Consider the following 56,483-nt stretch of genomic DNA (forward strand, 5'->3'; position numbering starts at 1 on the left):
AGCATGTTCTCCAGTTTTTGAATACGGCGCGTCACCGCCGATTGAGCGACGCCAAGTAAAACTGCGGCCTTTCGGAAACTGCCAGCCTCAGCAACCGAGAGAAACACTTCGAAATCATATAGCTCGACGCGCCGGAAATGTCTGAGAGCCCGAGTCATACCGCTACAATCGAGCAGGACTCCCAGGGAGTACCTCACCTGCTTCGACGCTCATCAGACCCGTGAGGTGGGAGTTTCGCGCCTTCAGGAAAGTCCAGAGGCGCGCATCATAGTCATCGGGCACTGCCGACCGGATCGACGGTCTCTCTGCAAGAAATGCACGCCAAGCAGCCAGTTTGGGTTTGCCCGCCAGCACGCCGAAATCGCCGATCCTGTCGAAAGTGTCGAAGTAGCGAAAGACCGGCCCGAACACGGCATCGACGAGGCTAAAGGACTTGCCGCCGAACCATGATTGGCCGGCGAGGCGGTCTTCCAGACGGGCGAACTTCGCCGCCATTGCTTCCGTTTTCGCAACAAAGGACCGCTCGTCCTTGGCGTTGTAGAAGCCGGCGATGTCACCCAGGACAGCCGAGCCGAATTCGATCCAGGAGCGGTGCTCGGCCCTGGCGAGCGGGTCGCGCGGGTGCAGCGCCTTGCGCTGTGTCTCCTCAAGATACTCTAGGATGACGGCGGATTCGAAGACCGCCGTCTCGCCGACTTTGAGCACGGGCGTCTTGCCGAGCGGCGACAGGGCGACGAACCAGCCAGGCTTGTTGGAGAGATCGACATAAACGCGTTCGTGCTTCACCTTCTTTTCGGTCAGGGCAATGACCGCACGCTGAACATACGGGCAGAGGTGGTGGCTGATCAGGGTAAGCTTCGCCGTCATGTCCGCTCTCTCGAAGCAAGTGCCGGAATGACTGCGCCGATGGGACGCGAGGGAACGAGCGCGTAGCGTCCGTCGCCGAGCATGAATTGGCAGACGGCCAGCAGCGTCAGGTAAAGCGGATATTCCCAGCCGCCATTCTCGTACCCGAACATCCAGCCGTTGCCCCAATGCGCCCAGGTCGCGCCGGCGAGGATCGGTGCAAGGCCGAGGGCGACCCAGCGCGTCTGTATACCGAGCACCAGAAGTATCCCTCCGACCGCCTCGGCGGCGAAAACGACATAGGCGAACCACCCCGGCAAACCGATCGATGTGAAGAACTGGGCCGTGCCCGGCAGCGTGAAGACGAACAGCTTCAGTAACAGGCTGTGCGCGATGAACATGACGCCCAGCGCCACGCGCAGCAGCGTGACGGCGAAGGGCGCAATCTTGGGGTCGAGTAGCATGCGGATCTCCTTGATGCAGATGAATCGACATATACATGCACATGCATGCACCGTCAATCTTGATGCAACTGCATCTTGTTGGTATGAAGGCTCATGCCAAACGAAAAGCGCGATCTCTCTGATGAAACCGTGACAGCCTGGGCGCGGCTGGTCCGTATCTCGCAGGCCGTGCTCTCGAAGGTTGAAGCTGATCTGAAGGCAGCGGACCTGCCGCCGCTCTCTTGGTACGACGCACTTCTGGAGTTGGAGCGTGCGCGGCCCGATGGGCTGCGTCCCTATCAGCTTCAGGAACGTATGCTGTTGGCTCAGTACAACATGTCGAGACTTACCGACCGGCTGGCAAAAGCGGGCTATATCGAGCGCGAGGATTGTTCCGATGACGGACGCGGACAGATTCTCAAGATCGACTCTGCGGGGCGCGGCTTGCTACAGCGAATGTGGCCAGTCTACCGGAAAGCCATCGCGGCGCATTTCGCGGAAAAGCTCGACACCGGCGAGACCGCGGCGCTGTCGCGGATGCTCATCAAGCTCCGCTGACAGCTCTCATCTAAAAGCAATCTCCCTCGGCTATTCTAACGGTCGCGTATACGCACCACGCTCTCGCCGCCGGGAAAGATCGCCGAGTCATCGTCGGCGATCACAGTATTGTTTCCGCCGTCGAAAATACCCGCCTCGTCCCCGTCCTTCTAGTTTGGACCGATCAGCACGCGAAGGGCGGTGGCCCCATCCGACAGGCGTAGACCGTAGAACCAGATCCGGCGGTCGGGTTCGCTTCCCGACCCGTAAACGAGCCTTGGGGTTCACTGATCGTCGTTACTCCGCTGATCTGGAGATCCTCACGCGCCCAGGCGAGCTTGGAATTCCCGGCAGTCTCATCCTATTGCATAATCGCGATACCGGTGGCGCGGTCGGACTCGCCGTCTTCCGGTCCATCCGGCGTATATCCGGAATAGTTGCGACGACGATCTGGTCGTCGAGCGCGGCCGGCGAATTCTCGATTGTGTCGATTAAATCTGGCAGATCGGATATCAGCGGCGCGGGGGGGACCAACCGGAAGCGGCAACGCGACCAGCCGTGAAGCCGAACGGTCCTGACGATCACAGCGGATCGCGCCCGTCCAGACATCTTCCACGGCGCAGCGCGCGCCCACGGCCACGACGAGGCGGCGCCCGCCCGCCTCGACAATTGTGGGCGTTGTTCCAGTGCGGCCGCGAGAGGCGATCGGCGTCGATCCCAGAAGCGAAATCCGGTTTTCAGCCGGATCGTAGCGGACCGCCACCATCTGGTCGTCGAACGGAATATATTGAGTGTTCGAATCGTTCGGACCGCGCTCCATCGGGCTCTGATTGCTGGGGCAGGTGAGATCCGAACCCACAGGCACGTCGGAACCGAACGGGTCGATGCACTTTTCAGCGCGCCCGAGTGAGCCGCTTGCTTCCGCAAAATGGCCACGTAAGCACCGCGTAAGCACTATTTCCCGATTCATGGAAATTTTTAATATGCTGATTTTATGGAGAAAAGTGGCGCACCCGAGAGGATTCGAACCTCTGGCCTCCGCCTTCGGAGGGCGGCGCTCTATCCAGCTGAGCTACGGGTGCATACCGTTCGCGAGATGCTTACGCCATGCTTACGCGAGATTTTCGTCGACATGAAGAGCGAACCCGATATCCGCTCAAGCCGTTGTTTAGTCACTTCTTTCTTCGACCGCCACGAGCCATTGCCAGACTTGACATCCGCCTTCGGAGGGCAGCGCTCTATCCAGCTGAGCTATGGGTGCGCGAGACGGGGAGGCTTAGCCGATACGCGGGGCAAGTGCAATTGGCTTGCTCCGGCCGTCGGCAGGCTGATGTCAGTGCTGCAGCGGTCAGAACCAGACACGCAGTCCGGCGACCAGGGCGGTGTTGTCGGTGCGCCCGCCGGCGGCTCTGGCAAAATCGCCCGTGTCTCCCAGCTGCCGGCTCCATTCGACACCGGCATAGGGCGCAAACTGCCGCCGGATCTCATAACGCAGGCGCAGACCGGTCTCGATCGTGCCGAAGCCGGATCCCACGCCGAGCTCGGGGATCGCCTCGGCCGACCAGGTCAGCTCGGCGCGGGGCTGCAGGATAAGGCGCTGGGTCAGGCGCAGCTCGTATTCGGTTTCGAGGACGCCGGTCAGCTCGCCCTCGTCGGACAGGAAGAGCGCAGCATCGATCTCGAACCAGTAGGGCGCCTCGCCCTGCAGGCCGAGCACGGCATGGGTGCGGCCTGTCTCGGGCTCGAAGTCGTGGCGGATACCGGTCTGCAGGTTGAAGAAGGGCGAGACAGCGCGGCTGTACAGGACCTGGACGTCCAGCTCCTCGAATTCGTCGTGATCGAAGGAATACTCGGCCTCGCTCTTCAGCCAGACGCGATTGATGGCGCCGCCATACCAGGCGTCGATATCCCACAGGAGCGCCTCTTCATCGTCACGCTGCTGGCGGATCTCGAACCGGTCGGTGCGGAAGAAGAGGTGCCGTGCGCCGCCTGTTGCGTGATGAAGCGCGGCGCGTGCCGCGGCCATCTCCTCGGGCGGATAATAGGCGTCGGCCTGGGTCTGGGCGAGTGCGGTGCCGGAGAAGGCGGCAAGTGCCGCCGCGGCGATTGTCGGCAAAAGGATGCGCATCAGTGGTGATCCCCATGACCAGAGTGGTGCGACATGGGCTCCGGCGCCGGGCTTGGTGCCATGTGGTGGCCGGCATGCGGGTCGGGCCGTGCCGCCGGCGCGGTGTCGGGCAGAACCGAGACGACCTGCATCATGCCCGCATGCATGTGGTAGAGCAGGTGGCAGTGGAAGGCCCAGTCGCCCACCGCGTCGGCGGTGATGTCCAGCGACAGCTTTTCACCCGGCTTGACGGTGATCGTGTGTTTGCGCGGCTTGTGCGGATCGTCGTCCGCGCCGGTCACCACATCGAAGAACATGCCGTGCAGGTGGATGGGGTGGGGCATCATCGTGTCGTTGACGAGCGTCATCCGCAGGCGCTCGCCTTCGTGGAACACGATAGGATCGACGACTTCGGAAAAACGGACCCCGTCGAAGGACCACATATAGCGTTCCATGTTCGAGGTGAGGTGAACCTCGATCTCGCGGCCGGGACGGCGCATGTCGGGATTGGGCGTCAGACTTTTAAGGTCAGTATAGACCAGCACCTTGTGGCCGGCATTCTCCAGCCCGGCGCCGGGTTCGTGCAGGCGGCTGACCGGAGCTTCGGCGAGGCCGACGACACCCGGGCCTGCCGGGTGGTCGTGCCGCTGGGGGGCGGTGGCCTCCGGGGCTGGAGCGCCATGCGTCATTGAGCCGTGACCCATCGCACCGTGATCCATTGCGCCATGATCCATTGCGCTCTGTGCGGCCGTCCCGTGCCCCATGGCGGCATGATCCATGCTGGCATGTCCGCCAGCATCATGGTTCGTCCCGCCATGTCCCATTGCACCGTGATCCATCGCCATGTCGCGCATGGTGAGGGTCGGCCGCGGGCGCAGCGGCGGGACGGGCGCAGTCATTCCCGGACGCGGCGCCAGCGTGGCGCGGGCAAAGCCGGAGCGGTCGATGCTCTCGCACATCAGGGTGAAGGCCCGGTCCCCGTGCGGTTCGACGATCACGTCATAGGTCTCGGCCGGGCCGAACTGGAATTCGCCCACCTCGACCGGCTGCACATCCAGACCGTCAGCCTGGACAACGGTCATCGGCAGGTCCGGGAAGCGGACATTGAAGATCGTCATGGCCGACGCATTGATGAAGCGCAGCCGGATGCGTTCACCGGGATTGAACAGGCCGGTCCAGTTGTCCTGCGGCCCGTGCCCGTTCACCAGATAGTCGAGCGTCGCGGCCGTCACGTCCGAGATATCGGTGGGGTTCATCCGCATGCGGCCCCAGGCCATCCGGTCGCGCAATGCGCTGCCCAGGCCCTGTTCGCGCGCATCGCCGAAGAAATCGCCCAAAGTGCGCTGCTGGAAATTATAGGTGTCGGAGGACTTCATCAGCCGGTCGAAAACCCGGTGCGGGCCCTCGAACGTGTAGTCGGACAGGACGATTACGTACTCCCGGTCGAAGGCGACGGGGTCGGTACCGGCCGGTTCGATGACGATCGGGCCGTAATGGCCCAGCTGTTCCTGCAGGCCGGAATGGGAGTGATACCAGTAGGTGCCGGCCTGGCGCACCGGGAAGCGGTATTCGAAGGTTTCGCCCGGACGGATGCCCGGGAAGGTAACGCCGGGCACGCCATCCATTTCGAAGGGCAGAAGCAGGCCATGCCAATGGATCGAGGTGTCTTCGTCCAGCGTGTTGTGGACCCGCAGAATGACCTCGTCGCCTTCACGCCAGCGCAGCAGCGGCGCGGGGAGTTGGCCGTTCACCGTCACGGCAGGTCCGCTGCGTCCGTCGACGAGAACCTGCGCTCGGCCGACCGTCAGGTCGAAGGCCTGGCCGGCCAGCGGGCGCAGGCCGCCGAGATTGGCGGCGCCGTTCGACTGCGCCCAGGCGGGCAGCAGATTGGTGGCCGCCACGCCGCCGAATGCGGCGGCCGTTCCCATGAACAGGCGTCGTGAGATCACGCGCTTCACTCCCTTGACGATGCAGGCGGCCGAGTTTCCACTCTCCCCCTGCTGGAAGGTCAAGGCTGGTTGCGGCCGCTTGTGCAGTGGTGGCCGGGCTGGCCCCGTGAGTTGTTGCAGCATACTTTTTGCTCAAAAAGCTTGTTGGGTACGCGCTTCAATGCGTGTGCTGGCGTGACGATATGCGTGGTGCCTCCGGACCGATAATTCGGAAATCGCGAGCTGCGCTTGTCACCACACGGTACGGTGCCGCATAGTCCTGCGACAAAATGGAGAGAGCGACATGCCGCAGATCGATACCAATGGCCTGAAGCTGGAATATGACGAACGCGGGCCGCGGGACGGCAGACCGGTTCTTCTGATCATGGGGCTCGGGTCGCAGATGACCCGCTGGCCTGACCCCTTTCTCGACAAGCTCGCCGGGGATGGATGCCGGGTCATCCGTTTCGACAATCGCGATATTGGTCTGTCGAGCTGGTTCGACGAGGCCGGAATCCCCGATTTCGGTGCGATTGCAGGCGCCGTGGCGGCCGGCAAATCCCCGGCTCTCGCCTATTCGCTGGAGGATATGGCCGCCGACGCAGTGGGTGTGCTCGACGCGCTCGGTATCGAGCAGGCGCACATCGTCGGCGTATCGATGGGCGGCATGATCGCCCAGCTCGTCACCATTCACTATCCGGACCGTGTCCTGTCGCTCACCTCGATCATGTCCAGCTCGGGCAACCGGGCTCTTCCACGCGCCACGAAGGAGGCGCAAGCCATGCTGACGACGCCGGCGCCGAATCCGGAAACGGATCGCGACGCCTTTCTGGATCGGGCCGTGGCGTCGAGCCGGATCATCGGTTCGCCGGCCTATCCCCTGGACGAGGCCGTTGTGCGCGAGCGGGCCGCAGCCGATCTGGACCGTGCCTATCATCCTGCGGGCTTTGCACGGCAATACGCCGCGATCATCGCCGCACCGGACCGCCGAGCCCGGCTTGCGCAGATCAAGGTTCCCACCGTGGTGCTGCACGGGGCTGACGATCCGCTGGTACCCGTGGAGGCCGGTCGCGATACCGCGGCGAATATCCCCGGTGCTGAACTGGAAGTCGTGGAGGGCATGGGACACGACATCCCGCCTGCCCTGTACGGCCGGATCATCGCGGCCATTCACCGTGCAGCCGGGCGGGCGAGCGCAGAGGCCGCTGCGCAATAGCGGGGTGCTGGCGCGGCTGCGCGGCGCCGTTTCTGCGTCTGGCCACCGTCCTATGGTAGGGGTAACATCGCGAACCGAGCCCCAGCCCGACAGGACAATTCATGTCTATCACGACCGACGCCCTTGCCGACCTCGCTTCTGTCATTCCGGTTCTCACTGTCAGCGATGTTGCCGATGCGGCGCCCCTAGCTCGCGCCCTGGAGGCCGGGGGGCTCAAGGTGATCGAGATGACCTGGCGCACCGCAGCAGCGCTGGATGTCTTGCGGGCCATGAAAGCCGCGGCGCCGGGTCTGGCCGTGGGGATGGGCACCATCCGTACACCGGAGCAAGCGGCGCAGAGCGTGTCAGCCGGGGCGGACTTCCTGGTCTCGCCGGGGCTGACACCGAAGCTGGTCCCGGCCCTGCTCGATGCGGGTGTTCCGGTTCTGCCCGGGGTCGCAACCGCAAGCGAGGCCATGGCGGCGGCCGAAGCCGGTTTCGATCTGCTGAAATTCTTCCCGGCCGAGCAGGCGGGCGGGCTGGATTATCTGAAATCCCTGCAGGGGCCCTTGCCGGATATCCGCTTCTGCCCGACCGGTTCGATCACCCGCGAGCAGGCTCCCGACTATCTGGCACTGGGTAACGTCGTCTGCGTCGGCGGGTCCTGGATCGCAAGCAAGACGATGGTCGAACAGGGCGACTGGGCCGGCATTGAGGCCAATGCCCGTGCGGCGGCTGCAATGCGTACCTGACTTTCGTTTTTGACCTTCGCCCGGCTTGAGGGCGATGGTGAAGCTGTCTGAAATTATTGTTCCTGTTTAATTTGACTCCCTGGTCCCGCCATACTCAAACTTTGAAAAAGCGCCACAACCAAAAATGACGCGGCGCGCGAGGTCTGGGAGGACATATTGGACACTGTCGGCAGGACGGGTGACGGGCCCGCGCGCGAAACGGAAGGGCTGCCGCAGGCCGCCCCGGCTCTGAAGCGCTCCACGATCTTCCTGCATGGCTCGCTCGCCCTGCCTCTGGCCATCTATGGCTATCCCCTCGCGATCTGGCTGCCGGCGCACTATGCCGGCCATCTGGGACTGTCCCTGTCGGTGATCGGCCTGATCATCATGGTGGCCCGCTTCACCGACGTGATCACCGATCCGCTCATGGGCGAGATTTCCGATCGCGGCCGCACCCGTTTCGGCCGCCGCAAACCCTATATCGCGCTCGGCGCGCCGCTGCTGATGCTCTCGACCTGGTTCCTCTTCGTGCCGCCGGAGGGCGTGGGCCTGGTCTATTTCCTGATCTGGCTGACGGCCTTTTTCGCCAGTGCCACGATGATCCAGATTCCCTTCCGGGCCTGGGGTGCCGAACTGTCGAGCGATTATCACGCCCGCAGCCAGGTCACGGCGGCGCGCGAATTCTACTATCTGGGCGGACTTCTCTTGGCCGCGGCAGTGCCGATGGTGGTGGAGATCCTCGCCGATGGCGGCGCCGTCGGCCAGATATTCGCCTCGATGTGGCGCGATATCTCGGGTGCGTTCACCGGCGAGATCATGCAGCGCACGCCGATCAGCCGCGCAGCGCTGACCGGACCGGTCATGATGGGGCTTGCCGTCACGATCGTCGCGATTGTGCCCTTGCTCGCCGGCATCGTGATCCTGACGGTCAGCGAGCCGCCGCCCGCCGCGCGCGAGCGTGTGCCGATGATCGAGGGCTTCCGCCATCTCTGGCGCAACGGACCGATGCGCCGGATCCTGATCATCGCCTTCCTGGTCATCGCGGGGGAGAGTTCGCGAAACGCTGTCTCGCTCTTCTTCATCCGCGACATCATCGGCATCCCGACGATCGGTGCGGCCTATTTCCTCTATTTCATCGCCGGCATCGCCGCGATCCCCTTCTGGCTCTGGATGGGGCGCAGGATCGGCAAGCATCGCGCCTTCCTCGTGACGCTGGGCTTTGTCAGCGCGGTCAGCGCGGCAAACCTCCTGCTCGGCCGGGGCGATTATCTGCCCTTCTTCTGCCTGTTCATTCTCAAGGGATTTGCCTTCGGCGGCCTGCAATTCCTGCCTCTGGCCATGCTGGCGGATGTGGTCGATATCGACAGTGCCCGTTCCGGCGGCCGCCGGGCGGGCACCTATTTCGCTGTGCTCGGCCTGTCGGAAAAACTCGCCGTGGCCATCTTCACCGGCGTGTCGCTCAATATTGTCGGCCTTCTGGGCTATCACGCCTCGGCGGGTGTCGAGGGTTCGACCGAGATCGGTGTGTTGTCGCTGCGACTGGTCTATTGCCTCGGGCCGATCGTGCTCTATGGCCTGGCGGCGCCGCTGATCTGGTCCTACCCGTTGACGCCGGAGCGTCATGCCCGCCTCAGCCAGGGCGTTGAGCGCCGTGCACGCCGCATGGCCGCGGCCGCGCGCGACCAGGCGGAATTGCCGTCCCCCTGACGGGGCCCCGCATTCCTGATAATGAATCCCGGACTGGACCGACGGAATTCCTGTCCTACTTCGTTCAACAGGACTATGGGATAGCGGAACGCTATAGCTTCCAATCCGCTGGGAGGCCCGATTGACGGCTGGATTTTCGGTTCGCGGGGCCGTGCTGTGCACGGCGCTCGCTCTTTTGGTATCGGCATGCGGTGGCGAGCCTTCGGCCGGTGGACCGGCTGCTGGTGGCGCGCGCGCTGACGAGGCCATCCGTGTCGTCACCCAGCCCGTCCGCTTCGCACGCGAGCGCACTGATATCGAAGCCGTCGGCACCGCCCGGGCCCGTTCCACGGCAACGATCTATCCCGAGGCCGGCGGCATCGTGACCGGCGTTCCCTTCGTCACCGGCAGTCATGTCGAGGCGGGTGCCGTTCTGCTGCAGCTGGACGATCGCGAGGAACAGCTCGCCGTCAATCTTGCCCGGGTCTCCGTGCAGGAGGCCGAGCAGTTGCTGGCCCGCTATCGCCGCATCGAGGACACCGGCGCCATCTCCGCCAGCCAGATCGACGAGGCCCGCACGACGCTGGACGCTGCGCGTATCGAGTTGCAGCAGGCCGAGATCGCCCTGGACGAACGCACTGTGCGGGCGCCGTTTGCCGGACATGTCGGCCTGACCGACATCGACCCGGGTTCACGCATCACGCCGACGACGGTCATCGCCCAGCTGGACGATCGCAGCGTGCTGTTTGTCGACTTCTCGCCGGCCGAGCAGGTGTTCGGCCGCCTGCGTGAAGGCGATACCGTCACCGCCACGCCCTTTGCCGATCCGGACCTTGCCGTCGAGGCCGAGGTGATTGCCGTCGACAGCCGGATCGATCCGACACGTCGCACCTTCACGGTGCGCGCCAGCATCGACAATGAAGCCGATGTGCTGCGGCCGGGGATGAGCTTCCGCGTCGCCTTCACCATTGAGGGTCAGTCCTATCCGCGCCTGCCCGAGGCGGCGATCATCTGGGGCGGCAGCGGTTCCTATGTCTGGGGTGTCGACGGCGATACGGCGTTCCGCGTGCCGGTCGATATCGTGGCGCGCAATGAAGGCCATGTCCTGGTGCGCGGCGACCTGCAGGCCGGGGCCCGCATTATCACCGAAGGCGTGCAGAAGGTTCGTGAAGGCAGCCGCATTGTCGATGTCGGCGAACGGGAGACCGGGCTCGCGGTCGGTGGCTCGCCCATCGTCTCGGACGAAACCCGATGAGCCTGCAGCGCAACGATCTTCCCGCACTGGCCGTCAAGCGCCCGGTCCTCGTCGCGGTTCTCAACCTGCTGATCATCATCGGCGGCCTGGCCGCGCTGTTCGGCGTTGAAGTCCGCGAACTGCCGGACGTTGACCGGCCGGTCGTGTCGGTTACGGCGAACTTCCCCGGCGCTGCGCCGGAAACCGTCGATGCCGAGGTCACCAGCATTCTCGAGGGCGCCGTTGCGCGCGTCTCCGGCGTGCGGGAAATCGATGCGCAAAGCGAGGAGAACGGCTCGCGCATCCGGGTCGAGTTCAATCCGGGCGTCGATCTTGACTCCGCCGCCGCCGACATCCGCGAAGCCACATCGCGCGTCGCGCGCCAGCTGCCCGATCGCGTCGAGCAGATCCGGGTGGTGAAAGCCGACGACAATGCCGATCCCATCGTCCAGATGGCGGTACTCTCCGACGTGCATGACGAGGAGACGCTGACGGCCATCGTCGAGAACGACATCGTGCCGGAATTCCTCTCCATCGAGGGTGTGGCCAGTGTCGACATGTTCGGCGACCGCCAGCGCCTCCTGCGCGTGGTGATCGACCCGCTGCGCCTCAGCCGTTTCGGCCTCACCGTCGGCGATGTCGCCGATGCGCTCAGCCAGGCGCCCTTCGATGTGCCGGTCGGCAGTTTCCGCTCCGAGGACCAGCAATTGCTGGTACGGGCCGAGGCGACGGCTGCGACGCCGGAACGGGTCAAGGATGTGATCATCGACGGCAATACGCGCGTCGGCGACGTGGCCGAGGCCTTCTTTGCGCCGGCCGATGCGACCAATTTTGTCCGCCTCGACGGCCGGCCGATCATCGGGCTCGGCGTGGTGCGTCAGGCCCAGTCGAATACGATCTCCATCTCCGACGGGGTGCGTGACACGGTTGAGCGCCTGAACGCCCGCTTCGACGATCTGGAAATCCGCATCACCTCCGACGACGCCGTCTTCATCCGCGGTTCCGTGCGCGAGGTCCTGACCAGCCTGGCGATCACGGTGGTGATCGTCATCGCGACCATCTGGCTCTTCTTCGCCCGCTTCCGCGCCTCCCTGATCCCGTCCACCGCAATCCCCGCCGCCCTGGTCGGCGCGCTTGCCGGCATCTGGCTGCTGGGCTTTTCGGTCAATCTCCTGACGCTCCTCGCCCTGGTGCTGGCAACGGGGCTTATCGTCGACGATGCCATCGTCGTGGTGGAGAATATCCAGCGTCTGCAGAAGAAGGGGCTGGGCCGCCGGGCTGCGGCCGTGCTGGGCACGCGCCAGGTCTTCTTTGCCGTCGTTGCGACCACGGCGGTTCTGGTCTCGGTCTTCATCCCGATCTCCTTCCTGCCCTCGACGGCCGGACGCCTGTTCCGCGAATTCGGCTTTGTGCTGGCGCTGGCAGTGGTGATCTCGTCCTTCGTGGCGCTGTCCATCGTGCCGGCGCTTGCAGCGCGCCTCTGGCTGCGCTCGGAAAATCGCACACAGGGGCCGCTGGAGCGCATCGGCAGCCGCATCGCGGACGCCTATGGCAAGCTGTTGCGGCTCGCCCTGAACCGTCCGTGGATCACCGCAGGCATCATGCTGGTCTCCGCGCTGGGGGCGGTGTTCGCCTTCACCTCGCTCGAGCAGGAACTGGTGCCGCAGGAGGATCGCGGACGGATCTACATCTTCGCGACCGGACCGGACGGTGTCGGGCTCGACTTCATGGTGCGCCAGGCCGACCAGGTCGAGGCGATCGTCCAGCCCTATCTGGAGAGCGGCGAGGTGACGTCGGTCTTCTCCATCGTCGGACGCTGGGACCCCAACCGCATCTTCATGACCGCCACCCTGGCGGACTGGGAAGACCGCGATCGCAGCCAGCAGGAGATCATGGCCGAGATGCGCCGTCCGCTGTCGCAGATCCCGGGCTTGCGTGCCTCGGTCTTCGGACGCGGCAGCCTCGACATGCGCGGCTCCAGCCGCGGCGGTATCCAGGTCGCGCTGACCGGCCGCGAATATGCCGAGATCTATGAAGGGGCCCTCGCGCTCGAACGGGCCATCGATACGCAAAGCCGGATCCTGTCCAATCCGGAAATCTCCTACCAGCCGACCCAGCCGCAATTGTCGATCCGCATCGACCGCCGCCGCGCGGCCGATCTCGGCGTGCCGCTCAACGAGCTGTCCGTCACCCTGCGCGCCATGGTGGGCGGTGACGAGCTGGTCGATCTGAATGTCGGCGACCAGGCGATCCCGATCTTCCTGGAGTCCGCCAGTGGCGCCATCGACGACCCGACCGACCTGCAGAACCTCTATGTCCGCTCCAATGCCGGCGAGCTGATCCCGCTGTCCGCCCTGACCACGCTGGTCGAGGAAGGCGTGGCGGCCGAGCTGAACCGGACCGAGCAGCGCCGCTCGATCGATGTCGAGGCGGATGTCGCTGCGGATATCGCCCTGTCCGACGCCGTCGCCGAGATCGAGCGTCTGGCGGAGACAGTCCTGCCGCCCGGGATCGAGATGATCATGATGGGCGAGGCGCGCACGCTGAACGAAACCTCGCGCGACATGGCGATCACCTATCTGTTCGCCTTCGTCATCGTCTTCCTGGTCCTGGCCGCACAGTTCGAGAGCCTGACCAGCCCCGTCGTCGTCATCCTGACAGTGCCCTTCGGTTTGGCCGCCGCGGTCTATGCGCTGGTGCTGACGGGGACGTCCCTCAACATCTTCTCGCAGATCGGCCTGGTGATGCTGATCGGCCTGATGGCGAAGAACGGCATTCTCGTGGTCGAGTTCGCCGACCAGCTGCGCGCCGAGGGCAAGAGCGTCCGTGAGGCGATCGAGGAGGCGGCGACGATCCGTCTGCGTCCGATCGCCATGACGCTGATCTCGACGGTGCTGGGTGCCCTGCCGCTGATCCTGTCGACCGGGGCCGGAGCCGAGGCCCGCACCTCGATCGGCTGGACCGTGTTCGGCGGGCTGGGCCTGTCGGGCCTGTTCACCCTCTTCCTGACCCCGGTAATCTATCTGGGCGTCGCCCGGTTCGGCAAACCGCGCTCGGTCAATCTCGTCGAGCTGGAAGAGGAACTGGCCCGCGTCGAGAACGATCCCGACACCCAACCGGCAGAATGATCATGCGTCATGTTCCGAGTATCGCCCTTGCCGCGCTCGCGGCCTGTCTGACCGGCTGCACGGTCGGGCCCGATTATAGCGCGCCGGTGCCGGGCGTGCCGGACACCTGGTCGGAAGCGATCCCGGGCAGTGAAACCGCTCCGGAGACCGCCTGGTGGCGGGGCTTCGGGGATGAGCAGCTGGACACGCTGATCACCACGGCGCTGGACGAGAATATCGATGTCCGGATCGCGGTTGCGCGGCTGGCCGAGGCCGAGGCCCGGACCACATCCGAGCGCGCTGCCAACTGGCCGTCCGTCGATGCGAGCGCGGATGCGTCGGCGTCTGGCGATATTTCCGGCGATGCATCCTCCTCGACGGGCGCCGGTCTCGGAGCGGCGCTGGCTTTCGTGCCGGACGTGTTCGGCGGGCGCCGCCGCCAGATCGAACAGGTCGAGGCCACAGCCGCCGCCCGGCGTTTCGACATCGAGGACGTCAAACGCGTCACGGCAGCCTCGATCGCCGAACGCTATATCGAGCTGCGCCGCAGCCGGGCCCGGCTCGACCTGCTGACGACCTCGCTGGAGCTGCAGCAGCAGACGCTGGACATCGTGCGCCAGCGTGCCGAAGCGGGCCTGTCGGCCGATCTCGATGTGCAGCGGGCAGCCTCCGATCTTGCCCGCACACGCGCCCAGCGCGGCAGTCTCGATATTGCCGAGGCGCGGTCCCTGCACGATCTGGCGATCCTGACCGGCGCGGTTCCCGGCACGCTCGGTCTGGAGCCGGCCGCAGAAACCACGATCCCGGACTTTGCCGATCCCGTTGCGCCGGGTGTGCCGGCCGATCTCCTGCGCCGCCGGGCCGATCTGCAGGCAGCCGAACGTGACCTGGCCGCGGCCAGCGCCGCCATCGGCGTGGCCACGGCCGAGCTTTATCCCGCCTTCTCCATTCCCGGCAGCATCACTGCCGACCTGGGTTCGGCCGACCGGCTGGTCGGCGACACGGTCGCGCGGATCGGTGCTGCGGTCGACGTGCCGGTGTTCGATGCTGGCCGCCGCCGGGTCGGCGTCGACATCGCCGAAGCCCGGGCCGAACAGGCATTGCTGGCCTACCGGCAGACGCTGCTCGAAGCGGTCGGCGAGGTCGAGGACGCCCTTGTCTCTATCCGTGCCGTCGAGGCACGGACGGCAGAACTCGAGCGGGCCGTCGCCGCGTCGGAGCAGGCCTTCGACCAGCTCGACGCGCTCTACCGGGAAGGCCTGGCCAGCTTTATCGACATTCTCGATGCCCAGCGCACCCTGATCGACAGCCGCGAGTCGCTGCTGGACAGCCAGGCCGATCACGCCCTGGCGGTGATCGCGCTGCACCGGGCGCTGGGCGCGCCGGTCGATCCGGCGCTCAATCCTGGCGGGGTGCCAGACTCGCGCTCTTGATCAGTGCGATAACCGTATCGCCCGGCTTCAGCGAGAGCGCTTCGGCGGCGGCCCGCGTGATCCGGGCGCATAAGCGCTGCGTTGCCACCTCCAGCTCGACATCGCACCACGCCGTGTCCGGCCGGTCGGTGATGGCCGCCACCGTCGCGGGCAGCCTGTTTCGCACCGAGAGCCCGTCGACCGCATCCAGGGCCAGGGTGATGTCGCGGGCGGGCACGTAGAGCCGCGCCTCGCGTCCGACGGAGAGCCCTGTCAGCCCCGGCAGGGCGATCCGGTGCTCGCCGATATGCAGGTCGGTCAGGTGAAGACGCGCATCATGGCCGGTGATCCGGCCGGTCAGCACGGCACCCGGTTCGCCCGTCGTGTCGCCCGCTCCTTCAGAACCGGCGAGCCAGGCATCCCGCGGGCAGAGCGTGCCGACCCGTCCGTTTTCAACGGGCAGGACATGGTCGGCCATGACGGCCAGTTCCCGGGCAGAGTGGCTGACCACAAGTGCCGGCAATTGCCAGTGCGTGAGCCTTTCCCGCAGCACCGGAAGCAGGTTCTGGCGAAAGCCGGCATCAAGGGCCGAGAAGGCTTCATCCAGCAGGAGCAGCCGGGGCCCTGCCGACAGCGCCCGGCCGAGAGCAACGCGCTGGCGCTCCCCGCCCGACAGATCCGCGGTGCGGCGGGCCATCAGGGGCGCCAGCTGCAGCAAGTCGATCAGCTCTGCGCGATCAGGACCGTGACCGCCTGGCGCCGCGCGCCGGCCGGCATAGTCCAGATTGCCGGCGACGGAGAGATGGGTGAACAGCCGTGAATCCTGGAAGACCAGCGGGGCCCGGCGCCGGTGCGCCGGCAGGAATGCGGTATCATACTGCCATGTTTCGCTGTCGAAACGGATCGTATTACCGCGCGTCCGGTCCAGTCCTGCGATCACGCGCAGCAGGCTGGTCTTGCCCGCGCCATTGGGACCCGCAATGCCCGTCACGCCCGAAAGCGGCAAGCTTGCGCGGCCGGTCAGGCTGAACCCGCCGCGGCGGTGGTCGAGGTCGATGTCGAGCGTTCTATCCGGCATGGACGGGATACCGGCGATTGATGAGGAAAACGGCGACCAGCACGCTCAGCGACGCGGCGACAAGACCCAGCGCCAGCGCGTGAGCCGAGGCATAGTCCAGCGTTTCGACATGGTCATAAAGGGCGATCGAGACCACGCGGGTGCGCCCGGGGATATTCCCGCCCACCATCAGCACCACACCGAATTCGCCCACGGTGTGGATGAAGCTGAGCACCCCCGCCGTGATGAAGCCGCGCAGGCTGAGGGGCATGACAACCGAAACGAAAGCATCCAGGGGTGACGCGCCCAGGCTGGCGGCGGCGTCTCGCGGTGCCTGGCCGACCCGTTCGAACGCCGTCTGCAGCGGCTGCACCATGAAGGGCAGGGAGTAGATCACCGAGGCGATGACCAGTCCGGAGAAGGAGAAGGCGAGCGTGTCGCCGGTCAGACGCACCCACAGACCGCCGATTGCCGAACCGGGATTGAACAGGATCAGCAGGTAGAAGCCGATAACCGTCGGCGGCAGGACGAGGGGGAGTGCCGTGACGGCTTCGACTATGGGTTTGAAGCGAGTCCGCGTGTTTGCCAGCCACCAGGCCAGCGGCGTGCCGATCACGAACAGGATCAGCGTCGTGACCAGCGCCAGCTGCACGGTCAGCAGGATAGCAGGCAGGCTCTCGCTCACTCCGGCGCCTCATAGCCATGGGCGGCGATGATGTCGCGGGCTTCCGGCGATGCGAGGAAGTCCAGAAATGCGCGGGCGGCTTCGTTGTCATTACTCTGCTCAAGAAGAACCGCGTCCTGGCGGATCGGATCGTGCCAGCCGGCCGGAATGAGGTCGTAGCGGCCCGCCGGCGCACTGCCGGGGTGCCGGATCTGCGATAGCGCGACGAAACCCAGATCGGCATTTCCTGTGGCGACGAAGGCATAGGTCTGTCCGATATTCTCGCCGAAGACCTGGCGTGAGGCCGAGGCGGTCTGAAGATCCAGATGGGCCAGAACCTGGTGCGCCGCGGCGCCATAGGGCGCGAGGTCGGGACTGGCCAGGGCAAGACGCCGGTAGTCACCGGACTGCAGGCGCTGCAGCGGTGACGGGGTGCCGGCCGTGGCGTCCCCCGGCTCCATCAGGGCGAGCCGGCCGGTCGCATAGGTCTGTGCGCTGCCGGCAACCGCCAGGCCGTCTTCGACGAGGCGGGCCGGGCGCACGGTGTCGGCGGCTAGGAACACGTCGAACGGTGCCCCATTCACGATCTGGGCATAGAGGCGGCCCGTCGAGCCGTTCGAGATGATCAGCGTGTGGCCGGTGCCGGCGGAAAAGGCTTCGGCGAGGGTCTGCATCGGTTCGGCAAAATTCGACGCAACAGCCAGCCGCACGATGTCGGCGCGGGCCTGGCCGCCCAAGGCGGCGGTCAGGGCAGCCAGCAAAGCGACTGCAAGTCGCAGGAGGAGAGTCCGGGCCATGGGCGACAGATTGCTCGCAGCGCCCCGCCCGGTTCAAGCGCAAAGCGCGGTCGTTCACGCGCTCGTCAGCGCCCGTCAGGCGGCGTTGTTCATCCGCTCCGCAAGGGCGCGCGCCGTCATCGGCGCACCGAAATGCCAGCCCTGCAGGTATTCGAAGCCCAGCAGGCGCAGCATGCTGGCCTGGCTTTCGGTCTCCACACCTTCAGCGACCATGTCGAGGTTGAGCGCATCGCCCAGCAGGGCCAGCGCCTGCAGCATCTTGTTGGGGCCTTCGCCCTTGCCGAGGGCGTCGATGAAGCTCTTGTCGACCTTGATCTTGGAGAAGGGCAGCATGTGCAGATAGCCCATTGAGGCAAAGCCGGTACCGAAATCGTCGAGATTGACGCGGAAGCCGGCGGCATTGAATTCGTGCAGACGCTGCTTGGCCTGTTCGAAATCGTCGACCAGCACGGTCTCGGTCAGTTCCAGCTCGATCTTGCTGGAGGTCAGTCCGGCTGCGCCAAGCTTTTCCAGATAGCGTGCGCACAGGTCCGGATCCTTGAGCTGGGTCGGGGACAGGTTGATCGATACGGTGAAGCCGGCGTGCGGCGGGATTTCGCGGCAGACGCTGTCGACCACGAAATCGCCGAGGCGGCGGATCAGGCGGGAGCGCTCCGCCACGCCGATGAAGACGTCCGGCGGAACGGCGCCGCGGGTCGGGTGCTCCCAGCGGAGCAATGCCTCCACCGACACGGTTTTTCCGTCGCGCGCGCGGGCGATGGGCTGGTAGACGACGCGGAATTCATTGCGTTCCAGGCCGGCCTCGATGTCCGCTTCCAGCGAGCAACGGGCATCCTTTTCGAGGCCGAGGCTGGCGTCGAAACACAAGGGTTGTTCCAGCTGGTCTGCCTTGGCTCGGTACATGGCCAGGTCGGCATCATGCACCAGCTGGGCGAAAGTCTTGGGCGCCTCCGGCCGCGACCAGGCGACACCGACGGCCGCGCCGATATCGAAATGGCGGCCGCCGCTCTCGAACGGATCGCGCAGGCTGGCCGACAGGGCGCGGGCAATCGGCAGAGCCTGGCTGGCACAGGCCTGTCCCGTGAGGGCGCAGGCAAACTCGTCGCCGCCCACGCGGGCGATGTGCACGCCGTCCGGCAGGGCCGCGCGGAATTTTTCCGAGACGATCCGGATGACCTCGTCTCCGGCCTGGTGGCCCGCCTTGTCATTGACGGCCTTGAAGCCGTTGAGGTCGATATAGATCACGGCCGCTTCGCCGTCGGCGGCGGCCTGCGTTGCCGTCTCGCCCTCGATGAAGCGGTTGAAGCCGAGCCGGTTGGGCAGCCCGCTCAGCGTGTCCGTCGTTGCGGCGCGCAGGGCGCGGCGTTCATTGCGTTCCGCCCTGCGGCCCAGTTTGCGTGCGCGGTGAACGAGAATCTGGGCCCCGGCGAAGAAGATAATGATATAGGCGAGCAGGGGCGCGAAGCTGTAGCGCAGCGTCTCATTGCCGGGCTGCGAGGGGGTCCAGGACAGCTGGGCGACGGCGTGTCCGGCCGGGTCCGCGATCGGCAGGCGGCTGCCGTGCGATGGCGTTGCGTCCATCGGGATCAGGGACACGTTTTCGACGAGAAAGCGGGTCTGCATCTCGTTGACGAAGCGTTCGTCGAGTGCGGTGCCGATTACCAGGACCGGCCCGGTCAACGGGTCGGTGGCGGCGCGGTTCTCGTACTCGCCGACCAGGGTGACCGAGGCGAGATAGGGCTGGCCGCGAACGGTGAGCATGTGAGAGCCGATGAAGCTTCCTTCGGCATAGGCGCGCGCAAGATCGCTGCGCAGACTGTCCAGATCGTCCGGGGAGAGCAGGTGGTCCAGAGGGGTTTCGCCGCTGTCGCGGTGCCAGGAATAGGTGAGCGTGTCGTTCGCGCGCGACATCACCACGAAGTCGAAGCCGAGATGATCGGAGAAGGACGACGCCATGCTCTCGCTGAGCACGTCGACATCGCCCGCATCCAGACGGTCCAGCGCGACCGACCACCAGCCATAATCGGCGACCCAGGTTTCGTTGTGGTGGATCGTGGTCTGGATGCCGGCCGTCAGCAATTGCCGGTCTGTCTCGGCCGCACCGCGATTGAGCGCGCCGACGAAGAAATAGATCACCAGCACGGACGCAATCAGGCTGACCAACGTCGCGACGTTGATATAGCGTCCCAATTGACTGTCGAGTGATTGACCCATCCCGTTCCGCCAGCTTTTTTGTCCGTTGTCGGAGCAGGTTTGAACGGGAAACGTAAACATCCGGTCGACAGCACTGCGACCGGATGCCCGAACGCACTGAAAAATCTCAGGATTGTCGTATTATCTTATGAGCCGTGTGGCGATCGGGTCAGTCCGGCTTGCGGTAGGCGAACTGGCCGACATCGATCCTTCCGGTCGTGAAACCGGCTTCGCAATAGGCCAGATAGAAACGCCAGATGCGGTCGAAACGGGCGTCGAAGCCCTGGCTGGCGATGTCCGGCCAGGCGTCCCGATAGGCGTCATGCCATCCGGCCAGCGTGCGCGCATAGCTCGGCCCGAACATGCAGGTGCCGATCGGCACCAGGCCTGCGCGGCCGGCCTCTTCACCCAGGCGCGAGGCCGGCGGCAGGATGCCGCCGGGGAAGACGTATTTCTGGATGAAGTCGACGGATCTGCTGTACTGGGCGAACAGGTCCTCGCGGATCGTGATGATCTGCAGGGCCGCCCGGCCGCCCGGCTTCAGGCAGGCCGCAACCTGGTCGAAATAGACCGGCCAGTTCTCCTCGCCGACCGCCTCGAACATCTCGATCGAGGCGATGGCGTCGAATTCCTCCGAGACGTCGCGATAATCCTGCAGCCGGATGTCTGCCTTGTGGGCGAGGCCGGCCTTGTCCAGGCGGGCGACAGCATAGTCATGCTGCTCGCGTGACAGGGTGAGGCCGGTGACGTGACAGCCGAAATCTCGGATCGCGACCTCGGCGAACCCGCCCCAGCCGCAGCCGATCTCCAGCACACGGTCGCCCGGCTTCAGACCCAGCGTCTCGCAGATGCGGCGGTATTTGCGGGCCTGCGCCTCGGCCAGCGTGTCGCCGGCCTTGTCGAAAATGCCCGAGGAATAGGTCATGCTCTCGTCGAGCCAGCGTTCGTAGAAGCTGTTGCCGAGATCGTAGTGGAAGGAGATATTCCGCCGGCTGCCGCTGCGCGTATTGGCGTTCATCCAGTGCTGGATCTTGCCGATGATGCGGCTGGGACCCTTGCCGGCGCGGGCGGCGTCGATACTGTCGAGCTCGCCGGCCAGCGCCAGGAGCAGGCCCTGCAGGTCGGAGGTTTCCCATTCGCCGTGGATATAGCCTTCGGAAAAGCCCAGCGCGCCGGATCCGGCGATGCGCAGCAAGGCATTCCATTTGCGGATCGACCAGTCGGCCCGGTGGGGGGCATCGGCCGGCCCGCATTCGAAACGGTAGCCGCCGGGCAGTTCGATGCGCAGACGGCTGTCGGTCAGATCGGATAGCGCCCGGCGCATCTTTTCCCGGGCATAGCGCTGCAGGCGGCTGGCCCGGCTTTCCAGCGTTTCGGCGGATTGCGTCGTATAGTCCATCACAGTCCCCTGGGCAGTGTGTCCGTACTCCCCCGTCGCGGCGCGTAAGTGCGCAGTCCCTTCAGGCGCAATCTTAACGCCTCGAACAGGATTCCGCCAACTGTCGCGAGGGTGTTCAGCGGCTGGGCGAGCTGGGCTTTCCAGAGAGAACGCGTCGTCAGCGCCTGCCGTTCCGCCTGCAGGATCGCGCCCATGATGCACGTCCCGTCGCGATAGTGGCGGATGCCCAGGCGCAGCGTGTCTTCGTCGCGGTCGAGCCGGAAGCGGTATTCGCCCTCGACCGGATTGAAGGGCGAGACGAAGAAGGTTTTCTCGCAGGCAAAGCGCAGCGGCGTGGCCGTGTCGTCGGGCACGTCGAAGGCGTAGACCTGCCGGCCGCCATGAAAATTCGCGACCTCGAACAGCACCGCGCCCAGACGGTCGTCGGCCCTGTGGCAGAAATAGACCGAGACGGGGTTGAACACGATGCCCAGAACGCGCGGTGCGGCGAGCAGCTGGATGCGGCCCGGTTCGAAATCGATCCCGTTCTGCTGCAGGCGGCTGCGCACCCAGTCGCGCAGCGCGCCATGACCGCGGCCATGATCGGCCGCATGCTGGCTGACGGGTGCAAACCGGTCGAAGGCAAAGCCGGCAATACCCCGGTCATTGCGGGCCGTACCATCGATGTCCGTGAGCAGCGACACCATGCGGTAGCGCAGGCTGTGGCGGCGCGGATGGTGCCGCATATGCCCGACATCGCCGGTGTAGAGAGAGACGGGAAGCGGTTTCATTCCGCAGCAACGGCCAGGGCCGGCTGAACCGGAGCAGGCGCCTGCGTCCAGGGGATGCGGGTGTCGCCGCCGGTGCAGGCCCAGGGCCGGCCCGGCGCACCGAGCGCTTCGGCGACGGCGAGCCCGGATTGCAGCCCGTCCTCGTGGAAGCCCGCCCCCAGCCAGGCACCGCAATACCAGGTGCGCCGGTGCCCCTGCAGCGTACCGAACCGGGCCTGCGCCGCGATCGCGGCCGCATCGAAGACCGGATGGTCATACTGGTCCGTGTGCAGCACACGGGCGGGATCGGGCGCCACGTCCGGATTGAGCGTGACGAGGACCGGGGTCTGCGTCGGCAGGGGCTGCAGCGCATTCATCCAGTAGGTCAGGCTGATGCGGCCGCCACTGTCGGCCGTGCGGGCGGACTCAAGATAGTTCCAGCTGGCCCAGGCCGAACGGCGGCGGGGCAGGAGGCCGGTATCGGTGTGCAGGATCGCGGTATTCGGCCGGTAGCGGATCGCCCCCAGCAGTTCGCGCTCCATCGGGTCCGGCGCGTCGATCAGCGCAAGGGCCTGGTCGCTGTGGCAGGCCAGGACGATCTGGTCGAACCGGCTTTCATCAGTATCGGTGCGGACCGTGACCTGACCGCCGGACCGGTCGATACCGCGCACCGGCGCGGACAGGCGCACGCGGCCCTTGATGGCGCCGGCCAGCCGCTCGACATAGCGATGGCTGCCGCCGGTGACGGTACGCCATTGCGGCCGGTCGGACAGCTGCAGCAGACCGTGATTGGTGAAGAACTCGAAGAAGGCGCGGGCCGGATAAGCCCGCATCTGGTCGACGGGCGAAGACCAGATCGCGGCGCACATCGGCAGGATGTGATCCTCGCGGAACGTGCTGGAATAGCCTTCGGCGCGCAGGAAATCGTCGAGCGAGCGAACCTCGCCGGCGTGATCGCCGCGCCGGGCATGATCGTGCAGACGCAGGATATCGCGGATCATGCGCCACATGCGCGGCCGGACCAGATTGCGCTTCTGGGCGAACAGGCCGTCCGGATTGGACGAGTATTCGAACCGGCCGCCATCCAGCGAGGCGGCGAAGGACATGCTGCTCGGGGCCGTCTCGACATCGAAATAGTCCAGCAGCGGCGTGAAATTGGGGTAGTTGCGCGGATTGAAGACGATGAAGCCGGTGTCCACATCGACATGCTCGCCGCCGATCTGGGCGCTGACCGTATTCGCGTGGCCGCCGAGCCGGGGCGCGGCTTCGAACAGGGTGACGTCATGGACCAGCGACAGGCGCCAGGCGGCGGCCAGCCCGGCAATGCCGGAACCGATGACAGCAATTTTCTGTCCGCGCGTGTGAGTCATGAAAAGCCCTGTCCTTTGACGGCCGGAAGTGCGGCCATAACCGGGGTTTACGCGGGCGGCGCGGCAGCGGATCACTGATAATGGCGCAGGCGGTCAGTGATCCGGCCGGGCGGTGCAATCGTATCGCGAAGCATGTACGCTGCCCTTCACACCCCGCCCGCAAGGGCAAGATGCGAAACGGTCGAGACCGGGAAGGCACGCATGACGCACGATACCGACCGCCGTCGGTCCATCTCCGACGCGGCTCGGCTGGCGGGCCTGCTCGAGCAGGTCGGCGAGAAGCGTGATGCGCAGGCTTTCCGGGCGCTGTTCGATCATTTCGCGCCGCGTATCCGCAGCTTCCTGATGAAGCGCCGGGTTTCCGCGGCCCTGGCCGACGACCTGACGCAGGATGTGATGCTGGCGATCTGGCGGCGTGCATCCAGCTTCGACGCGGCCAGGGCGTCGGCGGCGACTTGGATCTACACGATCGCGCGGAATGCGCACATCGATCACTATCGCAAGGCGGTTCGCGCCCGGAAGATCGACGAGCACGATCCGCACTTCCAGCCGCCGGACCAGCCCTTGCCCGACGATCTGTATGAACGGGCCGAGGCCGGTCAAAGCGTTACCGGTGCCCTGTCGGGGCTGCCGGACGACCAGCGCCTTGTGCTGGAACTGGCCTTCACCGAAGGCCTTTCGCACAGCGAAATTGCCGAGCGGCTGGACCTGCCCCTGGGAACCGTGAAGTCCCGCGTCAGGCTGGCCATGAACAAAATGAGACAAGGTCTTGGAGAATGGAAATGACCCAGCGCGGTCATGTGTTGGATGACAGCTGGTATCTCGACTACGCCGCGGGGACGCTTGGAACCGAGGCGCAGGACGTGATGATGGCATCGCATGTGGAATTGTCGGACGAGGCCCGCGGCCGGGTCGCCGCGCTGGAAATGCTCGGCGGCGCCATGCTGGACGCGTCGGACAGCGGCGAAGCGCCGCTTGGTTTCAGCGTCGAGGATATCCTGCGGCGGGCCGGTGACGAGCCGGACGCAGCCGTGACCGCGGCGGCACCGGTGGCAGCGGCGCCGGACGCAGATGACAGCCTGTGCCTGCCGCAGGCGCTGCAGGATTATCTGGCCCGCACCGGCACGCCGGTACGCTGGGGCTTTCTCGGCCCCGGCATGCGCAAGGCGATCCTGTGGCGCGGCGAGCATGGCGAGCGGCTGTGGCTGCTGCGCGCCCGGCCGGGCGTCGCGATCCCGCACCACGGCCATAACGGTTCCGAGCTCACCCTCGTTCTCAAGGGCAGTTTCTGGGACGGCGACCAGGAGTATCGCCCCGGCGATGTCGAGGAGGCGCATCCCGGCGTCGAGCATGATATCCGTATCGGTGAGGGCGGCGAGTGCATCTGTCTCGCGCTGACCGAGGGCAAGCTGAAATTCGAAAGTCCTGTGCTGCGCGCTTTCCAGGTGTTCACCGGGCTCTGACTGCCGTGCGGCACCGCGCTGCAGTTGTCCCCGGGCATCAAGCGGGTATGCTGCGTTTGCGCTACCATCCGGTCAGCGATTGGACGCCAGAACCGGTACCCGACACGATGACTGTGAAAACGCGGGCCAACAAGCAATTCGGTGCCACCATCAAGGATGTGGCGCAAAGCGCGGGCGTGTCGGCGATGACCGTGTCGCGTGTGCTGAACGGCGAAGCGAATGTGCGTCCGGAGACCCGCGAGCGGGTCCAGGCCGCCATTCGCGACCTGCGCTACCGGCCCAATCTTTCCGCGCGGAACCTGGCCCGTGCGAACACCTGGTTCATCGGTCTGCTCTACGACAATCCCGGCGCCGGCTATGTCTCCGAACTCCTGATCGGGGCGCTGAACCGTTGCCGCGAGGCCGGCTATCATCTCGTGGTCGAGACTTGTGGCGCCAGCGAAGATGACTGGGCAGGCACGGTCGAAGCCTTGCTGGAGAGGGGCGGTTTTGACGGGCTGATCCTGCCGCCGCCGGTCTGCAATCATGCCGGCGTGCTGGCGGCGATCGAGGCGGCCGGTCTGCCCTTCATCCGCATCGCGCCCGATGAGGCCGGCGACCACGGACCCGGCATCATGACGGACGACCGGGCTGCTGCGCGCAACATGACCGCGCACCTGATCGAGCAGGGTCATCGCCGGATCGGCTTTATCGGCGGCCCGGACGGACAGCGCGCCAGCCGTGAGCGGCATGCAGGTTATTGCGATGCGCTCGCGGCGGCCGGGCTGGACGTCGATCCGGCGCTCATTGTCGCCGGCGAATTCACCTACCGTTCCGGCCTCAAGGCGGCCGAGCGCTTGCTCGCCCTGTCGCCCCGGCCGACGGCGATCTTTGCCGCAAATGACGACATGGCGGTTGCGGTGATCGCCCAGGCGCATCGCCTGGCGCTCGATCTGCCGGGCGAGCTGAGCGTTGCCGGCTTCGACGACACCCAGAGTGCAACAGCGGTCTGGCCGCAGCTGACGACCGTCCGCCAGCCGGTCTCGCGGATGGCAGCAGAGGCTGTCGGGATTCTCGCCGATCGGCTGGATGCAGCGCGCGCAGGAGAAGAACGCGGCCGTGCGGAGCCGCATGAAATCGGGTCCGAGATCATCCTGCGGGAATCCGTCGCGCCTCCGGCAAGCTCCGGTTAGGCGCTCGCCGCTTGCCCGCATGCTGGAGTGGTGACTAAAGTCGCGCCCCTTGCGGGACTTCATCGCGGAGCGAACCATGTCCGACTGGCGCAACAAGCCGGAAATCGATAGCGCAGCCGTCCAGGCCCTGGTCGGAGCCGTCGGCGAATCCGTCTTTCGCGACATGAGCGTGCAATTCGTTGCTGACCTGCGGCGGCTGGTGGATACCTACTGGGCTGCCATGGACCGCGGGGAGCGGCCCGATGCCCACGCCACCGCCCATGCCCTGAAGGGCGCGGCCGCCAATATCGGGCTCACCCGGCTGGCAGCAGTGGCCGCGGCGCTCGAACAGGACGACAATGCCGCACGCGACGCGCTCAATGCCGAGCTGGAGGTGGCCCTGACCCGCCTGACCGAAGCGGTCTGACGAGCGCCCGCCGCTGGGGCGGGCCGGGGAGTGACGATGGAATACAGATCCGAATTCACCGGAAGTCCGGTCGTGGTCATGATCGAAGGTGTCCTCACCTTTGACGATCATGAACGTTTCCGCGAGCTCGTCGGCATTCTCGCTGACCAGGCACCGGGTCCGGTGGTGTTCGACCTGTCCGGTCTGACCATGATCGACTCGGCCGGTATCGGCATGCTGATCATGGCCAATGACCGCATCGTCAAGCGCGGGGGCGGTCTGCGGCTACGCGGTGTTTCCGGACAGGTTGCCAAGGTTGTCGAGCTTTCCAGGATCGAGCAGCTCATCCCGATCGACTGAGGCGCGGATGGACCTCGCACACTCCCAGTCCGAGCATGACGACCCGGCGCGCGACCGGATCCTCATTGTCGACGACCAGGCGTCCTCGCGCCTCTTGATCGGATCGGTGCTGGAAGCGGCGGGCTATACCTGTCTCGCCTATGCCAGGGACGGGGTCGAGGCGATCGAATGGCTCGCGGCCAACACGGCCGACATCGTCATCCTGGATATCCGCATGCCCCGAATGGACGGGTTCGAGGTGTGCCGCGAAATCCGCTGCCGGCTGGCGCTGGACCTTCCCATCCTGGTGCAGACCGGCATCCAGGAGGCAGACTGCCGGGTCGATGCCTTCAAGGTCGGGGCGTCCGACATCGTTTCCAAACCGCTCAATCCCGGCGAGCTGGTCTCCCGCGTGCGCCTGCATCTGGAACGCCGCCGCATGATCGGCCGGCTGCAGCGCTATCAGGACCGGATGGAGGACGAGCTGCGCGCGGCCCAGTCGATGCAGCTTGCGCTCCTGCCCGGCCCGGAAGATGTCGCCGCAATCCTGCAACCGCGCGGCGCCGCCATGACCACCTTCTACCGCGCTTCGCACATGCTGGGCGGTGATCTCTGGCAGGTCTTCCCGGTGGACGGGACCCGGTTCGCGGTCTTCATGGTCGATCTGTCCGGGCATGGCGTGTCGGCCGCCATCAACGCCTTCCGGGTCAACATGATCACCGCCGGGCTGGTCCGCGAACGGGCCGATCCGGACCGATGGCTGGCGGCGCTGAACCGGGCACTCGTGCCGATCCTGCCGGTCGAGCACTTCGCGACGGCCTTCTATGCCGTGATCGACGCGGCCGCCGGCGAGATGCGCTATGCCGTGGCCGGTGCGCCGCCGCCCCTGATCCTGCGCGGCGATGGCGGCTGGGAGGAATTGCCCGGGCGCGGCCTGATCCTGGGGTGCCTGGCGGATGCGGAGTATGAGTGCTCTTCGGTGCAGCTGGGACCGCAGGACCAGCTGTTCGCCTACAGCGACGCGCTGTACGAGGACTTCGAGAACCCCGAAGCCAGTCTCGGGGCCGGGGATATCGCCATTGCCGTGCAGGCCGAGGCGGCCGCCGGCAGCGATGCCTTCTCAGCCCGGCTGCTGACGCGTCTTTTCGGCCGGCCCGATGCCGAATTCCGCGACGACCTGACCTTCCTGCTGATCGGACTGAATGCCCCATGAAACACCGCGACGACCTGATCTGGATGATGGTGTCCGACGGCCCGCTGGCGCGCCGCCTGGGCGACTATCTTCAAGGCGAGCCGCGCGGTGTGCTGGTTGGCGAGACGGCCCTGCCGGAGCGCGGCGAGATCGGTGTGGTGATTGCCGACGATGCGCATCTGGGGGCCCTGAAGGCGGCCCGGTTGCGGGCCGGTGAGGCGATGCAGTCGATCTTCCTGACCGAGCGCGCCGACAGCCAGGTCCAGGCCGATTTCGTCCTGTCGCGCGATACCGATTTTGCGTCGCTGAAGTCGGTCTTCGAGGCCGCCTGCGATTATCGCGAGCAGGTGCTGGAACTGCAGGCCGATGTGGCCCGCCGCAAGTCCGCCATCGGCACGATCATGAGCGGCCAGTTCGTCTTCCGCACGCTCGACGAGGCGCGCAACCTGTCGACCATGCTGGCGCTGGCCTGTCCCAATTCCGACGCCGTCGTGGTCGGTCTGCAGGAGTTGATGATCAATGCCGTCGAGCACGGCAATCTGGAAATCACCGGTGCGCAGAAGCGCGACCTGCTGATCGCCGGGACCTGGCGCGAGGAGGTCGAGCGCCGGCTCGCCGATCCCGCCTATGCCGGGCGCCGGGTGATCGTCACCTTCCAGCGCGGCGCGCGGATGATCGCCTTCACCATCCAGGACGAGGGCGAGGGGTTCGATCACGAGGCTTTCCTGACGGGGCCGCCGGCCGGTGGAGGCTATCGCGGGCGCGGGATCACGCTGGCGCGCACCCTGTCCTTCTCCTCGCTGACCTATATGGGCTCGGGCAGTGTGGTCGAGGCGGTGATCCTGCTGGACGGGCCGGCGGGCTGAGCGCCGCTGCGCCGACTTGAAACTTTCATTGGTCATTCCCGGCCGCATTCGGTAGGCCTGCGCGACCTGGAGCAGGAGCGTTTCCTGCGGGATCGCCCCTGCTCCGGAATCTTGAGCGGTCGCGCGATCGAACGGTGAACCGGTTTCCGCTTCACCGGATCACGCTCCAGCGGAACGAGGTCACGACGTGCATATCAAATCCTTCGGCCCGGCGGTTGTCCTGGGCGTCTTCCTGGCCGGTGCTGCCAGCGCCGCAACCCTTCAGGACACCGGCAATGATGGTGACAACTGGCAGCGCGCCCGCGCCGAGCTGGACCGCCGCATGGCGGTCGATGTGCGTCCGCAGCAGGCCCGCAATGTCATCCTCTTCATCGCCGACGGCATGAGCATCCCGACCATTTCCGCCGCGCGGATCTATGGCGGCGAACAGGCCGGCGACGGCGAGACGCACACCCTGTCCTTCGAGGCCTTCCCCAGCACCGCCCTGGTACGCACCTACAATACCGACGCCCAGGTCGCCGACAGTGCCAGCACGGCAACGGCGCTGGTGACCGGTCACAAGACCCGCTCCGGCGCGATCAGTGTGCGGGCCGACCAGTTTCTCGATGCCTGCGCGCCCGGTGCCGACCTGCCGCCGACCCTGGTCGAGCTGGCCGAGCGCCGCGGCCTGGCCACCGGCATCGTCTCGACCGCCCGCCTGACCCACGCCACGCCGGCCACGCTCTACGCGCACAGCCTGATCCGTTCCTGGGAAGCCGACAGCGACATGCGGCCGGAAGGCGTCGCCGCGGGCTGTGTCGACATTGCCGCGCAATTGCTGGCCTTCGACGAGGGCGACGGTATCGAGCTGGCGCTGGGCGGCGGCCGGGCCCGTTTCCTGCCCGAGGCCGAGGGCGGCGTGCGTGCCGACGGGCGCAACCTGATCGCGGAATGGCAGGCGAACGACCGCGTCGCCGTGACCGATGCCGCCGGTTTCCGGGCCCTCGATCCGGCCGCCGGCGCGCCGGTGCTGGGTCTCTTCTCCGACAGCCACATGGCCTATGAGGCCGATCGCAGCGAGGCCGATGAGCCCTCCCTGGCGGAAATGACCGCCTTCGCCATCGACCGCCTGTCGCGGAACGAGGACGGTTATGTGCTGATGGTTGAGGCCGGCCGGGTCGATCATGCCCACCACGCCACCAATGCCTATCGCGCCCTGACCGACATGCAGGCCTTCGACGCGGCCATCGCGGCGGCGCTGGAACGGGTCGATCTGGACGAGACGCTGATCGTCGTCACCGCCGATCACGGCCACACCATGACCTTCTCCGGCTATCCCGGCCGCGGCAACCCGATCCTCGGCCTGGTGCGCCGCGCCAACCCGTACGAGCCGGGCACAGAGCCGCAGCTGACGCTGGACGAGACCGGCCGGCCCTACACCACGCTGGGCTATCAGAACGGCCCCAATGTGCGCGCCCATGAGGGCGAGCCGCTGGACGAGGAGACCGTGATGGCGCCGGACTATCTGCAGGAGACCGCCGTCGAACTGTCCAACGAGACCCATTCCGGCGCGGATGTGGCGCTTTATGCCACCGGGCCGCGGGCGCACTGGTTCGGCGGATCGATCGAGCAGAACACCGTCTTCCACCTGATCTCGGCCGCGCTCGGCTGGCCTCGGGATGAAGACGAGACTGCGGTGGAATAAAAATAACCGTTCAGCTGTGGTTCAGTAGCAGGATCGTCTAAACTGGGATCACGCTACCGGATGGGACGGCACAAGGGTGACCGGGCCGGCGGCTTGAAAAGGGGATCCGTCATGCAGTTTCGTTCTCTCGCCGCCGCGGCGGCCGTCCTGGCCTGCGCCGCTCCGGCCATCGCCCAGGATTATTCCGCGCCGCCCACCTATGGCAGCGTCAATCTGAACTCCGGTTTCACGCCGGATCCCTACACCGTGCGCATCACTTCCGGCGGTGCGCGCTCGGCGGCCAATGTGTCCTCGTCCTGCCGCGGCTGGATCGCCGACGCGCCGGACTATTCGGTCTACTACACCGCCGGAAACATGTTCGACCTGACCATCGGCGCCACGTCCAGCTCGGACACGACGCTCGTCGTCAACGGGCCCAGCGGCAACTGGTATTGCGACGATGACAGCGGTGAAGGGCTCAATCCGAGCATGACCTTCTCCAACCCGCAATCCGGCCGTTACGACATCTGGGTCGGTTCCTACAGCCAGGGCGATTATGCCGACGCAGTCCTCGCCATCTCCGAACTCGGCGGCTCCGGCGGCGGATACAATGGCGGCGGCAACAGCTATGGCGGGATCGATTTCTCCCTGCCGGCCAATTTCGGCAGCGCCAATCTGCGCGCCGGCTTCACGCCCGATCCCTACCGTGTCGACATCGTCTCCGGCGGCGGTTTCCCGGCGTCGGACGTGCGCAGCGGCTGCGCCGGCTGGGTGTCCGCCGCGCCGGACTTCGAGCTGCGCTACACGGCCGGCTCCTCCCTGCCGCTGATCCTGTCGGCCGCCTCCTCGTCGGACACGACCATCCTGGTCAACGATCCGAACGGCAACTGGCACTGCAATGACGATGGCGGCAATAGCGGCCTCAACCCGGCCCTGACCTTCCACAATCCGGCCTCGGGCACCTATGACATCTGGATCGGTTCCTACCGCCAGGGCGAGAATGCCAATGCGTCGCTGTCGATCTCGGAACTCTACAGCGAATAGGCCGTCCCGGCTGACACCAGAGCATGAAGGGCCGTCCGGACAATCCGGGCGGCCCTTTTTCTGTCTGCTTTCTTGTCTGCCGCCGGGCTTTCACGCTACAGCTTGTGAACGCTGTTCATGGGAGGGACGGGGCATGACACGGATCATTCTGGGCGCGATCGCCATCCTGCTGGCGGTGGCCGCCGGCCTCTTCTTCTACGTCATCCCCGTGCGCATCGATGCCGGACGCAATCTCGTCCTGCCGCACGAACCCTATGTCCTCTCCGCCGAGGCGCAGGCCCTGCACGCCACGCTCGACGTCGCCGATCTGCATTCCGACATGCTCCTGTGGATGCGCGATCCGGCCCGCCGCAACGATCGCGGCCATACCGACCTGCCGCGCCTGCGCGAGGGGCGGGTGGCCTTCCAGGTCTTCGCCAGCGTCACCAAGACGCCCTCCTCGATGAATTACGAGGAAAACTCGGCCGACAGCGACAATATCACCCCGCTCGCCATCGCCCAGCGCTGGCCGGTCGACACCTGGGGCTCGATCCGCAATCGCGCGCTCTACCATGCCGATCGCCTAAACCGCCTGGCCGATAATGACGACGCCTTCACCGTCATCCGCACGCGCGGCGATCTCGATGCGGTGCTCGCCGCCCGGCAGAGCGACCCGATGGCGATGGGCGGCCTCCTCGCCACGGAAGGCGCGCACCCGCTGGAAGGCGATCTGGCCAATATCGAACCGCTCTGGGAGGCCGGCTACCGGCTGATCGGCCTGCAGCATTTCTTCGACAACGAGCTGGGCGGATCGCTGCACGGCGTCTCCGGCGCCGGCCTCACCGATTTCGGCCGCGAGGCCGTCGCCGCCATGCTCGAGCGCGGCCTGATCATCGATGTCGCCCATTCCTCGCCCGCCGTGGTGGCCGAGGTTCTGGCGATGACCGACCGGCCGCTCGTGGTCTCCCACACCGGCATTCACGGCCATTGTCCGGTCACCCGCAACATTCCCGACGGGTTGATGCGCGCCATCGCGGCGGAAGGCGGGCTGATCGGCATCGGTTTCTGGGAAGACGTGACCTGCGATGACAGCCCGTCCGGCGTCGCCGGCACCATAATCGCCGCCATCGACCTTGTCGGCCTCGACCATGTCGCCCTCGGCTCCGACTATGACGGCACCATCACCACCACATTCGACGCGTCCGAATACGCCGTCCTCACCGACCGCCTGCTCGCGGCCGGCCTGAGCGAGGACGATGTGCGCCAAGTGATGGGCGGCAATGCGATCCGGTTTTTCCGGGAGCAATTGCCGGAATAGGGGCTGGGTGGCTGGTCTGGGGCCTCGGAGACACAGCGGCGCAAAATCCCTTTATCTTACCGATGTTTCATTGGTTCCGCCCGCGCCCGCCGGGTCTGCTGGTCCGCATCGAACCGATCCAGCAAACGGAGCCATGCCCTCATGCCCCTGACCCTCAGCGCCTTCGCCGTCACGCTCGCCACCCATGTGTGCACCGCGCCCGGCTGTCCGGACGCCGCGCCCTGGCCGGCCCCCATGCGCACGGTCGAGGCGGCGGGCACGCTCGTCTCGCCGCATCAGCCGCAGGCGCGCATCGTTGTGCCCGGCAGCGCGGTCTATGCCGGCGGCCGCCGCTGGGCGCTCTATGACGCGGTGGATGCCGAGATGCACCTCTTCGTCGAGGCCGGCGAGGACCGGGTGGTCGACCGGCTCTACTGGATCCAGTTCGAGGCCTATCTGCCGACCCTGCCGGAGGCCGGCTACGACTTCCACCTGTCAGACCTCGAGCAGCGCGCGCTGGGCGACGCCAGTTTCTTCGTCCGCGCCCGCTTCGGCGAGGGCGCAAGCGATGTGCCGCAGGCCGGCTCCGACAATGCCATGATGCGCGCCGTGCTCGAAGAGGCGGGCTACACCCTGCCGGCCGAGACCATCAACGCCACCATGAAACACATCCTCGACGCCGATAATCCGCGCGAGGAGCTGATGATCATCTACATAGAAGACCTCGCCCCCACCGGCGCCTCCATGGCCGACATCATAAACGCCGGCCTGGACAGCGCGCTCTGGGAAGGGCTGTCACAGGGCGTGCTGGACCGGGCCGAGGCGCGGGTTGTGGTGGAGTGAGGGGGGCAGCAGGTCGGAGATGTTGCACTGGGCTCTGGCTATGATGGTACCATCAGCGCGACGTCTGAGGCGTCAGGGTGTGCTGCGCTGACGGACTCCACAACTGTCGTTTACGCGCATTGCGTGTTTTTCTTACAAAAAATTTTATAAGGTTGAATTTTGAAGGGGCCAGCGATCTATTGGGATGCTGGATTATGGAGTTGAGATGGATCTATTTTCGACGGCTCGTCTATCGAAAGGGGCTTTAAATAGTAGCGATCATCGAACGGAATTCGAACGCGACTACGACCGCATATTGTTTTCGGCGCCCGTTCGTCGCTTGGTCGATAAGACGCAGGTCTTTCCGCAAGAGAAGAATGATAGTGTCCGGAACCGCCTAACGCACTCGCACGAAGTATCGAACCTCGCTCGATCGCTCGCGATGCGCTTGGGCCGTCAACCAAACTTGGCCTTTGATGGTCTTTTTGACGGAGCGCAGGTGGCGGTTATCGCCGCCGCGGCAGGTCTAGCGCACGATGTTGGTAATCCACCTTTTGGACACCAGGGCGAAAAGGCTATTTCTCGCTGGTTTGAAAAAAATGAGTTGGACATATGCGGCGAGGGTGTGAGCCTCCCAGAACAGCAACGTCTTGATTTGCTCCATTGGGAAGGAAACGCGCAAGCGTTTCGTCTTGTAACGCGCCTTCAGGTGTCTAAGGGAAATACTGGGCTCAACCTGACGGCGGCCACATTGGCTGCGCTTATGAAGTACACAGTAGCGTCACATGAGCGAGATGGGGGCCCCGGCGCTCACTCTGCAAAAAAGAAATTTGGGTACTTCTGGGCTGATCGACAGGCCGCGAATTGGGTCTTCGATCAAACCGGCATATCGGGTGGCTTGAGGCACCCTATAGCTTACATAATGGAGGCAGCCGACGACATCGCTTATTCGGTGATCGACATTGAGGATGCAGTGACCAAGCGTCTCGTATCGATCCATGATGTACGAGCTGCTATTGGGTCCACTGCGCCAGAAAGTATGCTTGGCCTCTTGGACGGGCACATTAAGGATCTAGCTACGGAGGCGCGAGCGCCTGACGAAATAAGCGACATCGTCGCTCAGTACTTTAGGACGTTTGCGATTGATCACCTAATGTGTGCGGCTTCTGATACGTACACGAAACACAAAGCCGAAATACAGTCAGGCCGATTTGGTAGCGGGTTGATCGAGGCTTCTGATGCCGCGGAATTTTGTAAGACTCTGAAGAGATTCGCGTTCGAAAATGCATTCTCCCATGATCATGTGCGAGAGGTTGAGCTCCAAGGTGAAATCATGCTGCATAAACTCGCGGACCGCTTGTGGCGTGGCATCGATGAGTGCAGCTTGCGCTCCAGTAAGCTCTCTCAAATCGAAGCAGCTCAGGGTTTGATGCCGAAGGAGCAAACAACCTTTGGGGAGTTCGTATACGGTCAAATATCTAAAAATTATCGTGACGCATTTGAGAGAGATATATCATTGGCAACATCTCCCGCAGAGATCCGCTATCGCCAGATCCTCCTTCTTACGGATATGTTGTCGGGTATGACGGAGCGGTATAGCACCGACCTACTCAAGAAGCTTGACCGGGTCCACGATGGACAAATCCCAGCGTAGAGCTGTCAAAGACCGAGTGCAAAAAGCCCTCCGAGGGCGCCACGGGGTCAATCGGTTAAAAGGAATCGATGAAGTCCTCTCCCAGTTAATGGAAGTGGGGAGAGTGGCTGCGATTGGCGGACTTGTGCGCGAAACCGGCGTATATGGCCGAAGCTCTCCTCGATGCGACTTCGATTTTGCCGTAGAGGTCAAAGAGCCCGTAAAGTTAGCCAAGCTCCTCCAATCTCACGCTTGGAATAGAAATAGATTTGGAGGCTTTAAACTCCGGATAGAGTCTATTGATCTGGAATTTTGGGACATCCAACAGACATGGGCCCATCGGGCAGGGCACGTTACCGTCAATTGTCTAGAAGACATTGCGAATACCACATTTTTCAATATCGATGCCGTGCTATGTCCTCTCCAAAAAGGAGAGAGCATTATCGCCTCGGAAGCCGCTATCTCAGGGCTCAATGAGCGGTTGCTCGATATAAACTTGTTGCCAAACCCAAACCCTTTAGGGGCGGCGGTTCGAGCTCTGCGAAGGATGTTTGATCATGACATGCGCGCGTCGGATCAGTTAGCGGCTTATATTGGCTCGCAGATTGATGCTGAAGGTTGGGCGGCTCTCGCCGACCTAGACCGGCGAGCTTTTCCGTGGTCGCCAGTTCTGCAAGAGATTGGCGAAGAGCCGTTTGAGACTGGTGCCTCTTTCCAGAGGTGGCTCAGTAGGCACGGTAACCACTTGCCAACCCCTCGCCAAGACGAATTGGATTTGAAAGTCTGTCGGCCACCAACTTCTCAACTGACGACCAACCACAAGTATAGCCAACAAACTTGTCGTCCTCTGGTCCTGTAGTACGCTTTGCGCAAGACAGGCTTTCGTTTCCGTTGCTACAAAAAATCGCTCGACCTGCCCAACTGGAAGCGTGATCGCAAACGGCGGCCAATATTCCCGCGACCGATGTGAAGCAGAATTTCGGGCGCTATGTCGAAGAGGCGCAGCATGGCCCGGTGCATGTGCAGAAGCATGGCCGGGACAGTGTGGTGATCGTCTCGGCGCGTCATTATGCCGAGCTGGTGAAGAACCAGAGATCGCGCGAGGCCGGCGAGCTCGATGCCGAAACGGTCGACCGGTTGACCGCCGCGCGGATGGACACGCAGCACGACTACCTCGACAGGCTGATGGACGATTAGCATGGCCTTTCCGGGCCGAGCTGTCAGAGCAAACGTGCGCGCTGACGCGCTCCGCGGCGCTTTGCGCCGCCCCCTCAGTCCGCTTCGCGGACAGCTCCCCCGCAAGCGGGGCGAGCCCTGATCAGGCTTCCCCTGCGTAGCGGGGGAAGTGGCCGAGCCCGGCCTTGCGCCGGGTGAGGTCGAAGGGGGCCGGTAAGCCCTAAGCCGTCACGGCCTCAGCCTCCAGCCGTTCCACCAGCTTCACACCGGCGCCCGAACACGTCAGATCCCCGCCGAGATCGCCGGTCCATTCGCCGGCCTCGTGCATGGCGTTGTCACCCCCGTGTCTTCACCCCGCCTCTTCACCCACCCAGTCCCCCTCCGAATCTTGACATTTCGCCTGTTTTGTCTATTTTGTGCCAATTAGACGTTATGAGGCGAGCCATGACCAATGTTCCCGCGACCGATGTGAAGCAGAATTTCGGACGCTATGTCGAAGAGGCGCAGCATGGCCCGGTGCATGTGCAGAAGCATGGCCGGGACAGTGTGGTGATCGTCTCGGCGCGTTATTATGCCGAGCTGGTGAAGAACCAGAGATCGCGCGAGGCAGGCGAGCTCGATGCCGAAACAGTCGACCGGCTGACCGGCGCGCGGATGGATACGCGGCACGACCCCCTCGACAGGCTGATGGACGATTAGCATGGCCTTTCCGGCCCGAGCTGTCAGAGCAAAACGTGCGCGCTGACGCGCTGCGCGGCGCTTTGCGCCGCCCCCTCAGTCCGCTCACGCGGACAGCTCCCCCGCAAGCGGGGCGAGCCCTGATCAAGGCTTCCCCTGCGAAGCGGGGGAAGTGGCCGAGCCCGGCCTTGTGCCGGGTGAGGTCGAAGGGGGCCAGGAAGCCCTAAGCCGCCACAGCCTCCGCCTCCAGCCGTTCCACCAGCTTCACACCGGCGCCCGAACACGTCAGATCCCCGCCGAGATCGCCGGTCCATTCGCCGGCCTCGTGCATGGCGTTGACCGCCTTGCGGATGCGGGCGGCGGCGTCGGTTTCGTTGAGGGCGTCCAGGAGCTGGGCGGCGGCTTCGATGGCGCCGAACGGGTTGGCCTTGTCCTGGCCGGCAATGTCGGGGGCCGAGCCGTGGATGGGTTCGAAAATGCCGGGACGGGCCTCGCCCAGCGAGGCGGAGCCCAGAAGGCCGATCGAGCCCGGCAGCATGGAGGCCTCGTCGGACAGGATGTCGCCGAACATGTTCTCGGTGACGATGACGTCGAAACTGGCCGGGGCGCGCAGGAGATGCATCGCCGCGGCGTCGACATACATGTGATCGAGCGCGATATCGGGATAGTCGCGCGCGCCCATTTCCGAGACGGTCTCGCGCCACAGGCGGCTGGTTTCCAGCACATTGGCCTTGTCCACCGAGGTGAGACGGCCGCGTCGCAGGCGGGCCTGTTCGAAGGCAACACGGGCGACGCGGGCGATCTCCGCGCGGCTGTAGGTGCAGGTGTCGGAGGCCTGGCTGTCCGTGCGCTCGCGCCGGCCGAAATAGATGCCGCCGGTCAGCTCGCGCACGATCAGGAGGTCCGTCCCCGCTACGAGGTCGGCTCGCAGCGGGGACTTGTCCGCCAGCGCGGGGTGCACGCTGGCAGGTCTCAGATTGGCATAGACGCCGAGCGCCTTGCGCAGGGCCAGAAGGCCGGCCTCGGGGCGCGAGGGCGCCTTGTCCCATTTGGGTCCGCCCACCGCGCCCAGGAAGACCGCGTCGGCGGCCTGGCAGGCGGCCAGGGTCTCGTCGGTCAGGGGTTCGCCATAGCGGTCGATCGAGGCGCCGCCGAAAGCGTGTTCCTCGAACCGGACCGAGAAGCCGGACAGGGCGGCAGCCCGTTCGATGACGGCGCGGGCGACGCGGGTGATCTCCGGGCCGATCCCGTCGCCGGGCAGAAGGACGATGCGATAGGTCATGCGGTCTGTGTCTCGTAAGCGGTGATGGCGTCTTCGTTGGCGGTGAGGAAGCCGAGCGGGTCGGTGCCTTCCATCAGGCAGTGCCGGGCGAAGGGCTCGATCGTGAAGTCGAAACCGGGCCCGTTGCCCATCTCGACGCGCTGGGCGGCAAGATCGATGGTGATCTCGACATCGGGATGGGCCAGCAGCCAGTCATGCGCTTCCTTCGGGGCCAGGATCGGCAGGAGGCCGTTCCTGGCCGCATTGGAGCGGAAGATGTCGGCGATCTCCGAGGAGATGACGGCGCGGAAGCCGAAATCGTGCAGCGCCCAGGGTGCATGCTCGCGCGAGGAGCCGCAGCCGAAATTGCGCCCCGCCACGAGGATGCGGTGGGTGGCCGTGTCCAGCGCGTTGAGGGCGACGGTCTCCAGCGGCTTGCCGTCACTGTCATAGCGCCAGTCGTGGAAGGCCTTGTCGCCCAGCCCGTCGCGCGAGGTCGTGGTGAGGAAGCGCGCGGGAATGATCTGGTCGGTGTCGATGTCTTCCTGGTCGATCACGAAGGTGCGGCTGGTCAGCGTGGCGAAGCGTTCAGGCATGGGCGGGCTCCATCAGCGTGGCCGGGTCGATGACATGGCCGGCGATCGCGGCTGCGGCGGCCGTGGCCGGGCTGGCCAGCACGGTGCGCGCGCCGGGACCCTGGCGGCCCTCGAAATTGCGGTTCGAGGTGGAGACGATCAGCTGGCCCGGCTCGCCCTTGTCGCCATTCATGGCGATGCACATGGAACAGCCCGGCTGGCGCCATTCCGCGCCGGCCTCGATGAAGATCCGGTCCAGCCCTTCCGCCTCGGCCTGCTTGCGCACGGCGACCGAGCCGGGGACGACGAGGGCGCGCACGCCCGGCGCCACCCGGCGTCCGCTCATGATCGCGGCGGCGGCGCGCAGGTCTGTGATGCGCGAATTGGTACACGAGCCGATGAAGACCTGGTCGACCTTCGCGCCGGAAACCGGCTTGCCCGCCTCGAACTGCATATAGCCCAGCGCGCGGGCATGGGAGGCCGACCGCGCGGCCGGAACCGGCGCGTCGACGGCGATGCCGGTATCCGGTGCCGTGCCCCAGGTGACCATCGGCCGGATCTGTGTCGCGTCGATCACGACCTCACGATCGAAGTGCGCGCCCGGGTCGGAGCGGAAATGTGACCAGTGTGTCACTGCCATATCCCACTTGTGGGGGTCTGACGGCACATGTTCGCGACCCTTGAGCCACGCAAATGTCGTCTCGTCGGCGGCAATCATCCCGGCCCGCGCGCCCGCCTCTATCGACATGTTGCAGACCGTCATCCGGCCCTCCATGTCGAGCGCCTCGATCGCCTCGCCGGCATATTCGATCACGCATCCCGTACCGCCATCCACACCGATCTCGGCGATCACCGCCAGGATGATATCCTTGGCCGAAACGCCCGGTGCCGTGGGGCCTTCCAGCGTGATGCGCATGGACTTCGGCTTGCGCTGCAACAGGCATTGCGTCGCCAGCACATGGCCGACTTCCGTCGTGCCGATCCCGAATGCCAGCGCTCCGAAAGCGCCATGCGTCGCGGTATGGCTGTCGCCGCAGACAATCGTCATGCCCGGCTGGGTCGCCCCCAGTTCCGGCCCGATCACATGCACCACACCGCGATACTCACTGTCCCAGCCATGCAGGGTAATCCCGTGCGCCGACGCATTCGCCTGCAGGGTCTCGACCTGCTTGCGGGCAGCCTCGGTCGCGTAGGGCGGGCTCTCGCCCGGGGCGAAATCCAGCGTCGGCGTGGAGTGGTCGATCGTCGCCAGGGTCCGGTCCGGCCGACGGACCTTGAGGCCGCGCCCGGCCAGCACCGCAAAGGCCTGGGGCGAGGTGACCTCGTGCACCAGGTGCAGGTCGACATAGAGCATGGCCGGCGTGTCGGCCGTCTCCGCCTTGACCAGGTGGGCGTCCCAGACCTTCTCGAACAGGGATCGCGGACGCCCGCTGTCAGGCGACATGCTGGACCTCCATCGGATTGTCCTGGACCGGCTGCAGCCAGCCGTGATGATCCGGGGTCTCGCCGGTGAACAGGCCGAAGAAACGCTCCTGCATCCTTTCCGCGACCGGGCCACGGCCGCCGCAGCGCACGATATGGCCGTCGACCGAGCGCACCGGCGTGATCTCGGCCGCGGTGCCGGTGAAGAAGATCTCGTCGGCGACATAGAGGCTTTCGCGCGACAGGGTCTGCTCGCGCACGTCATAGCCTTCCGCCTCGGCCAGCTTGATCACGCTGTCGCGGGTCAGGCCGGACAGGATGGAGGCCGAGGTGGGCGGCGTGCGGATGATGCCGTCGGAGACGACGAAGATGTTCTCGCCGGCGCCTTCGGACACCAGGCCGTTGACGTCCAGGCCGATGCCTTCGTCGAAGCCGCGCGAATGGGCTTCATGGCTGATCAGCACCGAGGAGAGGTAATTGCCGCCGGCCTTGGCACCGGTCGGGATCGTGTTGGGCGCAGCCCGGTTCCAGCTGGAGATGCAGCAATTCACGCCCTTGGACAGGGCGTCCTCGCCCAGATAGGCGCCCCAGGGGAAGGCCGCGATGCAGACATCGATACTGGTGTCCTTGCCCGGCAGGACGCCGATGCCGCCATAACCGAAATAGGCGATGGGGCGGATGTAGGCGTTCTTGAGATGATTGGCGCGCACCGCCATGCGGCAGGCGGCCTCGATCTGCTCCTGGGTGTAGGGGATCGGCATGTGGTAGACGCGCGCGGAGTCAAACAGGCGCCGGATGTGGTCGGTGAGCCGGAAGATCACCGGGCCGGACGGCGTGTCGTAACAGCGGATGCCCTCGAAGACAGAGGTGCCGTAATGCAGGGCGTGGCTCAGCACATGGGTCTGGGCTTCGTGCCAGTCGATGAGTTCGCCATTACGCCAGATGAAGTCGGTTTCTTGAATAGCCATGGTCTTGGTGTCCTGATCAGACGGCGTGTGCCGGTGTGGGTTGGTTGGCCTCGGCCCGGTCGTAGGCTTCGCCGCGATCGAGGGTGAACAGAAGGGCGTCGATGGCCGCGGTTACGATGTCGGGGCCGCGGGCCCGGCCTGAATAGCGCCGGCCGTCGATCTCGACCTCGATATCGGCCACGAATTCGCGGCCCGAACCATTGGCCCGCATACGGGTTTCCAGGCTGATGATATCGACATCGGTACCGGTGATCCGCTGAACGGCCGCGAAGGCCGCCGCGACCGGACCGTCGCCCGAGGCGATGTCGGAGATGCGGCCCCGCACGGGGTGTTCCAGCTCGATACGGGCAAACTGCTTGGGTTTGCGGCCGGCCGTGGTGCGCAGCTCGGTGCGCAGTACCGTCCACTGCGAACCGGAGGCCGAATACCCCTCCATCATCGCGACCAGATCGGCGTCATTGATCTCGCCATGCAGGTCGGCCGCGGCCTTGAACTGCGCGAAGATTTCGTTCAGCCGGTCCGGGTCGGGCTGGTAGCCCAGCTTGGCCAGGCGCTGCGACAGGGCGTGCTTGCCCGAATGCTTGCCCAGCACCAGAGAGGAACCGGGAACGCCGACGCTCTCCGGGGTCATGATCTCGTAGGTGCGCCGGTCGGCGATCATGCCGTGCTGGTGAATGCCGGCTTCGTGGGCAAAGGCATTCTTGCCGACGATGGCCTTGTTCGGTGCCACCGCGGTCCCGGTCATGCGGGACAGGCGCTGGCTGGCGGCCCAGATCTGGGTCGCGTCGGCATGGCTGACAGCGGGGAAGATATCGGCCCGCACCTGCAGCGCCATGACAACCTCTTCCAGCGAGCAATTCCCGGCCCGTTCGCCGATGCCGTTGATGGCGCATTCGACCTGGCGTGCACCGGCTTTCACGGCAGCCAGCGAGTTGGCGACGGCGAGGCCAAGATCGTTGTGGCAGTGGGCCGAGAAGATCACATGGTCCGGCCGTTCCACCTTCTCCACCAGGTCGGCGAAGACGCGATAGATCTCGTCCGGTTCGGAATACCCGACCGTGTCGGGCACGTTCAGCACGTCGGCACCGTTCTGCGCGGCGCAGCTCAGCGCCTCGACCAGGAATTCCGGTTCCGTCCGCAGGGCGTCCTCGGCCGAGAACTCGATCTCGTCGAACCGGCCGGCGGCATGTTTCAGGCAGCGCTCGATGGTCTGGATGACCTCGCGGCGCGACAGGCGCAGCTTGGCTTCACGGTGGATCGGGCTGGTGGCGATGAAGACGTGCAGGCGGCTGCGCTGCGCCGGCTCCAGCGCATAGGCCGCGGCGTCGATATCCTTCTCCGTCGCACGGGCCAGCGAGCAGATCGTCGGCCCCCGGACTTCCCGGGCGATCAGCCGGATGGCTTCGGTGTCGCCCGGCGATGCGGCGGCAAAACCGGCCTCCATCGTGTCGACCCGCAGATTCGCCAGGAGATGCGCCATCTCCAGCTTCTCCGGTGCCGTCATGGAAAAGCCGGGCGCCTGTTCGCCGTCGCGCAGCGTGGTGTCGAAAATGTGCAGCCGTTCCGGCTGGCTGCTGGGTACGGGGCTCAGTTTCGGGGCGGACATGCCTGTCTCCAGTGATATGAGGCGTGAGCCGCTTCGGCGGCCGCAATTTGAGGGGTGAAGACGGCGCGTACATCCATCAGGCGTCCGATCTGGCGGATCAGCACATCCAGCTGGCGCGCCGCGTCGCGCGGCGTGACCTGCAGGGTGATGGTGGACTGGCCTTCACGCGCTTCGCTCTTGTCCAGCGTGCCGATCATATAGCCACGGCGCTCGACAAGTCCGATGAGACGCATCAGGGCGCCTTCGGCTTCGGCAAGTTCGATGATGAGCGTGTTCAGCATGATCAGTCCTCCATCATGTCGGCATTGGATGCGCCCGGCGGCACCAGCGGCCAGACGTTTTCGCGCGGGTCGATCAGCACATGCGCCAGGATCGGGCCGCGCGCGTTCAGCAAGCGGTCAATGGCGCCGGGAACCTCGTCCCGGCTGTGAACCGTGAAGGCTTCGATGCCGAAGGCGTGCGCCACCTCGGCAAAGTCCGGATTGTCGTAGAGATCGATCTCGGAAAAATTCTGGTCGAAGAAGTATTCCTGCCACTGGCGCACCAGGCCCAGCGAGGCATTGTCCAGCAACAGGATGCGGATCGGCACGCTGTAGCGGCGGGCCGTCGCCAGCTCCTGGATATTCATCATGATCGAACCATCGCCCGAGATCGTGACGACCTTGGCGTCGGGGCGTTCCATGGCGGCACCGATGCCGGCGGGCAGTCCGTAACCCATGGCACCCAGACCGGCGGAGGTCAGATGCGATTCCGGACGCGAGAAGCGGCAATGCTGGGCCACCCACATCTGATGCTGGCCGACATCGCAGGCGGCGATGAAATCGTCACCGGCAGCTTCGGACAATTCCTTCAGCATGGCCGGTGCAAACACGCCATTGCCCGGTGCGTCATAGCGGAAGGCATGGCGTGCCTTGCGCTCGCGGCAGGTTTCGCGCCAGGGGTCGATATCCAGATAGCCCGGATCCATGCGCGCCAGCGCATCGGCAATATCGCCGGCGATTGCCGCATCGGCCGCGCGCAGCTTGCCGATCTCGGCAATGTCGGCATCCATGTGGATGATGCGGGCGCCCTTGGCGAAACTGTCCAGCCGGCCGGTGGCCCGGTCGTCGAACCGCGCACCGCAGCACACCAGCAGGTCGCATTCGTCCACGGCGACATTGGCCGCGCGTCCGCCATGCATGCCCAGCATGCCCAGGAAATTCTCGGCGTCGGGATGCGGGCAGCCCAGACCCTTCAGGGTCGCCACGGCGGGGATGCCGGTACGGTCCATGAAATCCCGGACCGCGTCGACGGCGCGGCCCAGGGCGACACCGCCGCCGATATAGAGAACGGGGCGTTGGGATTGAGTCAGCAGGGCCGTCGCCGCAGCCACATCGGCGTCACTGGCACGGGACGGCCCTGCTGCAGGCCGAGGCTCTGGGGGTAAGGTGGGGTACGCCTCGGCTTGTAGGACATCCTTCGGCAGATCGATCAGGACGGGGCCGGGGCGCCCGCCTTCCGCGATCTCGAAGGCTTCGGCGATCATCTCCGGTATCCGCATCGGGTCGCGGATGATGATCGAGTGTTTCACGACCGGCATGGACATGCCGAACACGTCGACTTCCTGGAAGGCGTCCGTACCCATCAGGCCCGACGGGACCTGGCCCGTCAGGATGATCATGGGGACGCTGTCCATGTAGGCATTGGCGATGCCGGTCAGCAGGTTCGTCGCGCCGGGACCGGACGTGGCCAGGCACACACCGGCCTTGCCGGTGATGCGCGCCTGGGCGTCGGCCGCGAACGCGGCTGCCTGTTCATGGCGGACCAGGATGTGCTGCAGGCTCGAGCCGGTCAGGGCGTCGTAGACCGGCATGATCGCCCCGCCCGGATAGCCGAACACGCGCTCGACACCCAGGGCTTCCAGCGTGCGTACGACGGCATGCGCGCCGGTCTGCTTGGCTGTCTTGGGTGCCGGAGCGGTCTTCGCTTCGGTCAGGCTGTCATTGGCGGGCAGGGCGGTCATGATCCTGAGCTTTCCTGTCGTCAGTGCGTGTTGGCGCCGGGCTGCAGCCACGGCATGTCGGCGCGCAGTTCGGCACCGGTTTTCTCGATCGGGTGTTCCAGATCCTTGCGCAGCAGGGCCTGGTATTGCGGCTTTCCGGCCTGGTTCTCGGTGATCCAGTCACGGGCAAACGTGCCGTCCTGGATGTCCTTGAGAACTTCGCGCATGCGGGCCCGGGTCTCGTCATTGATGACGCGCGGGCCCGAGCGCAGATCGCCGTAGATGGCCGTTTCCGAGATGAATTCGTGCATCTTCGCCATGCCGCCCTCGTAGAGCAGGTCGACGATCAGCTTGAGCTCGTGCAGGCATTCGAAATAGGCGACTTCCGGCTGGTAGCCGGCCTCGACCAGTGTCTCGTAGCCGGCCATGACCAGCTCGGTCGTGCCACCGCACAGGACGGCCTGTTCGCCGAACAGGTCGGTCTCGGTCTCTTCGGCAAAGGTCGTCTCGATCACGCCGGCCGTCGCACCGCCGATACAGGCCGTGTAGCTCAGGGCGCGGTTGCGGGCCTTGCCGGTGGCGTCCTGGTTGATGGCGAACAGGCAGGGCACGCCGCGGCCGATCTCGTACTCACGGCGCACCAGATCGCCCGGGCCCTTCGGCGCGACGAGGATGATGTCGGTGGCGGGATCGGGATGAACCCGGCCGAAATGCACCGAGAAACCGTGGGCGAACAGGACGGCATCGCCCTTGTCCAGGTTCGGTGCGACCATCTCGCGGTAGACGGCTTCGTGCGTCATGTCGGGCGTCAGGATGGCGATCACATGGGCGGCCTTGGTGGCCTCTTCCGGCGTTGCCGTCTTCAGCCCGTCAGCCTTGGCCTTCTTCTCGCCGGCTCCGCCGGGACGGACGCCGACGATCACGTCGCAGCCGGAATCCTTCAGGTTCATGGCGTGGGCACGCCCCTGGCTGCCATAGCCGATGACCGCGATCGGCCTGGACTTGAACTCGGTGGTGTCGACTTCGAAGGCGGCGCGCCGGGAAGTCGATTTGGAAGCGGACGCGGTCATGCGGTGATCTCCTGCTTGGATGTCGCGTTGTCGGTGGATTGCGGGGCGGCCGGAGCGTCGGGTCCGGCCGGAATGGTGACGGCGCCGCGTGAGGCCGAGGAGACCAGCGCGGCATATTTGGCGAACACGCCGCCGACGGATTTCGGCTCGGACCGGACCCAGTCCTTGCGGCGCGCGGCCAGATCGGCGTCGACATCGATCCGGCGGCCGCCGACATCGATACGCACGATGTCGCCGTTCTCGATCAGGCCGATCGGTCCGCCGGCGGCAGCTTCCGGGCTGACATGGCCGATCACGAAACCTTTCGAGGCGCCGGAAAAGCGCCCATCCGTGATCAGGGCGACGTCTTCGCTCAGGCCCTGGCCCACCAGGGCCGCCGTGACGCCCAGCATTTCGCGCATGCCGGGGCCGCCCTTGGGGCCTTCATTACGGATGATGATGATATCGCCGGCCTTGACGTTATTGTTCTCGATTTCGGCGAAGGCGGCTTCCTCGCTTTCGAACACGCGCGCCGGGCCTTCCATGGCGGTGCGCGAATGGCCGGAGGTTTTCAGCACGGCGCCTTCAGGGGCCAGCTCGCCATAGAGGATGCGGAAACCGCCATCGGGCTTCACCGGATCCGCGACGGTCTTGATGACGCGCTGGTTTTTCGACTCGACCGCGTCGGCGGCTTCAGCGTGCAGGCTGCGGCCGGTCACGGTTGGCGTGTCGGCCAGCAGGCCGGCTTCAACCAGACGCCGGGCGAACAGGCGTGTGCCGCCGGCCAGGAACATGTGGTGCGCCAGGAAGCGGCCGCCGGGTTTCAGATCGGTGATCACCGGGGCGATGCCGGAGACCTCGTCAAAGATATCGATCGAGAAGGGCTCGCCGGCCTCGGCCGCAATCGCGGCCAAGTGCAGGATGGCATTGGTCGAGCCGCCGCTGGCGGAGGCCGCGATGGCGGCATTGCGCAGCGAGGCCTGGCTGACAAACTGGCGCGGCCGCGTGCCCGATTTGGCCAGCTCGACAACCAGCTTGCCGCAGCGCGCGGCGGCGGCGGGCTTGTCCGGGTGCGGCGCCGGGATGTCGTTGACGCCCATCGGCGACAGGCCCATCACCGACAGGATGGTCGCCATCGTGTTGGCCGTGAACTGGCCGCCACAGGCGCCGGCGCCGGGACAGGCTGCTTTCTCGACGGACTTCAGGCCCTCATCGTCCAGCGTTCCGGCGGCGTGTGCACCGATCGCCTCGAACACGTCCTGGACAGACAGGTCCTTCTCGCCCAGCCGGCCCGGCATGATCGTGCCGCCATAGAGGATGCAGCCGGGCACATCCATGCGCGCCAGCGCCATTGCCGCGGCCGGGATCGTCTTGTCGCAGCCGACCAGGATCACCACACCGTCCAGGCAGTGCCCGCGCACGGCCAGCTCGATCGAGTCGGCGATGGTCTCGCGCGAGATCAGCGAGGCGCGCATGCCTTCGGACCCCATGGAGATGCCATCGGAGACGACGACCGTGTTGAAGTCGACGGGGAAGCCGCCGGCTTCGCTGACGGCCTCGCGCACCGGAATAGCCAGGTCCGCCAGGTGCATGTTGCAGGGCGTCACCGTGGTCCAGGTGTTCACCACGCCGATCATCGGCTTGTCGAAGTCGGCGTCCTGCATGCCGGTCGCGCGCAGCATGGCGCGGGCGGCGGCGCGGGCCGGCCCCTTGGTGATCGCGTCTGACGTTTTTTTCGAACTCTGTGTCATCGAAGCTTTCCGTGCGGCGAAACACGAAAAACCCCGCTCCCAGGTTCCGGGAGCGGGGTTTTTCGTGTCTGCCTTTGCTTTGGTTTTTACCTAGCCGGCAGGCGCGTACGCCACTCCCGTTATGGGGGTGATAATAAGTACGAGTACGAGAAGGAGGAGGCCGAGCGAACCTGCCCGCGCGCCTTCGAAGGCGGCGGCCGGAAGAACCGGCTGGGCAATGGCGTTCATCGACATGACAGGGGCATTCCTGTTTCCTATTGCGCTGCAGCGTGACCGCACTCGATCATGATTGCAACCCCTCAATTGGAAAATTTCTGCATCAAATCGCATATCGGGGTCGGTGTGAGCAAAAAACGGCGAACCGGAGGGTTCCCGCGCAATGGAATTTCAAGGCGCAGAATCGTGCGCTTCACGGTAGGCTGACGCATTATGGTTCGCTTGTTTTGGCTGGCATTGGGAGGTGTGTGCGTCGGACTGGCAATTGCCGGTGCCGCCCTTCCTCTTTTGCCGACCACGCCCTTCCTGCTGCTGGCGGTCTTCGGCTTCGCGCGGAGCTCGCAGCGGCTGCACGACTGGCTGGTCGATCACAGGCATTTTGGCCCGATGATCCGGAACTGGCGCGAGCATGGCGGGATTGACCGCCGCTCCAAACTGCTTTCCGTCGCGGCCATGCTGGTGGCGCTTCTGGTCAGCTGGGCCGTCGGCGTCGGCCCGTATCTGCTGCTCGTCCAGGCGCTGGTTCTGGGTGCATCCGCGACCTTTATCCTCACCCGCCCGGACGGTCCGCGCCATCCGGAAAGCTGATGCGCCATTCATCTTGCTCGAAATCCGGGCAGCCTGTCTCAATTCCGGGCAATGGTGGTGCTGCGGCAAAAAATTGCATGAAACCGGTTGACCGCGCTTCGGGCGAAGGCCGCTGATTTCCCCGCGGCATCCGATCATGTCGCGACTCTGTGGATTGAACTGCTGGCGGCGACGGCCGCCAGCTCTTTTTCGCAGAGCGGGAAAATATCCCGCAGAATGACTATACGGTCAAAAATACGCACGAATAACTCTTCAAATGTCGCCTTGAAGAAAAATGTTGCGGTGCAGCATTCGGTGTCATAGGGTTGTCAAACAACGAGCCGCGATGACGCGGCCATATCACAGAGCGCGTTGATGGGGTCCGTCGCTGCCCGAAGGTAGTGAGGATCAACTTGCCCGGCGAAACAGGCGTTTCGCTATTGCGCGCAATATTCGTGCACAAGTCAGGTCCGAGTCGAACAAGCGGACCGTTCAATCAAGAACGGTTTCACCGCATGCGACCGGTGCGCGAGGCTCACCCGCAGGCGGTTCAAGGGATGGTTGCCAGAGCGGGGGGATCCCAATGATTGGCACAATGAAGACACGAAAGACACTTCTTGGCGGCGCGCTGGTCGCGCTGGCGGCCGGCGCACTTGTCGCCGGCCCGGCCCAGGCCGAGGTGTCCGAAGAAACCGCATTCGTTTTCAACACGCTGCTCTTCCTTATCGGCGGCTTCCTGGTCATGCTGATGGCGGCCGGGTTCGCGATGCTGGAGGTCGGCTTCGTGCGGACCAAGCACGCTGCCGCCATCTGCCTGAAGAATATCGCGCTCTACTCGATCGCGGGCATCATGTTCTATCTGGTCGGCTACCAGATCATGTATGGCGGCGAGACACCCTGGTTCGGCATGCCGGCAGTCTGGGGGCCGTCCGAACTGGCCGGCGACGCCGAAATCTCGCTGGAGACCGGTTATGCGGCAGCGTCCGACTGGTTCTTCCAGATGGTGTTCGTCGCGACCGCGGCCTCGATCGTGTCCGGCACGATCGCGGAGCGCGTCAAGCTCGGTCCCTTCTTCATCTTTGTCGTGGTGCTCACTGCCGTGATCTATCCCGTCCAGGGCTCCTGGGAATGGGGTGCCGGCTGGCTCGACAGCGATTTCGGCTTCTCCGACTTTGCCGGCTCGACGCTGGTTCACTCCACCGGTGGCTGGGCCGCGCTTGCCGGCGCGATCCTGCTGGGGGCCCGTACAGGCCGGTTCGGTCCGAATGCGACACCGATGGTGCCGTCCTCCCTGCCGCTCGCCACGCTGGGGACATTCATCCTCTGGTTCGGCTGGTTCGGCTTCAACGGCGCCTCGCAGCTCGCTATGGGCTCGGCTGCAGATGCGGTCGCCATCTCCCAGATCTTCGCCAATACGAACATGGCGGCCGCGGCCGGTGTCGTGACGGCCTATCTCCTGTCGATGGCGCTCGGCGGCGGCAAGGCCAATCTCGCCTACTGCCTGAACGGCGCGCTGGCCGGCCTGGTCTCGATCACGGCCGAACCCCTGACGCCGACCATCCTCGAAGCGATCGCCATCGGCGCGGTCGGTTCGGTGATCGCGACCTTCGGTGCGAAATTTCTCGAAGCTGTGCGCATCGATGACGTGGTGGGCGCCATTCCGGTCCACCTCTTTGCCGGCATCTGGGGGACGATGGCGGTTCCGCTGACCAATTCCGAAGCCTCCTTCTTCGGCCAGGCGGTCGGCGTCGGTGCCGTCGGTGCCTTTGTCTTCCTGTCCAGCTTCGTGGTCTGGCTGATCCTGAAGATCACGGTGGGTATCCGCCTGTCGCCGGACGCCGAGAATGTCGGCGGCGATCTGTCCGAGCTGGGTCATCCGGCGGGTTCGATCTTCGCCGCAATCGATCCGGGAAAGCCGGCGGCCCCGGCCGAGTAGCGGGGATTCCGGCTGGTGAGGCGACCCGGGCGGTCGCCAAGCCGGCCGGTCTGCCCGGGGCCGAACCGACCGACCCCCAATCCCGAAATGCCGCGGACACCTTCCGGTCCCGACCCGGACCGCCGCGGTCCCTGAAATCCGCGCCAGTCAAGCTGCGCGCACCCGAGACGCTGCGCTCGCGTCCGGCCGATGGCCCGCCGAGCAAGGCCTGACTATCAACGAGGAGTAACGAGATGAAAGCGAAATTCCTGACGGCCGTCCTGGCCCTTTCTGCCCTGACCGGTCCGGTCGCGGCCCAGACCATCGAGGGCAATGTCGCCCTGACGACCAACTATGTCTTCCGCGGCATTTCCCAGACCGGCGACGGTCCGGCAGTCTCCGGCGGCTTCGACGTCGCCGCCGAGAGCGGGCTTTATGCCGGGGTCTGGGGATCCAGTGTCGACTTCTCCGACGACACCACGATGGAGCTGGATCTCTATGGTGGCTATGGCTGGGAAGCTGGCGGCTTCGGCTTCGACATCGGCGGCATCTATTATGCCTATCCCGACAGCCCGGACGGCCAGAATTTCTTCGAGGTCTATGGCGGGGTGAGCCATGCGCTCGGTCCGCTCGAATGGGACGCCAACCTGGCCTACTCGCCGGAATTCTACGGTGAGATCGGTCCGGGCTGGTATGTATCGACGGGTCTCGCCCTGCCGATCAACGAAACTGTCTCGATCGATGCCCGCGTCGGCGCCAGCCGGTTCGACGACCTTTCCTCGGCCGACTATGAGGACTACCAGCTGGGTATCTCTGGCACGGTGTTCGAGAATATCGGCTGGGATATCCGCTATTTCAGCGCGTCCGATGGCGGTGATGACGGCGTCTTTGCCACCATCTCGCAATCCTTCGGCGGATAATGCGGACGGCGGGCAGGACTGTCCTGCCCGCCATTCCTGTCAGTCCGTCCGGTCCGGCGCGGTTTCCAGTTCGATCCGTGTGATCCGTCCTTCGGAACCCACCGCCCAGCCGGCGGTGCCGTCCGGAGCAAAGGCAATCGCGTGATGGCCGTCCAGCGCATCCCAGGACACCCAGATCTCGCCGCTGTTGCGGGAAATATCCGTGCCATTGGGGCCGGTTGCGATAAGGGTGTCCGGATGGCCCGGCAGGTGGGTGACGGCCGAGCGGTAGCCGAGCGGGGGCTCCAGGGCGCCGTCCCAGCTGTTGCCGCCATCGTCGGACCAGGCGAAATTGCCGGTCCGGTCGTCCTCAGCCGAAAAATCGCCACCGACGATGACGATCCGCTCACCGGTCGCGTCAATCGAGAAGACGCCGGCGCTGGACCGGCCGGCCGCGAGGGGCGTATCGGCGACGCTCCAGCTTTCCCCGAAATCGCAGCTGCGCAGCATACGCGCGGTCGCAGCGCCGCCTGTCCCGATGAAGGCGCAGCCAGACGCGGTCAGGGCCATGGCGCTGTCGGACGCGGCAAAGCCGGCTTCTCCCTCCAGCGCTTCCGGCGCGTCCTCGACGGCCCGCCAGGTCTCGCCGCCATCGCCGGTCAGCAGGATGAGGAAACGCCCGTCGACCGGGTCGGAAAAGGCGATCCCGTAGAGGTCGTTCCAGAAGTCCAGCCCGTCGAAAAAGGCCTCACCGGTCGGGTCTTCCCAGACCGTCTCGAAACTCGCGCCACCATCCTCGGTCAGATAGAGCCGTGCGGGCTGTCCGGCCGTGAAGAACAGGGCCCGGTCGGCGCTAAAGGCATGGACCGAGCGCAGGTCGAGCCCCTCGGCACCGGGAATCCGGGTCAGCGTCCAGTTCGTACCGCCATCGGCCGTGCGCAGGACCTGCCCGTCGGGGGCGCCGATCCAGGCGATCTGCGCATCGACCACTGAAAGGCCGCGCAGGCTGGCACCGGTCCCGCTGTGCTGGGCAATCACCTGCGCATCCAGGCGTGCCGGCGGCGTGGCGCCGGGCGAGCAGGCTGCCGCCGATACGAGCGCGGTCGCGGCGAGAAGGGGGGCGAGCGGTTTCACTCGCCCAGTCCCAGCAGCGCAGCGCTGTCACAATGCCAGCATGTGTCGGCACCGATCGGGCTGCCCGGCGGGATATCCGTATCGCTCAGGCTGGGCGTCTCTCCACGGTCGAACCGGTCCAGCCCCGCCTCGATCGCGCGGGCCAGCCACAGGCGGTGCGCCGCGTCGGCGCCGCTGTCGCGCCGGCCGGGGGCCTCGGCCGCCAGGGCTTCCAGGCGCTGGCGGGCCAGTGCAGCAACAGCCGGCGAGCCCTGGGCGACCAGGTCGAGCAGCTGGTCGGCATACTCGGTCTGGATCGCGAAACGGACCGGCTGCAGGCGGGCGGCCTCTCCGCGCGGGGTCTGCATGAGCTGCGTTTCGATCCGGTCGAGGAGTTCTTCCGGCGACATCTGGCTGTTGTCGCGCGCGTGCTGATCGGCAAGGCGGGCCATGCGTCCCGGTGCCAGCATGGCATCGAGGGTGATCCGTGCGGCGGCGCCGGCGGCAGCCGTGCGGCTGAAGGCGGGATAGGCCGGGCTGTCGAACAGTTCGCGCGTTGCGGCGGCGTCATAGTCGGCGAAAGGTGACGGGGCCATCAGTGCCAGGACGCGGTCGGAGATGTCCAGCGTTTGCGGGTCGAGAGTTGCCAGAAGCGCGTGCAGCGCGCGGCGCTGGTCGGCGGCTGCGACCGGGCGCAGCCCGTTCTGGCTGCCCCTGTTGAGCTCATAGTCGAACACCACGCCGCCGATCGCCTTGGCGGCGGCCTCGGCCTGGTAGCGGTGGTAGAGATAGATCGGCGAGAACACGTCGCGCAGCGAGCTGGCGGGCAGGCCTCCGGCGAGCACGTGCGGCCCGAAAGCCTCGAGCGCGGCTGCGCGGACGGCGAGCGTCTCCGTCAGGCTGTCCGCCGCGTCGGCGCCATTGTCCCAGAGATTGGCCTGGGGATGGGCGCTGTCATTGCCGCGGGCATGCCGGTCGGTGATGTAGAGCAGGCCGTCGGCGCGGGCTTCGGTGAGGATGCGGTCCAGCGCGGCCGCTTCGGTATCGCCCTCGCCGAACTCGCCATAGAGCCAGGTGATCGCCACCTTGTCCCATTCGCCGATGCCGGTGTCGTAAGCGCGCGAGGTGTCGATCTCGCCCGCATTGTCCAGCGTCACGAGCGGGGCGGGGTAGTCCATCACCGAGGCCCGGTCAGAGACCGAGGCCGCGAAGTTGTGAGCAAGGCCGATCGTGTGGCCGACCTCGTGCGCGGAGAGCTGGCGGATACGGGCCAGGGCCAGTTCCAGCGGATCGTCCGCCGCGCCGGAGCCGGTGCCGTCGGCGCCAAGCAGGCCTTCGAAAATCATCCGGTCCTGCCGCACGCGCTGGCTGCCCAGGATGACATGTCCCTTGATGATCTCGCCGGTGCGCGGATCGACAACCGATGCACCATAGGACCAGCCGCGGGTCTGGCGGTGCACCCACTGGATGATGTTGTAGCGGATATCCAGCGGGTGGGCGTCTTCGGGCAGAAGCTCGACCCGGAAGGCGTCTTCATAGCCGGCCGCCTCGAAGGCCTCAGCCCACCAGGACGCGCCTTCGATCAGGGCGTCGCGGATCAGGGGCGGTGTGCCGCGGTCGAGATAGTAGACGATGGGCTCGACCACGGGGCCGCTTTCGGCCGTCGGGTCGATGCGCTCCAGCCGGTGCCGGATGGCGTAGGAGCGGCGGACCGGCTCGTCGAGCGGTGCAGCCATGTCGTAGAAATCGAGCGTGATCGCGCCTGAGCGGTCGTCCGCCTCCCGGATGGACTGGCCGGCCTCGGGCAGGGCCGAGAAGGAGTGGTGCACGGTCAGCGTCACCGAACGCGGATCGGGTGTGACGGCGCGGACTTCCGACCCTGGATCGCCGCCGGACAGGGTCAGGAGGGCGTCGATCTCGACATTCAGCGGAAAGGCGAGCGCCTGGTCAGTCAGCGGCGCGCTGCGGTCGCTGTCGATGGAGAAATTGCCCTGGCCGGAATCGGAGAGCTGGCCGGCCGTGCCGACCGGGTCGCGGGTCAGGAAGCCGGAGAGGTCGATCAGCACGCGCTCGCCATCCTCGGCGACGATGTCGGTGCTCCAGATGACCGAGCGGGCGAAGGATTGCCGGGTCGCGCGGGCTTCGTCGGGGCCGGCGCCCAGCGTGCGGTAGCCGGTATTCTCGAACTCGGCGAAGACGCGGTCATTGACGCGGAAGAAGCGCAGGATCTGCGACGATGTGCCCAGCCCTCGGTCGAGACCGACCGGATTGGAACCCAGACCGGATGTCAGGCGGGCGGTGTAGATCATGCGGCCCAGGGAACCGTCGTCCTGCTCGGAGAACTCGGCGAGGATGCGGCCGTCGCCGGTGTCGACATGCAGCGGGAAGAAGCCGTCGCGGCGCTCAAGCCCGTCGGTTTCCTCGGACCAGTCCTGGGCGAGGGCGGCCGGGGCCATGGCGAAGGCGAGCGCGCAGCTAGCGGCGCGCCAAAGGCTAACGGTTTTCATGATCTTGAAGTCTCCTGATCCCCTGTTCGGCGCTCACGCTAGCGACTGGCCGGACGCCTGTCACCATGGGCGCGCGCCGGGATCCGGCACGGATCAGCCTGTTGTGCCGCGGACATAGTCGCCGGACTTGCCGCCGCGCTTTTCCTCCAGCTGGACGTCGGTGATGCGGATCGCCTTGTCCAGCGCCTTGGCCATGTCATAGAGCGTCAATGCCGCCACGGAGGCGGCTGTCAGCGCTTCCATCTCGACGCCGGTCTTGCCGTCGGTCGCGACTTCGGCCCGCACCAGAAAGGCCTGCGCGGTTTCGTCAGGCTCGATGGCGACGCGGGCGCGGGTGAGCGGCAGCGGGTGGCAGAGCGGGATCAGGTCGGCGGTCCGCTTTGACGCCATGATACCGGCGAGTTCCGCGGTCCGGATCGCATCGCCCTTGGGGCCGGCCCCGTCGCGGATCGCCGTGAAGGCTGCCTGGTTCATGAAAACCCGGGCCGAGGCGATGGCGAGCCGGGTCGAGACGGGCTTGTTGCCGACATCGACCATGCGCACGCGTCCGTCCTTGTCCTGATGGGTGAGTCCGCTCATCGCGCCCGAGCTCCTATGCGTCTTCGCTGGCCATCTGGTCGAGCCAGAAATCGGCCGCCTGGCGATCGGTATCCGCAGCATCGACCCAGTGGCTGCCGCGGGCTGTGTGCACGCGTTTCCAGAAGGGCGCCTCGGTCTTGAGAAGGTCGATCATATAGCCGACCGCGTCGAGGGCGGCCCGGCGATGGGGGGCGGTGGCGCCGACGAAGACGATGGGCTCGCCCGGCGTCATGCGGCCGACCCGGTGGTGGATCACGGCCCGGTCCAGCTGCCAGCGCTGCGCGGCGGTCCGGGCGATCCGGGCGAGCGCCTGATCGGTGACGCCGGGATAATGTTCCAGTTCAAGCGCGGTCAGCCCGTCTTCCTGGCGCACCTGGCCGAGAAAGCTGGCGACACCGCCGGCCGAGAGATCGGCACCGGCCAGGCTTGCCAGCTCCGCGGCCGGATCGAGGGTGGTGTCGATGATCCCGGTGTCGATGCGCGCCATCTCAGCCTCCCGTGAAGGGCGGGCAGAAGGCCAGTATGTCGCCGTCGGCCAGTGCGGCCGGACGCGGCACGATGGCGTCATTCAGGATCAGCCTGACGGAGGGGTGTGCCAGGGCTTCGGCGGCGGCATCGGTCTCGCGCAGGCGGGCGATCACGGCCTCGCTGTCGGCGGCGCCCTCCGGCAGGTCGAGCGTCTCGCCGGGGCGGCCCATCCGGTCGCGCAGGGCGGCGACATATCTGACGGTAATCTGCATGCGCGGTCAGCCTCCGGTGCGGGCCATGTTGCGAGTGACCGCCGGCGCGCCGCCGCGGGCGATCGAGAAATCATGCGCCTCCGGCTTGATCGCCATCGCCGTGTCGATCAGCCGGTCAACCGCACCGGGGCCGCCGGTGCGCAGGGCGCCACGCAGGTCGAGATCGTCAT

General features: G+C 65.7%; 52 protein-coding genes and 1 tRNA gene (2 of these 53 only partly in view). 24 read left to right on the forward strand and 29 right to left on the reverse strand.

Translation table 11 applies throughout. From position 1 onward, the window contains the following. The 3 genes in view from PKE71_RS06395 to PKE71_RS06405 are tightly spaced (at most 55 nt apart) and all read right to left on the reverse strand, a layout consistent with a single transcriptional unit that may run on beyond the window. Positions 1-107 carry the 5' end (the start) of a LysR family transcriptional regulator gene (locus tag PKE71_RS06395; RefSeq protein WP_271186116.1) on the reverse strand. 772 nt of this gene lie to the left of the window's left edge, so only the first 107 of its 879 coding nucleotides appear in the window; the start codon lies at positions 105-107; its stop codon lies beyond the left edge, outside the window. Positions 108-162: 55 nt separating this feature from the next. Further along, positions 163-867: a glutathione S-transferase family protein gene (locus tag PKE71_RS06400; protein WP_271186117.1), complete on the reverse strand. Its 705-nt coding sequence runs from the start codon at positions 865-867 to the stop codon at positions 163-165. Next, on the reverse strand, positions 864-1,310 hold the full coding sequence (locus PKE71_RS06405; RefSeq protein ID WP_271186118.1) for a DoxX family protein: 447 nt from the start codon (positions 1,308-1,310) through the stop codon (positions 864-866). Before PKE71_RS06405 ends, PKE71_RS06400 begins: the two co-directional genes overlap by 4 nt. Before the next feature lie 93 nt (positions 1,311-1,403). Here PKE71_RS06405 and PKE71_RS06410 point away from each other — a divergent pair, with 93 nt between their 5' ends. Next, complete coding sequence (locus PKE71_RS06410; RefSeq protein ID WP_271186119.1) at positions 1,404-1,847, forward strand: MarR family winged helix-turn-helix transcriptional regulator; 444 nt, start codon at positions 1,404-1,406, stop codon at positions 1,845-1,847. A 340-nt stretch (positions 1,848-2,187) separates the two neighbouring features. Here the strand turns inward: PKE71_RS06410 and PKE71_RS06415 are convergent, their stop codons facing one another. The 4 genes from PKE71_RS06415 to PKE71_RS06430 form a co-directional block, all read right to left on the reverse strand. Next, on the reverse strand, positions 2,188-2,796 hold the full coding sequence (locus tag PKE71_RS06415) for a hypothetical protein (protein ID WP_271186120.1): 609 nt from the start codon (positions 2,794-2,796) through the stop codon (positions 2,188-2,190). 35 nt (positions 2,797-2,831) lie between these two features. Beyond that, positions 2,832-2,908: transfer RNA gene (locus tag PKE71_RS06420), tRNA-Arg, on the reverse strand. Positions 2,909-3,174: 266 nt separating this feature from the next. Further along, positions 3,175-3,954: a copper resistance protein B gene (locus PKE71_RS06425; protein WP_271186121.1), complete on the reverse strand. Its 780-nt coding sequence runs from the start codon at positions 3,952-3,954 to the stop codon at positions 3,175-3,177. Then, complete coding sequence (locus PKE71_RS06430; RefSeq protein WP_271186122.1) at positions 3,954-5,882, reverse strand: copper resistance system multicopper oxidase; 1,929 nt, start codon at positions 5,880-5,882, stop codon at positions 3,954-3,956. The genes PKE71_RS06425 and PKE71_RS06430 overlap by 1 nt, the downstream gene beginning before the upstream one ends. Before the next feature lie 283 nt (positions 5,883-6,165). On the opposite strand from PKE71_RS06430, the gene PKE71_RS06435 reads away from it, so the two are divergent. The 6 genes from PKE71_RS06435 to PKE71_RS06460 all read left to right on the forward strand — a co-directional run bounded on the left by PKE71_RS06435 (position 6,166) and on the right by PKE71_RS06460 (position 15,247). Beyond that, complete coding sequence (locus PKE71_RS06435; protein WP_271186123.1) at positions 6,166-7,077, forward strand: alpha/beta fold hydrolase; 912 nt, start codon at positions 6,166-6,168, stop codon at positions 7,075-7,077. Positions 7,078-7,178: 101 nt separating this feature from the next. Beyond that, positions 7,179-7,808 carry a bifunctional 4-hydroxy-2-oxoglutarate aldolase/2-dehydro-3-deoxy-phosphogluconate aldolase gene (eda, locus tag PKE71_RS06440; protein WP_271186124.1) on the forward strand — a complete coding sequence of 210 codons (630 nt, stop codon included), beginning with the start codon at positions 7,179-7,181 and terminating at the stop codon, positions 7,806-7,808. A 156-nt stretch (positions 7,809-7,964) separates the two neighbouring features. Continuing rightward, positions 7,965-9,494, forward strand: a complete 1,530-nt coding sequence (locus PKE71_RS06445; RefSeq protein ID WP_271186125.1) for an MFS transporter — start codon at positions 7,965-7,967, stop codon at positions 9,492-9,494. Positions 9,495-9,615: 121 nt separating this feature from the next. Next, positions 9,616-10,728 carry an efflux RND transporter periplasmic adaptor subunit gene (locus tag PKE71_RS06450; RefSeq protein ID WP_271186126.1) on the forward strand — a complete coding sequence of 371 codons (1,113 nt, stop codon included), beginning with the start codon at positions 9,616-9,618 and terminating at the stop codon, positions 10,726-10,728. Further along, positions 10,725-13,835: an efflux RND transporter permease subunit gene (locus tag PKE71_RS06455; protein ID WP_271186127.1), complete on the forward strand. Its 3,111-nt coding sequence runs from the start codon at positions 10,725-10,727 to the stop codon at positions 13,833-13,835. The genes PKE71_RS06450 and PKE71_RS06455 overlap by 4 nt, the downstream gene beginning before the upstream one ends. Before the next feature lie 2 nt (positions 13,836-13,837). After that, positions 13,838-15,247: an efflux transporter outer membrane subunit gene (locus PKE71_RS06460; RefSeq protein WP_271186128.1), complete on the forward strand. Its 1,410-nt coding sequence runs from the start codon at positions 13,838-13,840 to the stop codon at positions 15,245-15,247. Here PKE71_RS06460 and modC read toward each other — a convergent pair. From modC to PKE71_RS06495, 7 genes are all read right to left on the reverse strand, one after another. Next, positions 15,213-16,304, reverse strand: a complete 1,092-nt coding sequence (modC, locus tag PKE71_RS06465) for a molybdenum ABC transporter ATP-binding protein (RefSeq protein WP_271186129.1) — start codon at positions 16,302-16,304, stop codon at positions 15,213-15,215. The two genes, PKE71_RS06460 and modC, sit on opposite strands and share 35 nt — an antisense overlap. Continuing rightward, positions 16,294-16,968, reverse strand: a complete 675-nt coding sequence (gene modB, locus PKE71_RS06470) for a molybdate ABC transporter permease subunit (protein WP_271186130.1) — start codon at positions 16,966-16,968, stop codon at positions 16,294-16,296. The genes modC and modB overlap by 11 nt, the downstream gene beginning before the upstream one ends. Then, a complete protein-coding gene (modA, locus tag PKE71_RS06475; protein WP_271186131.1) occupies positions 16,965-17,744 on the reverse strand; it encodes a molybdate ABC transporter substrate-binding protein in 780 nt (259 codons plus the stop codon). Before modA ends, modB begins: the two co-directional genes overlap by 4 nt. 75 nt (positions 17,745-17,819) lie before the next feature. Then, on the reverse strand, positions 17,820-19,958 hold the full coding sequence (locus PKE71_RS06480; protein ID WP_271186132.1) for a putative bifunctional diguanylate cyclase/phosphodiesterase: 2,139 nt from the start codon (positions 19,956-19,958) through the stop codon (positions 17,820-17,822). Between the two features lie 148 nt (positions 19,959-20,106). Beyond that, on the reverse strand, positions 20,107-21,336 hold the full coding sequence (locus PKE71_RS06485; protein ID WP_271186133.1) for an SAM-dependent methyltransferase: 1,230 nt from the start codon (positions 21,334-21,336) through the stop codon (positions 20,107-20,109). After that, entirely contained in the window at positions 21,336-22,106 is a 771-nt protein-coding gene (locus PKE71_RS06490; RefSeq protein ID WP_271186134.1) for a DUF1365 domain-containing protein, read from the reverse strand. Before PKE71_RS06490 ends, PKE71_RS06485 begins: the two co-directional genes overlap by 1 nt. Beyond that, on the reverse strand, positions 22,103-23,455 hold the full coding sequence (locus PKE71_RS06495) for an NAD(P)/FAD-dependent oxidoreductase (RefSeq protein ID WP_271186135.1): 1,353 nt from the start codon (positions 23,453-23,455) through the stop codon (positions 22,103-22,105). Before PKE71_RS06495 ends, PKE71_RS06490 begins: the two co-directional genes overlap by 4 nt. A gap of 201 nt (positions 23,456-23,656) precedes the next feature. Here PKE71_RS06495 and PKE71_RS06500 point away from each other — a divergent pair, with 201 nt between their 5' ends. The 14 genes from PKE71_RS06500 to PKE71_RS06565 all read left to right on the forward strand — a co-directional run bounded on the left by PKE71_RS06500 (position 23,657) and on the right by PKE71_RS06565 (position 37,185). Next, positions 23,657-24,241, forward strand: coding sequence for a sigma-70 family RNA polymerase sigma factor (locus PKE71_RS06500; RefSeq protein WP_271186136.1), 585 nt, complete (start codon positions 23,657-23,659; stop codon positions 24,239-24,241). Further along, complete coding sequence (locus PKE71_RS06505; protein ID WP_271186137.1) at positions 24,238-24,918, forward strand: ChrR family anti-sigma-E factor; 681 nt, start codon at positions 24,238-24,240, stop codon at positions 24,916-24,918. Before PKE71_RS06500 ends, PKE71_RS06505 begins: the two co-directional genes overlap by 4 nt. Positions 24,919-25,025: 107 nt before the next feature. Continuing rightward, entirely contained in the window at positions 25,026-26,090 is a 1,065-nt protein-coding gene (locus PKE71_RS06510; RefSeq protein WP_271186138.1) for a LacI family DNA-binding transcriptional regulator, read from the forward strand. Between the two features lie 76 nt (positions 26,091-26,166). Beyond that, complete coding sequence (locus tag PKE71_RS06515; protein ID WP_271186139.1) at positions 26,167-26,496, forward strand: Hpt domain-containing protein; 330 nt, start codon at positions 26,167-26,169, stop codon at positions 26,494-26,496. Positions 26,497-26,532: 36 nt separating this feature from the next. Continuing rightward, positions 26,533-26,835, forward strand: a complete 303-nt coding sequence (locus PKE71_RS06520) for an STAS domain-containing protein (protein ID WP_271186140.1) — start codon at positions 26,533-26,535, stop codon at positions 26,833-26,835. A gap of 7 nt (positions 26,836-26,842) precedes the next feature. Beyond that, positions 26,843-28,027 carry a PP2C family protein-serine/threonine phosphatase gene (locus PKE71_RS06525; RefSeq protein ID WP_271186141.1) on the forward strand — a complete coding sequence of 395 codons (1,185 nt, stop codon included), beginning with the start codon at positions 26,843-26,845 and terminating at the stop codon, positions 28,025-28,027. Next, positions 28,024-28,872: an ATP-binding protein gene (locus PKE71_RS06530; protein WP_271186142.1), complete on the forward strand. Its 849-nt coding sequence runs from the start codon at positions 28,024-28,026 to the stop codon at positions 28,870-28,872. Before PKE71_RS06525 ends, PKE71_RS06530 begins: the two co-directional genes overlap by 4 nt. A gap of 187 nt (positions 28,873-29,059) precedes the next feature. After that, entirely contained in the window at positions 29,060-30,556 is a 1,497-nt protein-coding gene (locus PKE71_RS06535) for an alkaline phosphatase (RefSeq protein WP_271186143.1), read from the forward strand. A gap of 111 nt (positions 30,557-30,667) precedes the next feature. Beyond that, positions 30,668-31,579, forward strand: a complete 912-nt coding sequence (locus PKE71_RS06540; RefSeq protein ID WP_271186144.1) for a hypothetical protein — start codon at positions 30,668-30,670, stop codon at positions 31,577-31,579. 133 nt (positions 31,580-31,712) lie between these two features. Beyond that, positions 31,713-32,876 (forward strand): dipeptidase, encoded by a 1,164-nt coding sequence (locus PKE71_RS06545; protein WP_271186145.1) that lies wholly within the window; start codon positions 31,713-31,715, stop codon positions 32,874-32,876. Positions 32,877-33,017: 141 nt separating this feature from the next. Continuing rightward, on the forward strand, positions 33,018-33,698 hold the full coding sequence (locus PKE71_RS06550) for a hypothetical protein (RefSeq protein ID WP_271186146.1): 681 nt from the start codon (positions 33,018-33,020) through the stop codon (positions 33,696-33,698). A gap of 205 nt (positions 33,699-33,903) precedes the next feature. Continuing rightward, positions 33,904-35,331, forward strand: coding sequence for a deoxyguanosinetriphosphate triphosphohydrolase family protein (locus PKE71_RS06555; RefSeq protein WP_271186147.1), 1,428 nt, complete (start codon positions 33,904-33,906; stop codon positions 35,329-35,331). A gap of 930 nt (positions 35,332-36,261) precedes the next feature. Beyond that, positions 36,262-36,507, forward strand: coding sequence for a type II toxin-antitoxin system prevent-host-death family antitoxin (locus PKE71_RS06560; RefSeq protein WP_271186509.1), 246 nt, complete (start codon positions 36,262-36,264; stop codon positions 36,505-36,507). Between the two features lie 423 nt (positions 36,508-36,930). Next, on the forward strand, positions 36,931-37,185 hold the full coding sequence (locus PKE71_RS06565; RefSeq protein ID WP_271186148.1) for a type II toxin-antitoxin system Phd/YefM family antitoxin: 255 nt from the start codon (positions 36,931-36,933) through the stop codon (positions 37,183-37,185). A 202-nt stretch (positions 37,186-37,387) separates the two neighbouring features. Here the strand turns inward: PKE71_RS06565 and leuB are convergent, their stop codons facing one another. Genes leuB through ilvD form a run of 9 tightly spaced genes read right to left on the reverse strand, consistent with a single transcriptional unit; the run spans position 37,388 to position 47,777 of the window. Further along, positions 37,388-38,446, reverse strand: a complete 1,059-nt coding sequence (leuB, locus tag PKE71_RS06570; protein ID WP_271186149.1) for a 3-isopropylmalate dehydrogenase — start codon at positions 38,444-38,446, stop codon at positions 37,388-37,390. Beyond that, positions 38,443-39,021 carry a 3-isopropylmalate dehydratase small subunit gene (gene leuD / locus PKE71_RS06575; protein ID WP_271186150.1) on the reverse strand — a complete coding sequence of 193 codons (579 nt, stop codon included), beginning with the start codon at positions 39,019-39,021 and terminating at the stop codon, positions 38,443-38,445. Before leuD ends, leuB begins: the two co-directional genes overlap by 4 nt. Beyond that, the gene (gene leuC / locus PKE71_RS06580) at positions 39,014-40,444 is read right to left on the reverse strand and encodes a 3-isopropylmalate dehydratase large subunit (protein WP_271186151.1); all 1,431 of its coding nucleotides are present in this window, start codon (positions 40,442-40,444) and stop codon (positions 39,014-39,016) included. Before leuC ends, leuD begins: the two co-directional genes overlap by 8 nt. Beyond that, positions 40,434-41,390 carry a branched-chain amino acid transaminase gene (locus PKE71_RS06585; RefSeq protein ID WP_271186152.1) on the reverse strand — a complete coding sequence of 319 codons (957 nt, stop codon included), beginning with the start codon at positions 41,388-41,390 and terminating at the stop codon, positions 40,434-40,436. Before PKE71_RS06585 ends, leuC begins: the two co-directional genes overlap by 11 nt. Positions 41,391-41,406: 16 nt before the next feature. Further along, positions 41,407-42,996: a 2-isopropylmalate synthase gene (locus PKE71_RS06590; protein ID WP_271186153.1), complete on the reverse strand. Its 1,590-nt coding sequence runs from the start codon at positions 42,994-42,996 to the stop codon at positions 41,407-41,409. Beyond that, positions 42,978-43,277, reverse strand: a complete 300-nt coding sequence (locus PKE71_RS06595; RefSeq protein WP_271186154.1) for an ACT domain-containing protein — start codon at positions 43,275-43,277, stop codon at positions 42,978-42,980. Before PKE71_RS06595 ends, PKE71_RS06590 begins: the two co-directional genes overlap by 19 nt. A 2-nt stretch (positions 43,278-43,279) precedes the next feature. Continuing rightward, a complete protein-coding gene (ilvG, locus tag PKE71_RS06600) occupies positions 43,280-44,998 on the reverse strand; it encodes an acetolactate synthase 2 catalytic subunit (RefSeq protein WP_271186155.1) in 1,719 nt (572 codons plus the stop codon). Between the two features lie 20 nt (positions 44,999-45,018). Then, complete coding sequence (gene ilvC / locus PKE71_RS06605) at positions 45,019-46,047, reverse strand: ketol-acid reductoisomerase (RefSeq protein ID WP_271186156.1); 1,029 nt, start codon at positions 46,045-46,047, stop codon at positions 45,019-45,021. Continuing rightward, the gene (ilvD, locus tag PKE71_RS06610; RefSeq protein ID WP_271186157.1) at positions 46,044-47,777 is read right to left on the reverse strand and encodes a dihydroxy-acid dehydratase; all 1,734 of its coding nucleotides are present in this window, start codon (positions 47,775-47,777) and stop codon (positions 46,044-46,046) included. Before ilvD ends, ilvC begins: the two co-directional genes overlap by 4 nt. A gap of 429 nt (positions 47,778-48,206) precedes the next feature. Between ilvD and PKE71_RS06615 the strand changes: the two genes are divergently transcribed. The 3 genes from PKE71_RS06615 to PKE71_RS06625 all read left to right on the forward strand — a co-directional run bounded on the left by PKE71_RS06615 (position 48,207) and on the right by PKE71_RS06625 (position 51,395). Beyond that, complete coding sequence (locus PKE71_RS06615; protein ID WP_271186158.1) at positions 48,207-48,581, forward strand: YbaN family protein; 375 nt, start codon at positions 48,207-48,209, stop codon at positions 48,579-48,581. Positions 48,582-49,155: 574 nt separating this feature from the next. Then, on the forward strand, positions 49,156-50,496 hold the full coding sequence (locus PKE71_RS06620) for an ammonium transporter family protein (protein WP_271186159.1): 1,341 nt from the start codon (positions 49,156-49,158) through the stop codon (positions 50,494-50,496). Positions 50,497-50,729: 233 nt separating this feature from the next. Next, positions 50,730-51,395 carry a TorF family putative porin gene (locus PKE71_RS06625; RefSeq protein WP_271186160.1) on the forward strand — a complete coding sequence of 222 codons (666 nt, stop codon included), beginning with the start codon at positions 50,730-50,732 and terminating at the stop codon, positions 51,393-51,395. A gap of 39 nt (positions 51,396-51,434) precedes the next feature. On the opposite strand, the gene PKE71_RS06630 is transcribed toward PKE71_RS06625, so the two are convergent. From PKE71_RS06630 to moaA, 6 genes are all read right to left on the reverse strand, one after another. After that, entirely contained in the window at positions 51,435-52,508 is a 1,074-nt protein-coding gene (locus PKE71_RS06630) for a WD40/YVTN/BNR-like repeat-containing protein (protein ID WP_271186161.1), read from the reverse strand. Next, positions 52,505-54,994 carry a zinc-dependent metalloprotease gene (locus PKE71_RS06635; RefSeq protein WP_271186162.1) on the reverse strand — a complete coding sequence of 830 codons (2,490 nt, stop codon included), beginning with the start codon at positions 54,992-54,994 and terminating at the stop codon, positions 52,505-52,507. Before PKE71_RS06635 ends, PKE71_RS06630 begins: the two co-directional genes overlap by 4 nt. A 93-nt stretch (positions 54,995-55,087) precedes the next feature. Further along, complete coding sequence (moaC, locus tag PKE71_RS06640) at positions 55,088-55,573, reverse strand: cyclic pyranopterin monophosphate synthase MoaC (protein WP_271186163.1); 486 nt, start codon at positions 55,571-55,573, stop codon at positions 55,088-55,090. 13 nt (positions 55,574-55,586) lie between these two features. After that, positions 55,587-56,060 (reverse strand): molybdenum cofactor biosynthesis protein MoaE, encoded by a 474-nt coding sequence (locus tag PKE71_RS06645; protein WP_271186164.1) that lies wholly within the window; start codon positions 56,058-56,060, stop codon positions 55,587-55,589. 1 nt (position 56,061) lies between these two features. Continuing rightward, positions 56,062-56,313 (reverse strand): MoaD/ThiS family protein, encoded by a 252-nt coding sequence (locus PKE71_RS06650; RefSeq protein WP_271186165.1) that lies wholly within the window; start codon positions 56,311-56,313, stop codon positions 56,062-56,064. A 6-nt stretch (positions 56,314-56,319) separates the two neighbouring features. Continuing rightward, positions 56,320-56,483: the final stretch of a GTP 3',8-cyclase MoaA gene (gene moaA, locus PKE71_RS06655; RefSeq protein WP_271186166.1), read on the reverse strand. It continues 856 nt past the right edge of the window; only the last 164 of its 1,020 coding nucleotides appear in the window; its start codon lies off the right edge, out of view; its stop codon occupies positions 56,320-56,322.

This window comes from Maricaulis virginensis (genome assembly GCF_027922185.1).
GTDB classification, from domain to species: Bacteria; Pseudomonadota; Alphaproteobacteria; order Caulobacterales; family Maricaulaceae; genus Maricaulis; species Maricaulis virginensis.

Excerpts from the sequence above, each read along its gene's own strand:
- PKE71_RS06400 (WP_271186117.1), bottom strand. The coding sequence starts at position 867 with ATGACGGCGAAGCTTACCCTGATCAGCCACCACCTCTGCCCGTATGTT.
- PKE71_RS06405 (WP_271186118.1), bottom strand. The coding sequence starts at position 1,310 with ATGCTACTCGACCCCAAGATTGCGCCCTTCGCCGTCACGCTGCTGCGC.
- PKE71_RS06410 (WP_271186119.1), top strand. The coding sequence starts at position 1,404 with ATGCCAAACGAAAAGCGCGATCTCTCTGATGAAACCGTGACAGCCTGG.
- PKE71_RS06415 (WP_271186120.1), bottom strand. The coding sequence starts at position 2,796 with ATGAATCGGGAAATAGTGCTTACGCGGTGCTTACGTGGCCATTTTGCG.
- PKE71_RS06425 (WP_271186121.1), bottom strand. The coding sequence starts at position 3,954 with ATGCGCATCCTTTTGCCGACAATCGCCGCGGCGGCACTTGCCGCCTTC.
- PKE71_RS06435 (WP_271186123.1), top strand. The coding sequence starts at position 6,166 with ATGCCGCAGATCGATACCAATGGCCTGAAGCTGGAATATGACGAACGC.
- eda (WP_271186124.1), top strand. The coding sequence starts at position 7,179 with ATGTCTATCACGACCGACGCCCTTGCCGACCTCGCTTCTGTCATTCCG.
- PKE71_RS06455 (WP_271186127.1), top strand. The coding sequence starts at position 10,725 with ATGAGCCTGCAGCGCAACGATCTTCCCGCACTGGCCGTCAAGCGCCCG.
- PKE71_RS06460 (WP_271186128.1), top strand. The coding sequence starts at position 13,838 with ATGCGTCATGTTCCGAGTATCGCCCTTGCCGCGCTCGCGGCCTGTCTG.
- modC (WP_271186129.1), bottom strand. The coding sequence starts at position 16,304 with ATGCCGGATAGAACGCTCGACATCGACCTCGACCACCGCCGCGGCGGG.
- modA (WP_271186131.1), bottom strand. The coding sequence starts at position 17,744 with ATGGCCCGGACTCTCCTCCTGCGACTTGCAGTCGCTTTGCTGGCTGCC.
- PKE71_RS06480 (WP_271186132.1), bottom strand. The coding sequence starts at position 19,958 with ATGGGTCAATCACTCGACAGTCAATTGGGACGCTATATCAACGTCGCG.
- PKE71_RS06485 (WP_271186133.1), bottom strand. The coding sequence starts at position 21,336 with ATGGACTATACGACGCAATCCGCCGAAACGCTGGAAAGCCGGGCCAGC.
- PKE71_RS06490 (WP_271186134.1), bottom strand. The coding sequence starts at position 22,106 with ATGAAACCGCTTCCCGTCTCTCTCTACACCGGCGATGTCGGGCATATG.
- PKE71_RS06495 (WP_271186135.1), bottom strand. The coding sequence starts at position 23,455 with ATGACTCACACGCGCGGACAGAAAATTGCTGTCATCGGTTCCGGCATT.
- PKE71_RS06500 (WP_271186136.1), top strand. The coding sequence starts at position 23,657 with ATGACGCACGATACCGACCGCCGTCGGTCCATCTCCGACGCGGCTCGG.
- PKE71_RS06505 (WP_271186137.1), top strand. The coding sequence starts at position 24,238 with ATGACCCAGCGCGGTCATGTGTTGGATGACAGCTGGTATCTCGACTAC.
- PKE71_RS06510 (WP_271186138.1), top strand. The coding sequence starts at position 25,026 with ATGACTGTGAAAACGCGGGCCAACAAGCAATTCGGTGCCACCATCAAG.
- PKE71_RS06515 (WP_271186139.1), top strand. The coding sequence starts at position 26,167 with ATGTCCGACTGGCGCAACAAGCCGGAAATCGATAGCGCAGCCGTCCAG.
- PKE71_RS06520 (WP_271186140.1), top strand. The coding sequence starts at position 26,533 with ATGGAATACAGATCCGAATTCACCGGAAGTCCGGTCGTGGTCATGATC.
- PKE71_RS06525 (WP_271186141.1), top strand. The coding sequence starts at position 26,843 with ATGGACCTCGCACACTCCCAGTCCGAGCATGACGACCCGGCGCGCGAC.
- PKE71_RS06530 (WP_271186142.1), top strand. The coding sequence starts at position 28,024 with ATGAAACACCGCGACGACCTGATCTGGATGATGGTGTCCGACGGCCCG.
- PKE71_RS06540 (WP_271186144.1), top strand. The coding sequence starts at position 30,668 with ATGCAGTTTCGTTCTCTCGCCGCCGCGGCGGCCGTCCTGGCCTGCGCC.
- PKE71_RS06545 (WP_271186145.1), top strand. The coding sequence starts at position 31,713 with ATGACACGGATCATTCTGGGCGCGATCGCCATCCTGCTGGCGGTGGCC.
- PKE71_RS06550 (WP_271186146.1), top strand. The coding sequence starts at position 33,018 with ATGCCCCTGACCCTCAGCGCCTTCGCCGTCACGCTCGCCACCCATGTG.
- PKE71_RS06555 (WP_271186147.1), top strand. The coding sequence starts at position 33,904 with ATGGATCTATTTTCGACGGCTCGTCTATCGAAAGGGGCTTTAAATAGT.
- PKE71_RS06565 (WP_271186148.1), top strand. The coding sequence starts at position 36,931 with ATGACCAATGTTCCCGCGACCGATGTGAAGCAGAATTTCGGACGCTAT.
- leuB (WP_271186149.1), bottom strand. The coding sequence starts at position 38,446 with ATGACCTATCGCATCGTCCTTCTGCCCGGCGACGGGATCGGCCCGGAG.
- leuD (WP_271186150.1), bottom strand. The coding sequence starts at position 39,021 with ATGCCTGAACGCTTCGCCACGCTGACCAGCCGCACCTTCGTGATCGAC.
- leuC (WP_271186151.1), bottom strand. The coding sequence starts at position 40,444 with ATGTCGCCTGACAGCGGGCGTCCGCGATCCCTGTTCGAGAAGGTCTGG.
- PKE71_RS06585 (WP_271186152.1), bottom strand. The coding sequence starts at position 41,390 with ATGGCTATTCAAGAAACCGACTTCATCTGGCGTAATGGCGAACTCATC.
- PKE71_RS06590 (WP_271186153.1), bottom strand. The coding sequence starts at position 42,996 with ATGTCCGCCCCGAAACTGAGCCCCGTACCCAGCAGCCAGCCGGAACGG.
- PKE71_RS06595 (WP_271186154.1), bottom strand. The coding sequence starts at position 43,277 with ATGCTGAACACGCTCATCATCGAACTTGCCGAAGCCGAAGGCGCCCTG.
- ilvG (WP_271186155.1), bottom strand. The coding sequence starts at position 44,998 with ATGACCGCCCTGCCCGCCAATGACAGCCTGACCGAAGCGAAGACCGCT.
- ilvC (WP_271186156.1), bottom strand. The coding sequence starts at position 46,047 with ATGACCGCGTCCGCTTCCAAATCGACTTCCCGGCGCGCCGCCTTCGAA.
- ilvD (WP_271186157.1), bottom strand. The coding sequence starts at position 47,777 with ATGACACAGAGTTCGAAAAAAACGTCAGACGCGATCACCAAGGGGCCG.
- PKE71_RS06615 (WP_271186158.1), top strand. The coding sequence starts at position 48,207 with ATGGTTCGCTTGTTTTGGCTGGCATTGGGAGGTGTGTGCGTCGGACTG.
- PKE71_RS06620 (WP_271186159.1), top strand. The coding sequence starts at position 49,156 with ATGAAGACACGAAAGACACTTCTTGGCGGCGCGCTGGTCGCGCTGGCG.
- PKE71_RS06625 (WP_271186160.1), top strand. The coding sequence starts at position 50,730 with ATGAAAGCGAAATTCCTGACGGCCGTCCTGGCCCTTTCTGCCCTGACC.
- PKE71_RS06635 (WP_271186162.1), bottom strand. The coding sequence starts at position 54,994 with ATGAAAACCGTTAGCCTTTGGCGCGCCGCTAGCTGCGCGCTCGCCTTC.
- moaC (WP_271186163.1), bottom strand. The coding sequence starts at position 55,573 with ATGAGCGGACTCACCCATCAGGACAAGGACGGACGCGTGCGCATGGTC.
- PKE71_RS06645 (WP_271186164.1), bottom strand. The coding sequence starts at position 56,060 with ATGGCGCGCATCGACACCGGGATCATCGACACCACCCTCGATCCGGCC.
- PKE71_RS06650 (WP_271186165.1), bottom strand. The coding sequence starts at position 56,313 with ATGCAGATTACCGTCAGATATGTCGCCGCCCTGCGCGACCGGATGGGC.